The sequence below is a fragment of the Sphingopyxis sp. genome (genome assembly GCF_036261875.1).
GTDB lineage: Bacteria > Pseudomonadota > Alphaproteobacteria > Sphingomonadales > Sphingomonadaceae > Sphingopyxis.
In genome coordinates this window covers 164669-218892 of the sequence record NZ_DATAJZ010000007.1, presented here as the reverse complement: position 1 = coordinate 218892, position 54224 = coordinate 164669, and the positions used below count along the sequence as shown (strand labels likewise).

The following is a 54224-nucleotide window of genomic DNA, read 5'->3' as shown; positions in this document are numbered from 1 at the left end:
ATGTTCAAGGCTGCCGGCATCGCCGCGGAATAAACGCGCACTCACCCCCCTCCCGCAAGCGGGAGGGGGTGGTCGGAGACCCGTGGCTCCGACCACGAGACTTGCGAACTTGTTCGCTAGTCGCAGCGGGGAGGGCAGAACCGCTTACCTACCCCGCGCAGGAACAGAGTCAAAAGGCCACCCGAATGACCGACAAGAAAAAACAGAAACTGCTGATCCTCAGCCAACCCCAGCGCGCCACCCTCGAAGGCCTCTCCAACCGCCGCCCCCAACTCCCCACCGACCCCATCCGCGACGAACTCGCCGCGCTGGGGCTGGTCGTGCAGCAGGGCGCAAAATGGGCCCTGACCCCGACGGGCAAGAAGGTGCTGGCGGCGGGATCGAACCGGCGCAACTCAGGCGGGTTTTCGGTTTGAAAGGAGCAAAGCACCTGAATCTTTCCTTTGCAGCCTGCTTAGAGGGTCGTGATTTTTTGCGGGCGAACGACCGGCTCAATGCTCCGAAATTTCACAATTGGCTGTTATTCACCGCCGTTTTTCGGATATTTCGAAAAGCTGCGTGAGGATTAATCCTCTCGCAACCTTTGTTGACATATATGTCTACGCGCCTACATAGCCTTATACAGCAAGGGCAAATCTCGCCGGTAGGCGTGATTCTTGGCCCTCGGGATCAACGAAACCGACGACTTTTTTGGACAAAGAGGTTTGAAAAATGGTGCAGAGACATTTGCCAGTCGCCCAGCACTCGTTCGCTCGCTTCGATTCCCGAACAGCTGAATATTGCATTCGCGGATTTTATTTCCGGCCGCCCGCTGTCTAGCGGCTTAGCTCGTTGCGATCCACCGACCGGCGAAGGAATCTGGCGACTGAAGACGCCGGATTTGCGTCTTTACGGCTGGGCGGATGAGCCACATTGCATGGTTTTGACGGTTGGCGAATTTAAGTCAGTGATAGCGGCTCCCGGCGCTCCGAAAGATCGTCACTTGGGCCAGCAAGCCGTTGAAGAACGGCGCGAGTTAAAATTAGGATTTGTCAGTGGTGAACGATTTGAAATCTTCCCAGCCATTAGTTGATTCAAGAGGTGCAGCTTTTGCACGACTCGCCTCCAGAATCATCGAAGCTTTGAACGATGCCGTGGAGTATAGACGGCAGCGTGGCGAGACAATGAAGTCCATTTCTGACAAGTTGGGCTGGCATCGTAGCGCGCTCACTCGTGCGCTCAACGGCACCTCGCGCAATCTAACCGTTCGGACGGTTTCGGACATTTTGTGGGCTACAGATTTTGATCCACGCGATTTTTGCGCAGACCCGGTGGAGGAAATCGCACCAAATTTCATGAGCGTGTGCAACGACGACAACGAAAATTTCCGCGATCTGGTTAGAATATATGATACAAAAACGGTAGAGATGGACCCCATTTCAAAGGGAAAAATCATTGGCGGGTCGGTGTACTCAAAGCCAGAGATAGAGTTCTCGTTCAGATGAAATCACCCTACGGAACCACCATCTTTTGCGATGACATTCGGGATGAGCTAGATGGAAAAAAGACTTATGTCGGCGTCTATTTTGGAGACATGATTTTGCATGGAGCGTTTCCTGCAGTCATTCCAAAATTTGCGTTAGCTATCACTTATTTGGAGCCGATTGCAGACCCAGTCTCACTGGTTAACATTAAAGTATTTGTGCCGGGAGATGGTGATAATGGAGATGTAGCGGTCGACGTCGACCTCCCTCCTGATCGTCTAGAAGAAGTAGACCCTGAGGACATAGATCCAAATGCTCAATATCGAGCACACTTGATGCATTTTCGGATATCGCCGTTTGTAATATCAAAGCGAGGCTACGTTAAAGTCAGAGCTTATGTTAAGGGAAAAGAAATTCGCTTGGGCTCTATAAAAATAAGATGCACTGAAGAAGGCACAGGCGGAACTGAAATCCACTGACAATATGGGTGCCTGATGAATGCCGAAACCACGGTAACGGTTTAATAAACCCCCAATTGCTCTGAGTCCCATGGATGCCGGATCAAGGCGAACGAGTCACGTGGCTCGTCCGCAGGTGACGAAAGAGGGGCGGCGCTTCTTGCCTTCGTGCCTTCGCGCGAAGCCCAATTCCCGCGCCAACCCCCTGACCCCCGAAATCCTATTTCGCACCTCCCACCCCAAAACCCCCTTTCCTACATTCTCCCGCCATGCTCCAAACTGGCGGATGAGCCACATCGCCCCCATCCCCTCGCCCGATCCCGCCGCCGAAACCGCGCTCGACGCACACGGCCACGACCCCGCCGCCTATGACTGGGTGCCGGTGCTGAAAAAGCGCCGCAAGGACGGCTGGTCGCCCGACAAACAGCGCGCCTTTATCGAGGCGCTGGCCGATACCGGCTCGGTCGCCACCGCGGCGCAGCGCGTCGGCATGTCCGAATCCTCCGCCTATCGCCTGCGCCGCGCGCCGGGGGCCGAGGCGTTCGACCGCGCTTGGGGCGCGGCGATCGATGCGGCGTCGAAGAAATTGCTCGACGCCGCCTTCGAACGCGCGCTGGTCGGCAGCGACGAGCCGGTGTTCGATCGCGACGGCAACCGCGTCGGCCGCCGCCTGCGCCAGAGCGACCGATTGCTGATGTTCCTGCTGCGCGCCTATGGCCCCGACCGGTTTCGGGAGGCCGGACCCGACCGCATCGCCGCCCCCGCAGCCACCGGGGTGGCCGAGGCGTTGGTCCATCTGCACCCCGAACCGCCCGCCGCGCCTGCGGCGCTCATGTCGCCCGACCACCTCGCGGCGGCGCTGGAGATCGCCGATTTGTGCGACGGCACGCTGCCGCCATGGTATCGCGACGACGCGGACGAAGCCGCAGGCGCGGCCGATGCGGCCAATAGGGAACGTCCGTTGGGCTGAACTTTACTGAACTTTGGGACCGTCAGAGCAGCCCCGGCCCCTTCAATTCACCGTCACCCCACCCGGCACCCCGCGCATTCCCGCCGCCGCGAACAGCACGCCGCCGCGCACCGCCTCGGCCGAGCCGTCGAGCAAAGGCAGCAGCACCAGCGGCCGCGTGACTTCGCTGTCGTCATCGACGACCAGTCGCAGCGCGGGCACGCCGGCGCCGCCGCGCTCGACCACCACGTCGCGGATCGACTCCAGCGGCCACGACAGGTCGCCGCCGCGATAGAGGCGCGCGCCGTCGTGGAAGATATAGCGCGCGCGCTGGCGCCACAGCCGCCGGCAGGTCCAGAGACCGTAGGCCGCGGCCAGCATCGCCGCCGTCGCCAGCGCGTCGCCGAACAGGATCGCCCGCAGCATCGCCCCCACGCCATCGGCGCGCACCGGCCACGCCTGCCCCAGCGCCAGCCCCGCGAGCAGCAACGCCGCAACAAGCTGCCCCGCCAGCAGCGGCTTCGCCTTCAGCCGCGCGATCACGATAACAGGCCTGTTGGTGATGGTCCGCTCCCCATGCTGCATCGCGCGATAGATAGGCACGGCGACAGCGAAGCGCCACCCCGCGAACCGGCCGAAAAAGGGACGGACGGGCTTTTCGCGAAGGCCGACCGACTCCCTTCGCGGGCGCGATATGCTATGCTCGCGCGCGAAGGAGAAAGACCATGCAGGCCGTGACCGAAGGCGATCGCCGCAAGGAGCTCGATGTCCTCCTGGGCCAGATCCAGGCGCATCCCGAACGCGACTGGAGCGCCGCGCGCCGCCGCATCGCGACGCTGACCAAGCTGATCGCCGCGAGGCCCGCGCCCGCAAAGGCGCATTGACGGGCGCGCGCTCAGCCGCTCGTCGTGCGGCAGCCGCGATTCGCCGCCGCTTTTGCAACATCTCCGCCGCCCGCCGGTTTTTCGGTGGGAGGGCGCCGCTGGCGGCTGCCCGCAACCAAGGAGATATTCGATGCGCAAGGCTCTCACCCTCATCGCCGCGGGCGCCGCGGCGCTTGCCGCCCCCGCGATCGCGCAGGTGGGCGTCGGCGGCACCGTCGATGCGACCGTCGGCGCGGGCACCGGCTCTGCCACCGGGGCCATGGGCGCCGTCACCGATCAGGTCGGCGATACCGTTGACCGCGTCGACGGCACGGTGAACGGCACGATCGACGAGACGAAGCTGGTCGTCGCGGCGCGCGAGCAGGTGCGCGCGGGCGCGCAGGTGACCGACACCGCGGGCAACGACATCGGCACGGTGCAGAGCATCGACGGCGACAATGCGGTGATCGTCGACGGCGGCAAGCTCTACAACATCCCGCTCGCCGCGCTCTACAGCAAGGCCGACAGCGTCACCGGTCCGCTGGTGACCAAGCTGTCCAAGGCCGAAATCCGCGCCAACGCCCATGGCGGTGCGGCCGCCCCGACGCGCTGAGCCCCACCTATCGCGCCGTGGCGCCGGGAAAGGCGGGACCGGCGGTCAGCTCGACCTTGCCGCCCGCGCTCGTCGGCACCACGGTGCGGCCGAACCAGACGTAGCGCGCGGTCGGCTGGTCGAGGTCGCGGTCGTATCGCGCCGCGGCTTTCGCCCGGTCGTAGCCCATCCAGCCGAGCATCGCCGGAAAGATCTGGCTCGCCGAATGGCCGGCCTTGGGCGCCGCGGCGTAGCGCGCGGCCTCCTGCGCCGGCAGGAAGGCGAGCAGCGGAATGCGGAACTCGTCGCGCACCGCCTCGGGGCTGCAATGCGGCAGCTTGCCGGGGGTCAGATTCTGGCCGTGGTCGGAGGTATAGACGATCGCCACCGCCGCACGGTCGACCCCGGCGAGCAGGCGCTCGAAAAAGCGCCCCTTCGACCAGCTGAGCGCGGTGGCATATTGCAGGTCGACCGGACTGTCGGCCGGGATCGCGCCGGCGGGATAATGGTCGCGGTACTGGAAATGCACCCCTTGCAGCACGACATAGGTAAAGCTCTTCTGGCCGCTCTTCATCTGCGCGTTCAGCGTATCGGCGATCTTCAGATCGGTATCGAGCCCGCCGACCATCGGCCGGTAATCGTCGATCAGCGCGCGTTCGGGCGGCAGCAGCAGATTCTGCGGCGCCCCCGACGCCTGCCCGTCGATCAGCATCGTGCGATAACCGGCGGCGTGGGCATAGGCCCAGATCGAGGGGGTGCGGCGCAGGTCGCTTTCCGCCGTGACGCGCCGCACATCGACCCCCGACCGCAGCGCGACCTGCGACGGGGTGCTGCAATTGCCGAGCGACGCCGCGATGCCGAAATCGACGTGCGGAACCCCGGCGAGCTTCGGCGCGATCAGCCGGGCGAAGGGCGCTTCGGCGACGCTCTCGTCGACCAGCCAGACGATATGGCGCGGTGCCTTCGCCGCCGGATCGGGCGCCATGTCGATCCGCCCCCGCGGCGGCGGCGGCGGCGCGGTCAGCAGATCCCAGCCGAGGCCATAGAGGCTCCGCTCGGCGCTTTCGGGATGCACGTCGGCCTGACGATAGAGGAAGCTTGGCAGGATGAGCAGCACGAGCAGCACCGCCGCGATCCCCTTCCCCCACGGCAGAGCGCCGCCACGCCGCGCCGCCGTGCGCGCGGCAACGAACAGCGCCAGCGCCGCCGCAACCTGCACGCCGACCCACAGAAAATCGGCTCCGAACTGCCCCGCCGCATTCCCCGCCTGCCGCGCTTCACCGATCATCCAAGCAAAGGAACCATCGTCGAGAAGGCTGCCGACGATCTGGCTGTAACCGACGTTGACGAGGATCGAGAGGCCCGCGACCGCGAGCAGCAGCACCGCCCAGCGGCGCGGGACAAGCAGCAGCGCGGCGAGGAAGACTGCCCCCTGAAACGCCATGAACAGAAAGGCGGTGATCGCGCTCGCCCGGTCACCCGCGGCCCAGCGATAGAGGATGGCGTGGGTGAGCTGAAAGCGATTCGCGACCGCATAGCCGACGGCGAACAGCAGCAAGGCCGCCGCCATCCATACCCACCCGGTGCGCCATTGGCGCGGCGCTTTGCTGCGGTCCATCGAATCCATCGCCGCGCAGCCTAGCGGCAAAGGCTTGAAAAATCACAAATGCGGACACGAAAACGGCCCGCCCCGCTGTGGTGGGACGGGCCAGTTTCGAGTGCCGGGGGCGCCGGATTGCGGCCCCGGCCATCTGTGTCCGGCTATTCGGCTTCCTCGAACAGGTCGACCGCGTTGGCGGCGTTCGCCGACAGGCGCACCGTGTCGCCCTCGACCGCCGCGACGAGCCCGGCCGGCAGATAATGATGCTTGCCGTCGCCGCTGTCGGCCTTGGTCAGCTTGATCCGCTCGCCATCGAGATGATCGACGGTGCCGATGTGGACGCCGTCGGCGCCGATGACGTTCATATGTTCCTTGATCGCGCTGTGATCATGCTCGGCCATGACAAATCTCCTTGCCGCTCCCGAAAGCAGGAGCCCTGGCGATGATACGCATGGAAAACGAGTCGGCTCCAGCCCCTCCGACGAGCCGCCCGAAAGCCGCGCCGGCCTTCGACGGAGCATCAGCACCAGGGGCGCCGACGGCCTTCCCAGCGCCGCGCGAGTCCTTCGCCGACCAGCGCGTCGCCAACGCTCGTGCCGCCACGCGTCACGACGCGCAGCTTGCGGCCATGGCGATCGGTATCGCGGTCGATGCTCTCCAGGCTGAACGCACCGTCGTTCAGCCAGCGCTGCAGCCGCTCGGTTGCTGCCTTGCCGAGCGCCGCCTCCTCGGCGCAGCGCGGGGGATGGGTTTCGGGGGTGTCGATGTCGGCGATGCGATATTTCTCGCCTTCGAACCAGAAGGTGTCGCCATCGACGACGCAGTTCCGTCCGCCGCCCATGTGGCAAAAGCCGAAGCGCGCCGACAGGCCGTCATGAGCGGGGGCCGCGGGAGCGGCAAGAACAGCCATTCCGGCGGCCGCCCGCGGAACGGAGCCGGTCTGCAAGGCCGCGAGCGTCCCGGCGAACCCGCCGCAGACGACGAGCGTCAGCCACAGCGCCAAGCGATCGCGGCGGTTCCGGCGTCGGGATCGGGGCCTGCGCGCATGGCGTGGGGGAGACGAACGGTAACGACGGGCCATGCCCGCCTTCTGCCATCGAAGGCTGAAGGAAATGCCAATGAAGCACCTCCGCCTTGGCGGAGATCGGGCGCAATCGCACCCGCTCGGGCGCCATTATCGATCAATCGCGGTGTGCTGGCTGTCGCCGTTCAGGGCGCCCCGCGCGGCTCGTCGTCGTCGACCCCGCCCGGGCCCAGTTCGTCTTCTTCATCGTCGTCGCTGCGTTCGCCGCGATAGGCGTCCATGTCGATCCGGCCCGATCGCTCCATCTGGCGCATATGATCGACCAGATCCTCGACATCGTCGGTTTCGTCGCGCGCCTTGACCTTGCGGCTATCCTCCAGCGAGCGGGCGCGGCGCGCCGCTTCGGCGACCGTCTGCGCCTGCGCTTCCTCGTCATCCTGTTCGCGGTTCCGCGCTTCGGGGGCTTCGCTGCTGCGCTGGGGATCGTCGATCATGGCCGGCTCCTTTCGAGGGACGACCGGGAAACGCGCGGAGCCGGGCTGCCGTTCCTTCAGGCGGCGGCGGCCAGCACCTTGGTTTCGATCACGCGAATGAAGACCTCGGGGTCCTGCGCGCCGGGAACGAGCATCCGCCCGCCCAGAATGAAGGCCGGAACCCCCGTCACATTCCGGTCGGCCCAATAGGCCTCCTCGGTGCGCACCATTTCGCCATAATCGTCGCCGGCGAGAAGGGCTGCCGCGCGGTCCCGGTCGAGCCCCACCGACGCCGCGATATCGGCGAGCACCGCGGGATCGCCCACATCGCGATTGTCGGTGAAATGAGCACGGAACAGCGCCAGTTTGAGCGCGGTCTGCACGCCCGTCGCCGCGACCTGCTCGGGCTCCTCAAGCGCCCCCGCCCAGCTCAGCAGGCGGTGCGCGTCGAAGCTGTTGCGCATCCGGAAACCGGGTCCGCGATTGAAGGTGAACCCCAGGTCGGCCGCGATCGCCGCCATCCGGCCGCTGTTCGCGCGGCTCTGCTCGGCGCTGATGCCATATTTGCGCATCACATGGCTTGCGGCATCTTCGCCTTCGGCCGGCATGTCGGGGTTGAGCTCGAAGGGGTGCCACTGGACGCGAAAGTCCAGCCGCCCCGCGAAATGCGCCATCACCTTCTCGAACTTCAGCCAGCCGACGATGCACCATGGGCACATCACGTCGGAGACGATATCGATCGAAAGGCGCGGCAGATCGGTCACGGATTCATCTCCAGCCAGGGGCCGGCCGCCGCGCTACGACCTGTCGGATTCGCGGCGCTCCTTGCCCGAACGCCGGTCGCCCTTGCGGCGTTCCGGCCCTTTATAATCGGGGTCGTCGGCGACCCGCCGATCCTCCCCACGTCTGTCGCCGCCGCGCTTGTCCTCGGCTGCCATAGGCTCCCCCCTTCCACCACAAAAGGAAACAGAAGCGACCCGGCGCCAGTTACTCACATAATGGTTAAAAAGACAAGCAACGCGGGCGCCCGCGGAGTATGTCCCGGCGGCTTTGGGATGGGGAGCGACCATTTCCCAGATAAGGGAAGAAGTCTCATCTGCCGCCTGTAAACTCTCGTCATCCCGGACTTGATCCGGGATCCATTCTCTCAGCGCCGGATGAATGGATCCCGGATCAAGTCCGGGATGACGATGGAGGATAGGTCAGCTTCCGGTCGCAAGCCGCCGCGACCCTCACCCCAGCTGCTCGATCAATGCACCGTATCGACGGGCGCATCCGATACCGCCGGAGCCCGCCGCGACAGCACCCACCAGCTTGCCACCATCAGCCCGGTCGACAGCGCCTCGATGATCATCGCCTGGACGATACCGGCGTTGACGAGATCGCCGCTGCCGACGCCGATCAACCGGCCGACCAGCGCGGTGCCGTAGAGCGCCGCGGGCACCAGCAGCGCGCGCGACCAGCCGGGGACCAGCGCCCCCACCGCCGCACCGCCGGCCGCGACGAGGAAAAAGGCCGACAGGTCGGCGCGCACCGTATTGGCGGCCGCGCCTTCGACGACGATGCCGAACAATTCGGTGAAGCTTGCCGGATCGAATATCCCGCGCAGCCCGACGATCGCAAAGAACAGCGCCCACAGCAGAACGGCGCCGCGCAAGATCCAGTTGACCATGACTTGTCTCCCCTTTTGCGCGCAGGCTGCGGCATCGGAAGGGAAAGTGCAATCTATTCCGCGGGGAAGGTTTCTTCGATCCAGCCGCCGCCCAGCACGCGGCTTTCGTCGGCGGCGTCATAGAGCACCGCCGCCTGCCCCGGCGCGACGCCATATTCGGGGGAGGCGAAGACCAGCCGGTCGGCTTCGATGCGCGCGGGCACCGGCTTTGCCATGCTGCGCACCTTGGCGAGCACCGGCCGTCCCTCGACCGCATCCAGCCAGTTCGCTTCGCCGAGCCGCGCCCCCGACACCGCGAGCGCGCGGCGCGGCCCGACGATAACGTGCTTCTTTTCGGCATCGAGGCGGACGACATAGAGTGGTTCGGCCTGCCCGCCGATCTCGATCCCGCGCCGCTGGCCGACCGTATAATGGATAAGGCCGCGATGCGTGCCGAGGACGCGGCCGTCGACATGGACGATCTCGCCCCGGTCGTCGGCCTCGGGACGCAGCTTCTTCACCAGCGTCGCATAATCGCCGTCGGGGACGAAGCAGATGTCCTGGCTGTCGGGCTTCCCCGCGACGCCGAGGCCAAGGTCGCGCGCAATCTCGCGCACGACGCTCTTTTCGAGCCCGCCCAAGGGAAAGCGCAGGAAGTCGAGCTGCTCCTGCGTCGTCGCGAACAGGAAATAGCTCTGGTCGCGCGCCGGATCGACCGCGCGGTGGAGCTCGGCGCCCGCGGAGCCCATCACGCGGCGGACATAATGGCCCGTCGCGAGGCAGTCGGCGCCCAGATCCTTCGCGAGTTGGAACAGGTCGGTGAACTTCACCCCCATATTGCAGCGCACGCAGGGGATCGGCGTCCGGCCCGCCAGATATTCGTCGGCGAACTGGTCGATCACCGTGTCGCGGAACCGGCTCTCATGATCGTGGACATGGTGCGCGAAACCCAGCCGGTCGGCGACCGCGCGCGCGTCGCGAATGTCCTGCCCGGCGCAGCAGGCGCCGACGCGCTTCGCCTTGGCGCCATGGTCATAGAGCTGAAGCGTAACGCCGATCACCTCGGCGCCCGACCGCGCGGCGAGCGCGGCGACCACGCTCGAATCGACGCCGCCCGACATTGCGACGACGACTCGCCGGTCCTTCAGCGGTTCGGCGAGCTGAAAGTCGGCGCGAACAGCGCCGGCGGGGGGAGAAATCGTCTCGATCATCGCTCGCGCCATCTAGGGATGGATCACCCGAAATGCCAGCTTTTCCGCCGCAAGCGTCAAGATATTGACGGGGGTTAAGCTTCGCTAACAAGCCATGAAATGGGCATTTACTGGACCTTAGCCCCTCTTCGCTAGACGGATGGCATGAACGTCGACCCGTCCGATCTTGCGCAGCTTGCCGGCGCGGCCCGCCTGTCGGAGCCGGGATTCGACATATTGCTCGCGGTGTCCACGGCACGCCAGGCGGCCTCGCCGACGGTTCGCATGCTGCGCGCGCGGGCGAGTCGCGAACGCCACGCGGCTCGCGTTAACGCACTCAGCCATTTTCTGGCCGCCGCGCCCGCCGCGACGGAACAAATGGCGGCGCGGCCCGTTCGTTTCCTCGACCTGTCCGATGGAGCGAACGTCCTGACCGAAACTGTGAACAGCCCGTTTACCAGAGGGTTTCAGTCGATGTTGAACCCCTTGCATGTAGCACCCTGGTTGTCGGCCTCGCCGATCCCCCACGACGAAGACAATATGGAATGAACATGATCGAGAATCAGAAAATCCGGCCCGCTCAGGTCATCGGTCCGCTCGGCGAACCGCTGACGCTCGACACGCTGCCGCCGGCGAACACCACCCGCTGGGTCGTTCGCCGCAAGGCAGAGGTCGTGGCCGCGGTCAACGGCGGTCTGCTGACCGTCGACGAAGTGTGCGAACGCTATGGCCTGACGCTCGAAGAGTTCGCCGGTTGGCAGCGGTCGATCGACCGCAGCGGTATGCCGGGCCTGCGCGTCACCCGCATCCAGCACTATCGCGATCTCTACGAGCGCCAACAGCGCTTCTGATCGCGGTCCGTGCGACATGGTAGGAAGAGGGCGCTTCTGGCGCCCTCTTTTTTTGGGCTGGCGGTGGCTCGGGAAGGTGCCGAGACGATCCGAATGCGGGGCGGAACAAACAAAAACGCGTTCTATTTTAGTGACTTGAAAATTATCGTGCAACTCTGGCGTTCACCCGGCGTTAAGCCTCGGAGTCAACCTTGGAGAATATTCGATATGCGCAAGACGATCATTGCCCTCACCATCGCTTCGGCGCTCGCGCTCGGCGCCTGCCAGAGCAAGCAGGCCGATCAGGTCGAGGACCAGGCCGAAGCTCAGTCGGACGCCATCGACGCGCAGGCCGATGCCATGCCCGAAGGCCCGGCCAAGGAAGCGACCGAAGCGAAGGCCGACGCGGTCGAGGACGCCGGCGAAGCGAAGGCCGATGCGATCGACAAGGGTGTCACCCCGCCGCCCGCCGACACCACGACCCCGACGCCCGAGCCGCAAACCAAATAAACGCGTCCCGAACGGACGATAAGGCGAAAGGCGCCGGAGCAGAACTCCGGCGCCTTTTCCATTTTGCGTCCGCTGGGGCTTTCGCGGTCACAATCGCGTCAGCGCATGGAACACGTCCTCGACCCCCGGTGCGTCGGGGTCGGCGCGCAGCGACGCGATCCCGTCCGCGACCCCGAGCGCATATTCGGCAACCCCCGCGCTTTCGGATGTCCACACCGCGCCGAGCGATTTCACCAGCCGGCGCGCCGCCGCATTCTCCGACAGCATATGAATCTCGAGCGTCAGCAAATCCTCGGCAAGGCACTGGATCAGCAGCGCCGCGGTCATCATCCGCGCGAGTCCCTTGCCCTGAAAGGCGTCGAGTACCGCGATCGAAAATTCGCCCGCGGGTCCGTCGGCATAGCGCACCGCGTGCACCGCGCCGATTGCCGGCCAATCGTCGCAATCGGTGCAGATCGCACCCCAGCCGATATGGTCGTGCCCATCGACATTGACGAGCCGCTTGATCACCGCATCGGGAAGCGTCGGGGCGGGCGAGAAGAATCGCAGGTAGCGCGATTCGGCGGACAGCGTGGCAATCCCGGTGCGCAGCCGCTCCTCGTCGGCGGGGGTAATACAGCGTAGCGAGACGCGGGTTCCGTCGTTGAGCGCGCTGTGCACGACGATGTGGTCGATCGGTCGCGCCGGGGCCTCGATCATCGCGCTCACCTCCTCCGATTCTGCAAGGCTAATGGCCCGGCACGCCGCTGGCAATCGCAACGCGGCCGACGATGGGAAAAGTTGAAAGAGCAAGGGAACTTAAGGCGTTAAATGGCGTTTGGATGAAAAATTAATCTAGGTTAATGAAGGTAACGGGTCGTGCGCAATTTCTCTCTTTCTCCTTCGACGCCGGGTATCACGCCCGTCGAAGCCGTGCCCGCGGGCGAAGCGGGTCTCGCCGGGGATAACGTCAGTCCGGTTTTCGAGACGCTCGGCGAAAAGCTCTCGCGGCTCCGCAAGGCGCGGTGCTGGACCCAGTCCGATCTCGCGCAACAGCTCGGCGTGACCGAGGCTTCGGTCTGCTATTGGGAACAGAATCGTTCGCGGCCCAAGGCGGCGCGGCTGCAGTCGCTGGCTGCGCTGCTCGGCGCACCGATCGCCGAGCTTCTGGGCGAAGCGTCGCCCGGCCGCGCAAATCTGGGTGCGATGGTGGCACGGATGCGCTCCGAAATCGCCCAGGCCGCGGGCACCAGCCCATCGAAGGTGAAGATCGTCATCGAGATGTAGGCGGGCGACGGAAACCCCGCCCGCCTCGATCAGGCGTCGTCGCCCATCCGCAGCGCGGCGATGAACGCCTCCTGCGGGATGTTGACGTTGCCATATTCGCGCATCCGCTTCTTGCCCTCTTTCTGCTTTTCGAGGAGCTTCTTCTTGCGGGTGGCGTCGCCGCCGTAGCATTTGGCGGTCACATCCTTGCGCAGCGCCGCGATAGTTTCGCGGGCGATCACCTTGCCGCCGATCGCGGCCTGGATCGGAATCTTGAACATGTGGCGCGGGATCAGATCCTTCAGCCGCTCGCACATCCCGCGCCCACGCGCCTCGGCGCTGCCGCGGTGGACGATCATGCTGAGCGCGTCGACCGGCTCGTTGTTGACGAGGATGCTCATCTTGACGAGGTCGCCGGGGCGGTGGCCGATCTGGTGATAGTCGAACGAGGCATAGCCGCGGCTGATGCTCTTCAGCCGGTCGTAGAAGTCGAATACCACTTCGTTGAGCGGCAGTTCATAGGTGATCTGCGCGCGGTCGCCGACATAGGTCAGATTCTTCTGCACGCCGCGGCGGTCCTGGCAGAGCTTCAAAATCGCACCGAGATATTCGTCGGGGACATAGATCACCGCCTCGATCCACGGCTCCTCGATCTCCTCGATCCGGTTCGGGTCGGGCATGTCGGCGGGGTTGTGGAGCTCCATCTCGGTCGGACCGCCGTCCTTCGACCGGGTGAGCTTGAGCTTGTAGACCACCGACGGCGCGGTGGTGATCAGGTCGAGGTCATATTCGCGGGTCAGCCGCTCCTGGATGATCTCCAGATGCAGCAGGCCGAGGAAACCGCAGCGGAAGCCGAAACCGAGTGCCGCGCTCGTCTCCATCTCGAAACTGAACGACGCGTCGTTGAGGCGGAGCTTCTGGATGCTCTCGCGCAATTTCTCGAAGTCGTTGGCGTCGGTCGGGAACAGGCCGCAGAAGACGACCGGCTGGACCTCCTTGAACCCCGCTAGCGGCGCCGCCGCGGGTTTCTTGGCATCGGTCACCGTATCGCCGACGCGCGCCTGCGCGACGTCCTTGATCTGCGCAGTGATGAAGCCGATCTCGCCGGGGCCGATCTCGGTCAGCTCCTCGCGCTTCGGCGTGAAGCAGCCGACGCGATCGATCAGGTGGGTGGTGCCCGCCTGCATGAACTTGATCTGCTGGCCCTTCCTGAGCACCCCGTCGACGACGCGGACCAGGATCACCACACCCAGATAGGGATCGTACCAGCTATCGACGAGCATCGCGACGAGCGGCGCCGACGCATCGCCCTTCGGCGGCGGAATCTTCGCGACGATCGCCTCGAGCGCTTCCTCGATGCCGATCCCCGATTTGGCGCTGGCGAGCACCGCATCGTCGGCGGGCAGGCCGATGATATCCTCGATCTCGGCCTTCACCTTGTCGACGTCCGCGGCGGGCAGATCGATCTTGTTGATCACCGGCACGATCTCATGATCATGCTCGATCGACTGATAGACGTTGGCGAGCGTCTGCGCCTCGACCCCCTGCGCTGCGTCGACGACGAGCAGCGCGCCCTCGCACGCCGCGAGCGACCGCGACACTTCATAGGCGAAGTCGACGTGGCCGGGCGTATCCATCAGGTTGAGCTCGTAGGTCTCGCCGTCCTTCGCGGTGTATTTCAGGCGCACCGTCTGCGCCTTGATGGTGATTCCGCGTTCCTTCTCGATATCCATATTATCGAGCACCTGCGCCGACATCTCGCGCGCGGTCAGCCCCCCGGTGAACTGGATCAGCCGGTCGGCGAGCGTCGACTTGCCATGATCGATATGGGCAATGATCGAGAAGTTGCGGATATGCGAAAGGGGCGTGGTCATGCGCGGCGCGTTAGCAGGGGTTTGCGGCGCTGTCAGCAGACGAGTGACGCCCGTTTCCGGCGCAACCGCGAATCGCCGATCACTCCAACTCCAGCTCTTGGCGAGCGGATCGGGAAACCTGCGACGCCGGACAATGAGTCCAGCGGGCACCATATTCATCGGTGACACTGGTGCGGCTGTTCACCGTGACGATTTGTTCATTGAGAACAACTTTCGCCTCTTCGACTCCGCGGAAAGCGATGCGGTAGCGGTTGCCGCCCAAAGCTTCGATGTGCGATCCATCCCAATAATAAAAAAATTGCTGCCGAATCGCTTCGGCGCAGTCGCCATAGGTGGCGGGGGAAGAATAAAATCCCGCTTCGATGGGCGAGGCGGCGGTTGCGCCGCCGCCCGCAGCGGGCTGCGCGCATCCTTCCAGATCCACGAGCTGGCCGCGATCATTGCGTCGTTCGACAACATCGATGGCGCCCCCGGTCCAGCCCCACGTCACTTTGGTGACGGTGCCGCACCGGCCGTTGAAGCCGCCCGGCAGATCGAGCGCGTCGCGGCCGCCGCGACGCACGATCATGGCGGGGGCGATCCAGCCCATGAAGCCGTCGAAAGCCTTGTAACCGCCGGCCGTGGAAACGATGAAATCCACCGGCGGCCCCCGATCACCATAAGCGGGGCCGCTGGCGACGCAGCCATGCCCCGGCGTGGTGACGGCGAAATCGGGTTTGCCGTCGGCATTGAAGTCGGCGGACACGAACCCGCCCTTGCCGCCCGCAAAATGCCGTTCAACAAGATCGATGGCTTCTCCGTGCCCCGCGAGCGGCGCAAAGCGCACGGCACCGAAACGCTCGCCTTGATCGCGGCACTGGCCGCGCGCGAAATTTTCCCATGCCGCCGCGGCAGCCGGCGGCAGAGCGGCAGCGGCCGGCGCGGCGGTCGCCATATTCGCGGCCGCGCCGCTCGCCGTTGTCGCAGCATCGACATTGTCGCTGGCGTGAGTCGACTGCGAACCGCATCCGGCAAGCATGACTGCGGTCAGGAACAGCGAGACAAGGCGGCTGCGGTCCGCCGTATGCGGACTGATCTCATCATGTAGCGCGACCTTGCAAGAGCGCCGGTTTCTCGTTTCGATATTCGCCATTCGTCATCCCCTCACATCCTGAGTGCCGGATAGGAGAGAGAGGCGTTGAAGTCCTGACGGATATCTCAAGAAATTCTGAAGCTTGGGACGATTTGCCGATTGCGGCGCTAAATCGCCAGCCACCGTTCGCAGTCATCGCGCACCCGCGCGTCCGCGTCGCGCAGCCCCCGCTCCAGCACCGCCGATCGTCCCTTGCTCTCCGTCACCGCCGCCAGCGCCGCGAGCGCATTGGCGCGCACGCGCGGGACCGGGTGCATTCTGGCGAACTGCTCGGCGACATCCTTGCCGTTGTCGGTCAGATGGACTGCGCAGCGGAGCAGCATTTCGCCGCTCGTCAGCGTCGGGCGCTTCGCGATCGTGCCCTGTTTCAGATCGACGATATATTGGTCGCGCCACGGGACATGTTCGCCCTCGTCCATGATGTTGAGGCTGATCGACAGACGCTCGGGCGGGAACTGGCTGTGGATGTCGCGGTGGGCGCGATAGAGCATCATCCGGCCTTCGCCGAGGGCGCTGCGCTCGACGAACCGAAGAGGCAGCGCCTCGCCGAGGCGGCCGTCGACCCGTTCGGCGTCATAATCATAATAGTCGCTGACATAGCCGGGGCCCCAATAGCCGGCTGTCAGGAAGTGGAAATTATGGTCGTGCGGCACGCCATAGGCGAAGGCCGCGGCGCCGCTTGCCACATAGACGGCGTCGGTCGTGGCGGGCCACAGGTTGGCGCGCAGGAAGAAGCCGCGCGGGCTGCGGTGGAGAAGGAGGACCTGCGCCGAATAGCGGTTCACCGCAAGCTGATCGGCGTAGCTTGCCTTGAGTTCGGCGATGATGCGGTCGGCGAGAAAATCGCGATTGCGCGCGAGACCGGCGAGAAGGCCGGTGCAGTGCGCGATACTGGCTTCATCCGCCAGATCGACGCCGCTTTCATCGAGCCGTGCGGCGACTTCGGCGAGATCATATTCGGGCGCGGCGGGCGGATCGATCAGGCGCGGCATGGGCTTCTCCTGCTCCCATCCAGCAAGCGGGCGGGGATGGATAGAGCGCCAGCGTCGCGGTCGCGGCGCGGCGGATTTCGGGATGGGGGTCCGCCGCCGCCATGCGGGCGAGATGCGGCATCGCGGCGGCGGGATCGAGCGCGACCAATTCGCGCATCGCCGCCCATCGCGCGGCGAAATCGCCGCTTTCGATCTCGGCGACGAACAGCGGCGCGGCGTCGCGGCGGCCCAGGGCGCGAAGCACGGCGAGCCCCATCTGTCGGAAGCTGGCGTCGCGGCGCGCCGACGCGAGGTGGACGAGCCGGCCGCTCGCCACGTCATAGGCGCGCACCGGCAGCGGCGGCGGCGGCTGTACCGCGAGTTCGAGGAACAGGATGTCGCCGCTCGCATCGGCAAGAGTGAAGCTTTCGCGCGCGGTGTCGAGAAACAGGCTTTCACCGGCGGCGAGCGGTCGCGCTCCCTCGCTTTGGCAGGCTGCGGCGGAGGCGGCGGTGAAGGCGCCCGCCTCTTCGGCGGCGCTGACCGCAACACGATGGCGGCGGATCGACGCGCCGCCCGTCCTCAGAAAGCGGATCGCGGCGACGCCCGGAGGGAAGCGGGTCGTGGCCGGGGGCCCCTCGCGCCGCTCGAAGCCCTGGATGCGAAGCGTCAGGCGGATGGCGCCCTGCTCCGCAAGGAGCAGACCGCCCGCGCTCTCCCCGCCCCCGACCGGGCGCGGCGGCGGCGACGCGAAGGGCTCGGCGGCAAGCTGCGCCACGGCTTCGCCCAGCCGGCGAGCGAGCCAGCCGGTATCGGCGAGCCACGGCGCGAGCGCGGCGATGGCGGCGGCGGGCGGTTCGTTCGCCGCCGCCGCCATCGCCGCGCGCAGGCCGCCGGGCAGTCCGTCCGCTGTCCGCCAGCGCGCATCGAGGCTCGATGCGGCGCGGCGGATGTGATCGCGGCGCCGTTCGTCGCGGCGCGGGAAATGGTCGTGGCGCGAGGCTGTGGTCACGAAGGAAGGCCGCCGGTCGCCAGGCGGGCACGGCCTAGGCCGCGCCCGCCCGGGACATTCAGTCGTAGATGATCGTGACGACGGTGACCGCGATCTCGAAGACCGAGGGCCCCGAACTGGCGCTTTCGCCGGCGAAGGCGCCGAACAATCCGACCGCGGTATCGAGAAGCGGCACGGTGTCGATATCGATGGCAGGCAATGGCATTCATCCCTCCTGTATCGGCGGCAGAGACGCCGCCGACACGAGAGCTATGGATAGCGCGGCACCGCGCCCAGTTAACTTAATGTAATCGGGCCGCGATGAAGGGGCGCGCGAGGATCGTCTTTCGCGAGGATAGCGACGGGCGCGACGGGTCGCGGGAGAGATTCGCGCAGAGGCCGCAGAGAAGAAAAGACTCACGCGGAGACGCGGAGGCGCGGAGAAGAAGAATCGGACCGGCAGACCCTTTATCCTACTGGCATTGCGCCATGGCGCGGCGATGATGGAGAAAACCGCTTCGCGGTGAACACCAGTTCTCCGCGCCTCCGCGTGAATCTTTTCAGAACGACAGCCAGAGCGACAGGCCCGGCGGCGGCGCATTCGGCGGCGCATCGGCGACATGGCGCACCGCGTCGGCGCGAGCGCGGTTCAGGATCGCGGTGGGTGTTCCGGCGGGGTGGAAGATATGGTCGGCCTCTCCCAACAGGCGCGCGGCGCGCAGCGTCAGGTCGTCGGGGTCGGCACTGATCAGGGCGATCGTTTCGAGGCGCGACGACTGAAGGACGGCGTCGCCTGCGAGCCAGTCGTTCACCTCGTCCGCTGCCGTTCCATCGAGTGGATCGAGCGCGCCGCCCGGCGCGAGCGCGGCGTCGAGCGCGCGGCGGCGGTCGGCGGCAGCGGGCCAGCGCGCCTTCATCGCGCCGCGCGCGACGTGGAGCGCAGCCGCGAGCGCGCCGAGGCGCGCGGGGAGCAACGCCTCGATGCGCTGGCGGATCGCCTTGGCGAGCCCCGCCGAAGCGCCGCCGGTGCCGATCGCGATAGTCACCGGCGCGCGGTCGACGATCGCGGGAGTGGTGAAATCGCAGAGGTCAGGGCGGTCGACGACATTGACCAGCAGGCCGCGCGCGCGGAGATCGGCGGCGACCGCTTCGGCGCCCTCATCGAGCGCGACGAAGGCGAGGCTCGCGCCTTCCTCCCACGCCGGGACGATGCGCCCGCCGGCGCGCACGATCAGCCGCGCCTTGGCGTCGGCTGCCTCTCCCTGCCCCACCAGCACGACCGTGCGGCCGGTGAGGTTCAGGAAGATGGGGAGCTGGTGCATGGAAAGCCTATAGCAAATCCTCCCCCAGCGGGGGAGGGGGACCACCCGCAGGGTGGTGGAGGGGCAGGTGCGCCATAATGCTTCCTCGCGGCGACCGGAGGAAGCCGCGCGTGCCCCTCCACCATGCTTCGCATGGTCCCCCTCCCCGTGCCGGGGAGGATTTAGTCGATCCAGTCGGGAACGCGTTCGGCGGCCATGATCGTCCCCGCCGCGATGCGGTCGGCGACGGTGACATAGCGGTCGCCATCGACGAGCACCTCAGGCACCAGGCTGCGGCTGTTGTAGGTCGAGGCCATCGTCGCGCCATAGGCGCCCGCGGTGCGGAAGACCGCGAGGTCGCCCGACTCCACCTTGTCGATCACGCGGTCGCGCGCGAAGGTGTCGCCAGTCTCGCACACCGGGCCGACGATCGACGCGGTCATCTTCTCGCCGGTCGGCTGCACCGCGACGAAATCATGATACGCATCGTAAAGCGCCGGACGCGCAAGGTCGTTCATCGCCGCATCGACGATTACGAAGGGGTTGGTCGCGCCGGGCTTGACCCACAGCACTTCGGTCAGCAGCACGCCGGTATTGCCGGCGATGACGCGGCCGGGCTCGAACATCAAGGTGACGTCCCAGTCCTTCGTCACCCGCGCGACCATCGCGCCATAGTCGGCGGGCGACGGCGGATTATCGTCGGGACGGTAGGGCACACCGAGCCCGCCGCCGAGATCGACATGGGTGATGCTGTGCCCCGCGGCGCGCAGGTCGGCGACGAGGCGGCCGACGCGCTCGAACGCCGCTTCGAGCGGCGCGAGGCTGGTGAGCTGGCTGCCGATATGGAGCGCGATGCCGCGCATCTGGAGGCCCGGAAGCGCCGCCAACCGCGCGAAGATGTCGGGCGCGGCGTCAATGCCGACGCCGAACTTGTTCTCGGCCTTGCCGGTCGAGATCTTGGCGTGGGTGCCCGCATCGACGTCGGGATTGACGCGCAGCACCGCGGGCGCGGTCATCTCCTTGGCCAGCGCGATCTCGGCGAGCGCCACCCCTTCGGGCTCATGTTCGATATTGAACTGGCCGATGCCGCGGTCGAGCCCCTGCGCCAGCTCGGCGCGGGTCTTGCCCACGCCCGAAAAGACGATGTCCTCAGGCGCCATGCCCGAGGCGAGCGCGCGTTCGAGCTCGCCGCCCGACACGACGTCGGCGCCATAGCCCTGCCGCGCGAGCACGCGCAGCACGCCGAGGTTGGGGTTGCACTTGATCGCGAAGGCGATGTGCTTCTTCGGAATGTCCTTCAGCGCGTCGGCGAACACCTGGGCATGGCGTTCGAGCGTCGCGCGCGAATAGACATAGACGGGGGTGCCGATTTCCTCGGCGATGCGCGGCAGGGGAATGTCTTCGGCGTGGAGGACGCCGTTACGGTATTCAAAATGGTCCATCGAAGGAAGTCCTGTAGCTCAGCCCGGAGGCGGCAGGTCGAAATCGTCGGGTTCGCGTTTTTCGGACCGTTTGAGAAGTTCGTCGCTGCGCGCGGGCTTGGCCTGCGCGTCAGGCGTCGTGAGCTCCTCCGTGGTCGGGGCGCGCGTCGCGCCGACGGGGATCGTCGGGGCGGGCTGATTCGCCGCGGGCTTCAAATCTTCCTTGGCTCCGCACGCGCCGAGCAGCGCGGCGGCGGCGCCGATCGTGACGATGAGGATGCGGCGCGTCGCCATCAATCGCTTCCTTCCAGCGCGCCGCGCGCGGCGGCGATCGCTTCCCTTACCCGGTCGGGCGCCGTCCCGCCATAGCTGCGGCGGCTGGCGACCGATGCTTCGACGGTCAGCGCGGCGAGCGCGTCTGGGGTCACCGCGGCATGGATCGCGGCGGCGTCTTCGGCGGGCAGCGCCGACAATTCAACGCCAAGCTCCTCGGATCGTTTCACGCAGGCGCCGACGATATGATGCGCCTCGCGAAACGGCACCCCCGCCTCGCGCACCAGCCAGTCGGCGAGGTCGGTCGCGGTCGAATAGCCCGAGGCGGCGAGCGCGCGCATCCGGTCGGTGCGGAAAGCCAGCGTCTCGACCATCCCGGTCATCGCCGCAAGCGACAGACCGAGCGCGTCGAAGGCGCCAAACACCGTCTCCTTGTCGTCCTGCAAATCCTTCGAATAGGTAAGCGGCAGGCCCTTGACGATCACGGCAAGCCGCTGAAAGGCCCCGAGCAGCAGGCCCGCGCGCCCGCGCACCAGTTCGGCTGCGTCGGGGTTGCGCTTTTGCGGCATGATCGAGCTGCCGGTCGACCAGGCATCGGGGAGACTGATGAAGCCGAAGGGCTGGCTGGCCCAGATCACGACCTCCTCGGCAAGGCGCGACAAATGGATCGCGGCGATCGACGCGGCGGCGCAAAATTCGAGCGCGAAATCGCGGTCGGACACGGCATCGATGCTGTTCGCCATCGGGCGGTCGAAGCCGAGCGCCGCAGCGGTTGCATGACGATCGACCGGAAAGCCGGTGCCCGCCAGCGCCGCGGCGCCGAGCGGCGATTCGTTGAGGCGGCGGCGCGCGTCAGCAAAGCGGTTGCGGTCGCGGCGGAACATCTCGACATAGGCGAGCAGATGATGGCCGAGCGTCACCGGCTGCGCGACCTGCAAGTGGGTGAAGCCGGGCATGATGCTGTCCGCATGATCCTCGGCGCGCGCAAGCAGCGCGGTCTGGAGCGCCTTCAGCCCGGCGTCGATCCGTTCGCAGGCGGTGCGGACCCACAGGCGGAAATCGGTCGCAACCTGATCGTTGCGCGAGCGCGCGGTGTGGAGTCGCCCGGCGGCGTCACCGATCAACTGCTTCAACCGCGATTCGACGGTCATGTGGATATCTTCGAGCGCGAGGTCGACCGGCACGCCGTTCGCGGCGAATTCTTCGGCGATCTCAGCCAGACCGCGATCGATCTGCACCGCGTCCTCGGCGGCGATGATTCCCGCCGCGCCGAGCATCGCGGCGTGTGCGCGGCTGGCGGCGATATCCTCTTCCCACAGACGCTTGTCGACGGGGATCGAGGCGTTAATCTCTTGCATGATCGCCGCGGGTCCGCCACCGAAGCGGCCACCCCACATGCTGTTACTGTCCGGAGTATCCGCCATTTTCCGAATTCCAAACATCAGGCTGATGATCCTGCCGCTGATGCTGGCCGGATCGACGATCGCGGGCTGCGATAGGGAAAAGGCTGGCGGGGAGCAAGCGGCAGGCGCGCAAGCAAATATTTCGGGCGGTGAAGCGAAGGATGCGCGCGGCGCCCGAACCTTTCAGCATGTCGTCGACCGCAGCCAGGCGGGCAAGGCGACGCCGGCGGCGGCGTTCAAGGGCCCCGACGACGCGCCGGTGACGCTCGCGGCGTTCAGGGGGAAACCGCTGCTCGTTAACCTGTGGGCAACGTGGTGCGCGCCGTGCGTCGCCGAAATGCCGACGCTCGACGCGCTCGCGGCGAAGCGGGGTCAGGCGATGACGGTGATCGCGGTCGCGCAGGATCTGCAAGGCGCCGCGGTCGTCGATCCCTGGTTCCAGAAGGCGGGACTGAAGGCGCTGCAACCCTATCTCGATCCCGAGAACGGCCTGCTCGACGCCACCGCCGGGGCACTGCCGACGAGCATCTTCTACGGCGCCGACGGGAAAGAACTGTGGCGCGTCATCGGCGCGATCGACTGGCAGGGCGATGAGGCGAAGGCGCTGCTGGCGGAGGGTGGTATCTGACCTCGCTTCAATGGCCGCGTGCTCCCGCGAAGGCGGGAGCCCATCACCCGTCCGCGCCATTTTGAACCGACCGGAGATGGGCCCCGCCTTCGCGGGGGCACATGGAAAATTCCATTTCTTCTTCGTGCCTTCGTGCCTTTGTGCGAGTCCAAATAATCTCGCACGAAGGCACAAAGGCACGAAGAAAAGCTGGATTCCCGCTTCCGCGGGAATGACGGGATTGGGAGCGAGGGCGAAGAAGGCGAGGCGCTCAAGGCGCCCGCCTGCTCCCGGCTGATCAGCCGCCCACCGTCACGCGGCCGGTGCGATAGCCTTTCTTGCGCATTTCCTTGACATAATCCTTGTCGGCATCGACGACCTCGGTCGACCATTCGTCCCACGCGTCCCAGCGGTCCTCGCGGTCGGTCGCGTGGCGCAGATCGCTGACGAGTTCCTTCTCGGCTTCGAGGATATCGGCTTTGTAATTATACCAATATTGGTTGTAGACGCCCGCGATCGGCGCCGTGCGGATTTCGGGGCGGTCGAAGCCCGGCGGCATCGCGCCATAGGGGATCGCGGCCATCGCGGCGCTGGCGGGGAGAGCCGTAAGCGCTGCAAAAATCGTCCATTTTTTCATCGTTCTTCTCCTGATGGACCCTGTGGTCAGGAGAGAAACGAAGGAGCGCGGCCTTTTCTTCCCGGCTCGACGATGATTCCGCACGGCTGGCGGTGAATCGGCGCCTTACCCCGGATGCGCTTCGTCGCCGACGCTCGATTTCAGCAGGCCGCGGAACACGTCGCGCGCGTCGCGCTTGCCCTGCGTCACGTCGAACACGTCGCGCGCGATCGGCATGTCAACGCCGTGATGCCGCGCGAGCGCCATCACCGTCGGCGCGCTCTTCACCCCTTCCGCGACCATGTTCATTCCCGCGATGATATCGTCGATGTGCCGCCCCTTGCCGAGTTCGACCCCGACATGGCGGTTGCGCGACAAGGGGCTGGTGCAGGTCGCGATCAGGTCGCCCATGCCGGTCAGCCCCGCAAAGGTCTCCGGCCGCCCGCCCATCGCGACGCCGAGGCGCGTGATCTCGGCGAGCCCGCGCGTCATCAGCCCGGCGCGCGTATTGTCGCCGGCGCCGAGCCCGTCGCCCATGCCGACCGCGATCGCAATGATGTTCTTGAGCACCCCGCCGAGCTCGCAGCCGAGCAGATCGGTGTTGGTGTAGACGCGGAACAGCCCCGAATGAAACACCGGCTGGAGCGCGCGGACGACGATTTCGTCCTCCATCGACAGCACGCTCGCCGCCGCCTGCCCGGTCATAATCTCGCGCGCGAGGTTCGGCCCGGTGAGCACGCCGACGGGGTGGCCGGGCAATATCTCCTCGATCAGCTCGGTCATCCGCTTTCCCGAGGCGAGTTCGAGGCCCTTGGTGAGGCTGATGACGGGCACCCAGGGACGCAAGTGATTGCGCGCCTCCTCGAGCACACCGCGAAAGCTGTGCGAGGGCACCCCCATCACCAGCACGTCGGCGCCCGCGACGACCTCGGCCATGGCGTTCGTCGCACGGAGCGTAGCGGGCAGCCTCACGCCGGGGAGATATTTGCGGTTCTCATGATCGGTGTTGATGCTCTCAACGGTTTCGGCATCGCGCGCCCACAGCGTGATTGGTGCGTTGCGCGACACCACCGACGCGACCGTCGTCCCCCAGCTCCCGCCGCCGAGCAGCCCCACTTTCAGGCGCATGTGTCTCTCCCGCTGTTTTGCCGGAGAGTGGCGCGGGACAAGAAGGTTGGCAAGCGACGCTTCACGTCCTTTCGTCATGCCGGACTTGATCCGGCATCCCGCTTTCCACGTAGCGGAAAAAAGCGGGATGCCGGATCAAGTCCGGGGTGACAGCGATTTGGGAAGATTGATCAGAAAATCCTTCATCGCTTCTGCGGTCGCCTTCGGGTCCTCGATCATCGGGACATGACCCATGTGTTCGAAGATGTGCGACCGGCTGCCCGCGATCCCCGCTTCGAGCACCGGCACGCAGCTCACGTCGAGCAGCTTGTCGTGGCGCCCCCACAGGATCAGCGTCGGCACCTTCACTTCGCCGAGGCGGTCGTTGAGCGGATGGTCGCGGCCCTCGATCGCGATCACCCAGAAGATCGCATCGAGCTGGTCGCGGTATTTCAGCGCGTCGGCGTAAAGCACGGGTTTCAGCCGCGACGGGATATGCGGCGGCTTGTGGACGACCATCGCCACCAGCCGGTCGGCATCCTCGAGCCCGGCGAGGACGAGCGGATTATAATCCTCGCTCGCGGCCTGTTTCTGAAGCTCGCTTTCCTCGGCGCCGTTGACCCCGGCATTGTCGAGCAGGATCAGGCTGGCGAGCGCATCGGGATAGTCGATCGCATAGCGCAGCGCGATCCAGCCGCCCATGCTGTTCCCGGCGATATGCGGCCGGACGAGACCGAGCGCATCGGCGAAGGCTTTGAGGCGCGCGGTCTGCGCCGCGATGTCGTATGCAAGGTCGGGGTTGCGCTCATTCTCGCCGAAGCCCGGCAAGTCGGGCGCGATGATATGATAGTCGCGCGTCACATAGGGCGCGAGAAAGGACCAATTGTCCTTGTCGCCCGAAAAGCCGTGGACGAGGAGCAGGGTCGGCTTCGCGGGATCGCCGCCCTCCAGAAAGGGCCAGGTGCGACCATCGACGACGACGCTCTTCTGCACCGTGCCGCCGCGCTTGCGGAGCAGCCAGCGCCCGAGCGCGACGAGGCGGCCGGGGAAGACGAAATAGAGCAGCGCCAGCGCAATCAGCGGGGCGGCGATGAGGGTGAGGAGGAATTTCATATCGAGCTAACGCCCTCCTTATTTCCGCTCGCCCTGAGCCTGTCGAAGGGCCGTTCTTTCTTTCGGCGCCGAATGAAGGAAGAACAGTGCTTCGACAAGCTCAGCACGAACGGGATTGTTTATGGTCCAACCACATGCGCATCGAACCAGCCGATCAGGTCATCCAGCACCGCATCGCGCTCGGGCTCGTTGTAGATTTCGTGGAACAGGCCCGGATAGATTTTCAGCGCCCTGTCCTGCGACGACACATGATCGAACAGATAGCGCGAACCCTCGGGCGCGGCGAGGCTGTCGGCATCGCCGTGCTGGAGCAGGATCGGAAGCGTGATCTTCGGCGCACCCGCCTGCGCGGCGGCCATCGCGTCCATGAACTCCTTGCCGAGCCGCGCGCCGATCTTGCCGGTGTAGACGAGCGGGTCGGCGAGATAGGCGGCAACCACCGCAGGGTCGCGGCTGACGCCGTTCGGGTCGAGCGCCAACACGCCCATACGCGGGAAGAAGCGTGACAGGAAACGGCTGATCCAGACGGTGAAGCGCGACGGCGGCGCACCGGGAACGATCGCGGGGCCAGAGAGCGCGGCGGCGGCGAAGGCATCCTGCCGCTCGATCAGGAACAGGGTCGCGATCAGCCCGCCCATGCTGTGACCGAGGAGCAGGCGCGGCGTGCCCGCATGATTGACCTCGACCAGCGTCAGCAGTTCGGCCATGCCGTCGGTAAAGGCCGAGAAGCGCGGCACAAAACCACCCTCGCCGTCCGACCGGCCATGCCCCCAATGATCGACCGCATAGACGGCATAGCCGGCATCGGTGAGCCGCTTCGCGACATGGCCGTAGCGCCCGGCATGTTCGGCATAGCCATGTGCGAGCAGCACCACCGCCTTCGGTGGTCCCTCGGGACACCAATGGGTGACGTGCAGTTTCGCCCCCGCGCCGGCCGATCCCGGCGGCAGCATCACCGCAGTTGCGCTCACCGCACCGCCTGCTTCAGCGCCGAGGCGCGGTGGCCGGGGCCGTCGTCGCCGCCCTTGTCGATCTTCGCGAGGATCGCGTCGAGTGCGCGGCTGATCGCGGTCTGGGTGCGCACCATCTCGACCTTCGGCCAGGCGGTGCGCATGCCGGTGTCGATCAGCTCGTCGATATCCTCCTGCGCGAGGTCGGAGAGGATCTTGGTCGGCGACCAATATTTGGGCGGGCGGATGATGTTGATGTCGCCGGTATAATCCTGGTTGATCACCGAGCGCGCCATGTTCGCGAGGCTGTTGAGCGGCGGCACCATTTCGAGCGGCTTCTGGAAGATCACCATGTTCGCGTTGAGCCACGCCTTGAAGGTCGCCATCGACGCATGTTGAATGGCCTCAAGCGGCGCCATCTGCTTGCGCGTGTCGGTCGCGAAGGGCAGCGCAAGCGGGTTCGCCTGGCTGACGATATGATGGTTGACCCCGTACAGCCGTTCGAGCCGCTTGGTCGGGATGTCGTGCGTCACCGACCCATCGACCCAGCGCCGGTCGGGCTGATAGGGAACGCGGTTGCCGTCGTCGTCGCGCGCCATCAGCATCACCGGCGGAAAGACGCCGGGCACCGCGCAGGAGGCGAGCACCGCCTCGCGGATCAGCACATTGGGCGCGGTGATCGCGTTGAGCAGCCGGCCGTTCTGATGCTTTTCGGCGGGCGCAACCGAGACGTTGAGGTGGCGGCCCGAAATTTCATAGGCTTCCTGAAAGGTCAGGTCGGGGATCAGGTCGGCGAGGCGGCCGCGCACCTCGTCGGGCGCGAGGCGCTTCATCTCGGGATCGCGCGCGGGATTGGCGAGCCGCCGGCTTTCGAGGAACGGGCCGACGTCGGCATTCTTGCGCGTGCAGACGATCGCCGCGACGATCGACCCGCCGCTCGACCCGGCGAGGATATTCGGCAGCACGCCTTCGTCCCACAGCGCCTTCACCACGCCGACGTGGAAGAAGAGGAAGCTGCCCGAGCCCGAGAGCAGCAGTGCCGAACGGCCGTAGCAATGCTGCGCGCGGCGGAAGAAGTCGCGCTTTTCCTCGCGCGGGATCGACCGCGATGCGGCAATCTTGTCAAGCGCCGCGACGACCTCGGCGACATAGGCCTCGATCAGCTTTTTCGTGCCGAAGCGCGCCTTCTGATAGAGGCGTTCGTGCCCCATGCCGTCGATATTGCCGTGGATGCCCTCGTTGAGGACGAAGAGCAGCCCCTTGACGTCGTTCGCCGCCGACAGCGCGCGCAGCTTTTCGAGCCTGGCGCGGATCGCCTTATAGTCGAAATGCTGGCTGTCGTCGGCATCGCGCCACGCCTGCATCCCCGATCTGGCGTCATGCGCCTGCGCGGCCCTGGCCCAGGCGGCATAGTCGGGCGCTTTGGCAAGCTCGGCATCGGCGCTGAGCGTCGGAGCGAAGATCATCCGGTTATCCTGTGTTGTTTCATTTTGGGCGATTCTTGCGGGTTGCGTTGTCTTTGGCAACTGTTTTGACGCCCGCCCCCTCCACCCACGTCACCCCGGACTTGATCCGGGGTCCCGCTTCCCATCGCCGCTGAGCGGGACCCCGGATCAAGTCCGGGGTGACGAAGCAGAGGATTTCTTCTTTCCCGCTGCCTTCGCCTTGGGCTTTGCAGCGGCTTTCGACGCTGTCTTGGCCACGCTTTTCGCCGCAGGGACCGGTTTCGCCTTTGCCTTGGGCTTTGCGGGCGGCTTCGGCGCGGCTTTCGGCTTCGCCGGCACCTTCTCCGGCTTCGGCGTCGCGGCCATCAGGTCGGCGAAGCTTTCGTCGATGCATTCCCTGAAAAAGGCGATGTCGGGCATGATCGCGCGTTCGCAGATGATCGAGAAGGCGATGCGGCCGTTGTAGCTGGGGGTCGCAACGAACAGTCCCATATTGTTCGCGAGCGGCGCCATACCGTGCTGCTGCACCAGTTTCGCGCCCGCGAGATAGAGCGGCACCTGCGCGCCGGGCACGTTCGAGATGAAGAGGTTGGTGCCGCGCACCGCGAAGCGTTCGCTGGTCAGGATGCGCGCGACCGCGGCCATCGTCGCGCCGGGAATATGCTGCGACAGGTCGGTCATGATCCGCGCGCTGACCCCCGCCTTCGCCTCCTTCGCCTCGACCGTATAGTCGCGCACCGCGGCGAGCCGTTCGAGCGGATCCGCGATGTCGGTGCGGACCGGCACGCTCATCGCCGACACCTGATTGCCCGGGGTCGAGGCCTTGCCCGCGCTTTTTTCCTTGCCGCGCAGGTTGATCGGCGCAACCGCGACGAGGCTTTCCTTCGGTAATTCCTTATGCTTCGCGAGATATTTGCGCAGCGCGCCGCCGACGGTGGTGAGGACGACGTCATTGACCGTTGCGCCGGGAACTTTCTTGCGGATTTCGGCAACGTCGGCGAGCGCGACCGTCGTCGCATCGAACATCTTGTGCGGACCGACGGGGACGTTGAAGCGCGTTTCGGGGACGCCCGCCGTCATCCCGCCTTCGCCGATCGACTTGCGCGCCGACGCGACGATCGCGGGCGAGACCTTCATCAGCGCGTTCATGAACTTGACCGGCGACTGCATCGACGCCGACCAGGCACGCGTCATCGTCTCGGCGCTCGACGGCGCGCGGCCAAGGTCCTCGACCGGCGGCGGCTCGGCAATCGCGGGCGTGCCCTTCGCATCGATGTCGCTCATCGCGATAAAGGCGTGCGCACCCGAGGCGCCATCGACCGCGGCGTGGTGGACGCGGTGGAGCATCGCGAAGCTGCCCTTCGGGATGCCGGGGATGCGGTCGAGTCCTTCGATGATGTAGATGTCCCAGAGCGGCCGGTTCATATCCATCGGCTTCGAGAACCAGCGCGCGACCGCGATGCAGAACTGCCGCCAGTCGCCGGGTTCGGGCAGGCGCGCGTGGCTCATATGCGCCTCAATGTCGAAATGCTCGTCCTCGACCCAATAGGGATGGTCGAGATCGAAGGGCAGCCGGTGCAGGCGGCGCTTGAACAAGGGCGAGGTGTCGACGCGGCTTTCGACGTGGCGGATGATGTCCTTGAAGCGCACGAAGCCGCCCGGCGCGGTCGAGGGGTCGTAGATATAGACCCCCATGATGTGCGTCAGATTGTTCGCGGTCTGCGTGTAGAGGAACTGGGCATCCTGCGCGCTGAGTTGCTTAAGCATCACTTCCTCCATCCAATCCCAACCCCGTCATTGCGACCCCGGACTTGATCCGGGGGAAGCAATCTCCAGCCATCGGCCTTGCGCAAGGTCGATGGCTGGAGATTGCCGCGTCGCCTTCGGCTCCTCGCAATGACGAAAGAGGGTCAGGCACGTTCATTCTCCCGCCGCCGGCAGCCGGTCCGCCAGCGCCGTCGTCGACAGGCGCATCGATTCCATCACATTGGCGAGCCCGCGCAACTCGGCGAGCAAAGCCCGCCGCGCGGCGAGGCTGTCGGGAGTCGCCGTTTCCGCCAGTCCCATATGCCGCATCAGCGACAGGCCATTCTCGAAAAGCAGCTTGCCGATCGCCGCCTCGCTGCTGATCCGGCGCAGCAGATAGGCCTGCCGGCCTTCGACCAGCGCGGTGTCGAGCAGGACCTTCGCATCGACTTCCTCGCCGGGCTTCGCACGCGCGAGGAGATCGGCAACGACCGAATAGGCCTCGGCAAAGGGCAGCAATATCGCATGGCCGACCACGGGCTGGCAGCGGCGCAGAAGCTGCGCGACGCCGCGGTCGCCGCTCGCGAGGCGGCGGTCCCAGACGGGGTCGATCCGCGCCAGTTCGGCCTCGATCGCGGCGCGATGCTCGTCGCGCGGCGGATAGAAGAATTCGAATTTGAACAGGTCGCGCAGCCGGTCGATCTTCGCCCAGAAGGCCGCGGTGACATCGCCCTTGTCGGCATCTCGAAGCGCGAACAGCGCCAGCTCAATCAACGCGCGGTCGAGGAAATGATGCGCGATGATGTTGCGGTAATAGCTCGCCATCGGGTGCTTGGCGGGGTCGATCGAATAGATGGTCTCGCTCCCCGCTTCATAGCGGGTCAGGAGGCCGCTCGCGACGAGCGTGTCGATGGTCGCCGACAGCGCGGCGTCGTCGCCGCTTTCGAGTTCGCGGCTGAGGCGGATGTCGCGCTCACGCGCCCAGCGGGAGACCGCGCCGATCGCGGCGAGCAATTCGGCGGCGGTGGCGCCGCGCGGCGCGAGGCCGAGCAGGATCAGGCACATCAGCGAGGTGACGGTGAGCGGCGTCACCCGGTTCGCCTCGACCGCGACCGCGAAGGCGATGCGTTCGAGCGCGCGCCTGTCGTCGGCATCGGGCGCCTGCTCGATCACCACCGGATCGCCGATGTCCAGGCGGATGCGGCCCGAAGGCTCCTTGAGGCTCTTCATGTAGCCAATGAACCAGCTCAGCGATTCGGGCTTCTTGGCCCGTCCGGTCTGCTCGGCGGCATATTCCTCGACGTCGCGGATCAGGTCGAAGCTGGTGACGAACGGGACGAAATGCACACCCCCGGTGCCCGTCGCGTGGGCCGCATCGAGAACATATTTCATCAGGCCGTATTTGGGCGGCGCCAGCTTGCCGAGCCGCGAGCGCGTGCCCTCGAACGCCCAGCTCAGCGGAAAGCGCTTGGCGAGCAGCCAGGCGATATAATGGCGCAGCACGAGCTTGTAGAGCGGCTGGTCCTGAAAGCTGCGGCGGATGAAGATCATCCCCGAACGGCGGAAGAATTCGCCCATGATCGCGAAATCGAGGTTGGCGCCGCCGAACAGGTGCAGCATCGGCATGTCGTTATCGTAGGTCAGGCGGCTGGGGGTCGCGCCGTCGATATAGGTCTTGTGGGTGAAGAGGATGCAGGTCGGATGCTCGCGCAGGACCGAGCGCAGTTTCGCAAGCTCGGCCGCGTCGACCTCCATCTCGGGCTCGTAGCCGCCGAACATCATGCGGTCGAGCCGCGCGCGCAAGTCGAGGAACAGCGCGGAGGGGCGCGCGATGACCTCCTTCATCAGCGGCCGCGCCTCGCGGTAGAGATCGGCGACGGGGCGGCCGAGCTGGCCCGCAAGCTCGGCGAGCGCGGCGCGGAACTTGGGGTTGGTGCGCAGGCTGTCGGCGACGAAGCGCGGCACCTTGTAGCGGCTGCCTCTGATGCCGCGCTCGGCGACGTCGAGCGCGAGCGCCGCCTGCCGCGCGACGAAGCCCGCGAATTCGGGGCTGTCGGCGCTCGCGCCGTCGCCGCCGCCGGTCTGCGCGCAGAAACGATCGCGCAGCGCATCGAGCGTCGCGGCCTCGCCGACAAGGATCTGCGCGCGCCGCCGGTCGCGCCAGAGGATGGCGCGCGCGCGCAGCGGGCCGGGGTGGCGCGGGTCACCGAAAATCAGGTGCCGGAACTTGAGCGCGCGGCCGCGGTCGAAGGCCGGCATTCGCCACGCGACGCGCAGCGGCACCACCTGCCGCGACGGCGACCCGTCGAGCCGCGTCCGCAGCGCGTCGACGGGCAGCGCATGGTCGCCGTCCTCGATGTCGAGGCTGGTCCAGGCGGGTTCTTCGTCACCCGAGGTGGAATGAATCCAGTCGAGCAGGATGCGCCGTTCGATCCCGTTGCGGGCGTCGATGATATAAAGCCGGTCGGCCGCCTGCTCCGCCATGATGGGGGTGCGGGGGGTGCCGTCGGCCATGACCTATGCTCCCTCCGTCATTGCGAGCCCGGCTTTAGGCCGGGAGAAGCAATCCAGGGTTGAGCAGACCGCTCTGGATTGCTTCGCTACGCTCGCAATGACGATGTGGGACATGCGCTAGGCTTTCCTTTCCTTTCGGGGAGAAGCCTTCTTCTTCGCCGCCTTCGGCTCGGCCTTCTTTTCCGCCTCCTTCTTCGGCTTCGCTTCGGAGGATTTCGGAGGCGGCACCTCCCCCTCTTCTTCGGCCTGCCCCAGCGTGCGCAGGAACATGTTGCGCACGTCGCGGACATGCGCGTTCAGCGTCCTAACGCTCCACCCGGAGGTGTCGACCGGCGGCAGCACGGTGACGCGCACCGTCGCGGGGCGCATCACGAATTCGTTCTTGGGGGCGACGTCGGTGGCGTTGTGGATCACGATCGGGACCAGCGGCACGCCGGCCTGCATCGCCAGATGAAAGGCGCCCTTCTTGAAGGGTTCGAGCTTGGGGGTCAGGCTGCGCGTCCCCTCGGGCGCGATGCAGATCGACTTGCCTTCCTTGCGGATCGCATCGACCAGCGGCTCCATCGCCTTGATCGCGCTCTTGCCGTCGGCGCGGTCGACGAAGACCGTGCCGCCCCATTCCATCAGCTTCCCCAAAATGGGGATGTCCTTGATTTCCTTCTTCCCCACCCCGCCCATGTCGCGGCGGATGAGCTTGGCGAGGATCATCACGTCCGCCTTGCTCTGGTGGTTGAAGATGAAGACGCACGGGCGCGACGACCAGAGGTGGCGCTCGTCCTCGACCTCGAGCTCGACGCCGGTGATCGCGGTCGCGAAGTCGCCGAACAGGCCCATCGAGAAATTGACCGCTTCGCGCTGCGAGCGCGTCAGCGCCCAGATCGGCAGCCCCGCCGCGAAGGCGCCGATCAGCGAGCCGGTCGCATAGATGGTGCGCGTATAATCGACCCACGAGGGCGTGCCGCGGCTCGCGAAGCGCTGCACCGGCCAGTTCCGTTCGTCGGCGATGCCCTTCAGCTTCATGTTCGGATTGAGCGGACGCGGCTTGCCGACGCGTTCGAGCAGTTCGATATCGTCGTCGCTGTCCGAATAGAAGAAGCTCTGACCCAAATCGAGGCCATATTCGGCAGCGAGTTCTTCGGCCGCGAGCACCTTGCCCTCGCCGAAGCACAGGGGGCGGACGATCTCGCCGGTGAAGACGCCGTCCTCGATCTCATAGGCCGAGCATTTGATGTCGGTGATGCCGAGGTCGCGCGCGGTCGGCTCGATCTGATAGATCGTCGCCGACGAGATGATTGCGACGCGGTGCCCCTTCGCCTGATGCGCCTCGATGATCGCGCGCGTTTCGGGATAGATTTTCCGCGCGATATGCTTTTTGTAGAGCTGCTCGCCGAACTCGACGAAGCTTTCCTCCTCGACGCCCTTCATGAATTTGGCGGCGGCGGACATCAGGCCCGAGAAGCCGATGTTGCCGAGGCTGTGCTGCGCGACGACCTGCGCGGTCTCGGCGATCTCCTCGACCGACATTTCGCGGCGCTGGAATTTCTCGCGCAGCATCGCGGTCGCCGAATAGCCCGAAATGATCGTTCCGTCGAAATCGAAGAGCGCGGCGATATGCGATCCGGGTTCGGATGCCAGGACTTCTTCCAAATGCGGCTGTGGCCTCGGCACGCGCATCTCCCCACCAGCGGCTATATTGCCGCCTTTCCCTGCACGATGGCAGCAAAGATGGGGTTAATCAATGGCGCACGGATCACCAAAAAGTGCCGCGCTCCCGCGAAGGCGGGAGCCCATCTCCGGCCAGTGCTAGTTTGAACCGACCGGAGATGGGTCCCCGCCTTCGCGGGGACACGCGGTCTTTTTCCCTCAAGGTTTGAGCGCTGCCGCCTCGCGCGCCAGCGTTTCGATCTTCGCCGGGTCGAGCGGCCCCGCGGGCACCACCCAGCTCCCGCCGACGCAGAGCACCGGATCCAGCGCGAGCCAGTCGGGCGCGGTCGCGGCGCTGATGCCCCCGGTCGGACAGAAGCGCGCATTTCCGAACGGCCCCGCGAGCGCCTTCAGCGCCGGAATGCCGCCGCTGGTCGCCGCGGGGAAGAATTTGAAGCGCGAGAGGCCGAGGTCCATGCCGCGCATGATATCCCCGGCGTTGGCGGTGCCGGGAAGAAAGGGAATGCCGCTCGCCACCGCCGCCTTGCCGAGATTGTCGGTGAGGCCGGGCGAGACGATGAATTCGGCGCCCGCATGGATCGCGCTGTTGAGCATCGCGGGGTCGAGCACGGTGCCTGCACCAACGACCGCGCCCTTGACCGCCTTCATGGCGGTGAGCGCGTCGAGCGCGGCGGGGGTGCGCAAGGTCACTTCGAGCACCGGCAGGCCGCCCGCGACGAGCGCCTCGGCCATCGGGACGGCATCCTCGACGCGATCGATGACAATCACCGGGATGACGGGGGCGAGGCGCATGATCTGGTCGATGCTCTGGTCGGTCATTGCAAACTTTTCTTTCATCGTCATCCCGGCGAAGGCCGGGATCTCATCGTTGCGTCAGGTCTCACCGTCGAGATCCCGGCCTTCGCCGGGATGACGGAAAGTCAAACGACAGTCTCCATCGCCGCCAAAATCGCGGACCCGCCCTTCTCCGCCTCGTCGGCGTGGAGGCGGAACAGCGCGAACAGTTCGCGCCCCACGCCGAGCGCGGGCGGCGGCGGCGCGGCGGGCGCGCGCGACGCCCATTCGGCTTCGTCGACCAGCGCCGTCACCTCGCCCTTTCGCGCGCAGACACGCACCCTATCCCCATCGCGCAGATAGGCGAGCGGGCCGCTCACCCCGTCAGTGCCGGGCAGCGCCTCGGGCGACAAATGGATCACCGCGGGCACTTTTCCGCTCGCGCCCGACATGCGGCCGTCGGTGAGCAGCGCGACGCGAAACCCCTTGTCCTGCAACACGCCGAGCGCGGGGGTGAGCTTGTGCAGCTCGGGCATGCCATTGGCGCGCGGCCCCTGGAAGCGGACGACGACGACGGTGTCGCGGTCGAGCTCGCCCGCCTTGAACGCGGTGAGCACCTGATTCTGGTCGTCGAAGATCCGGCACGGCGCCTCGATCGTCCAGCGATCTTCGGCGACCGCGCTGGTCTTGATAATCGCACGGCCGAGATTGCCCGCGAGCAGGCGCATCCCCCCGTCGGGCAAAAAGGGCGCCGCGACGGGGCGCAGCATCGTATCGTCGCGGGACTCGGCGGGCGCGGCCTGCCAGCGAAGCTCGTCATCCGCCAGCACGGGTTCCGACGCATAGTCGGCCATCGTGCCGCCAACGGTCAGGATGTCGCCGTGGAGCAGCCCGGCGCCGAGCAATTCCCTGACCACGAAGCCGATCCCGCCCGCGGCGTGGAAATGGTTCACGTCGCCCGCGCCGTTCGGATAGACGCGCGCAAGCAGCGGGACCGCGTGGCTCAGCTCGTCGAAATCCTGCCAGTCGATGACGATCCCCGCGGCGCGCGCAATGGCGGGCAGATGGATCGCATGATTGGTCGAACCGCCGGTCGCGAGCAGGCCGATCATCGCGTTGACGATCGCTTTCTCGTCGATGCAGCGCGCGAGCGGGCGATAGTCGTCGCCGTCCCAGCCGATCCGGGTCAGCCGGTGCGTCGCGGCGCGGGTCAGTTCCTGTCGCAATTTCGTGCCCGGATTGACGAAGGCGGCGGCGGGGATGTGCAGCCCCATCAGCTCCATCATCATCTGGTTGCTGTTCGCGGTGCCGTAGAAGGTGCAGGTGCCCGCGCCGTGATAGCTCGCCGCCTCGGCCTCCAGCAGTTCATCGCGGCCGACCTTGCCCTCGGCATAAAGCTGGCGGACGCGCTGCTTTTCCTTGTTCGCGAGGCCCGAGGGCATCGGCCCGGCGGGGACGAGGATCGTCGGCAGATGGCCGAAGCGCAGCGCGCCGATGAGCAGGCCGGGGACGATCTTATCGCAAATGCCGAGCAGCAACGCACCCTCGAACATCGCGTGACTCAGGGCGATCGCGGTGCCTTGGGCGATATTGTCGCGGCTGAACAGCGACAGGTCCATCCCCGCCTGCCCCTGCGTCACCCCGTCGCACATCGCCGGGACGCCGCCCGCGACCTGCGCGGTCGCGCCGGCCTCGCGCGCGAAGAGTTTGATCTGCTCGGGATAGCGGCCATAGGGCTGATGCGCCGAGAGCATGTCGTTATAGGCAGTGACGATGCCGATATTCATTTCGGCGCCCGACCGGATCGCGGGCTTGTCCTCACCCGACGCCGCAAAGCCGTGCGCGAGATTGCCGCACGAAAGGGTGCCGCGGTTGGTGCCGGCGTCGCGCTGGCGCTGCATCAGGTCGAGATAGGCAGCGCGGCGCGGGGCGCTGCGGGTGATGATGCGGTCGGTGACTGCGGCGATGGCGGGGTGGAGGTCAGTCATAAGAAAATCCAATCTCCTCTCCCCTTGCGGGAGAGGGATGTGCAGACTTGCGAGCTTGCTCGCTAGTCGGAGCTGGGTGAGGGGTTGCGGTCGCACCGCGACCGCGCGAGCCGGAGGCTCGCATACCCCTCATCCAACTGCGCCTAGGCGCTACGCGCCAAGGCTTCGTATCCTTCTCCCGCAAGGGGAGAAGGGAGGAAACAATCTCAATCATGCCAGCTCGCTCCATCGCGTTCGATCAGCGCGATCGCGCTCGACGGGCCCCAGCTTCCGGCGGTGTAATTTTGCGGCACCATATCGACCTCGGCCCAGGCGCCGAGAATCGAGTCGATCCATTGCCATTGCGCCTCGACCTCGTCGCGGCGCACGAACAGTGTCTGTTCGCCCTCGATGAAATCGAGCAGCAGCCGTTCATAGGCGATCCGCCGCCGCTCGCCCGCGAAGCTGTGCGAGAGCGAGACGTCAAGCGTCACTTCCTTCAATTTCACGCCGCCGCGGTCGAGCCCCGGCTGCTTCGCCATCACCTTGACCCGGATATTCTCCTCGGGCTGCAGATTGATGATCATCATGTTCGCGTCGAGCTTTCCCGCGCCAACCGGCGCGAAGATATTATGCGGCACCGGCTTGAACTGGATCAGTACCTCCGACTTGCGCTCGGGCATCCGCTTGCCGGTGCGCAGATAGAAGGGCACGCCCTTCCAACGCCAATTGTCGATAAACGCCTTCAGCGCGACGAAGGTTTCGGTGTTCGACGGATGGCCAAGCTCGTCGGCATAGCCCACGACCGCGGCGCCGTTGACTGCGCCGCTGCTATACTGACCCTTGACGCTGTGCGCCTTGACGTCGGCGGCGCTCATCTTGCGGAGGCTGCGGAGCAGCTTGACCTTCTCGTCGCGCACCGCGGTCGACGATACGCTCGCGGGCGGCTCCATCGCGATGATCGCGAGCAATTGGAGCATATGGTTCTGCACCATGTCCTTGAGCGCGCCGACGCCGTCATAATAGGAGACGCGGCCTTCGAGGCCCACCGTCTCGGCGACGGTGATCTGGACATGGTCGATCGCCTGCGCGTTCCACAAGGGCTCGAACAGCATGTTGGCGAAGCGCAGCGCGAGGAGGTTCTGGACCGTTTCCTTGCCGAGATAATGGTCGATGCGGAAGATATGATCCTCGGCAAAGGCATCGCCGACCTGTTCGTTGACCGCGCGCGACGAGGCGAGGTCGTGGCCGATCGGCTTTTCCATCGCGATGCGGCATTCGGCGCAGGCGATTCCCGCGCCTTTGAGCCCCTGCGCGATCGGTCCGAACATCGACGGCGGGGTCGAGAGATAGGCGCCGAGCGGGCGGCCGAGCCGGTCGCCGAGCATTGCGGCCAAATCGTCGTAGCCGGTGCCCGCGCCGGCATCGACCGGGCAATAATCGATGCGTTCGAGGAAGCCCGCGATATGGCCCTCGTCGAGCCGATCCCCGGACAGATGATCGGCCAGCGCCTCGCGCACCATCGCGTGACAGCCGGCGCGGTCCATCTTCGAGCGGCCCGAAGCGACGATCGTCAGCGCGTCGGCGAGCAGCCCATCGACATGCAGGTTATAGAGCGAGGGAAAAAGCATGCGCTGCGCGAGGTCGCCCGTCGCGCCGAACAGGATCAGGGTTTCGACTTTCACGCTCACTTGGGTTCCCTTCGTAGCTCCGGTGGATTGGAGAAGGCTGGCGATGAATGCAACGCGCATACGTAGGCCGCATACGATGTCCACTCTTGGCAAAATCCCCGCATTTGCCATAGGGAGCGGCGATGTCCGACAGCACACAGCCCTATGATGTCATCGTCGTCGGCGGCGGTGTCAATGGCGCCGGTATCGCACGCGATGCCGCGGGACGCGGCGCGCGGGTGCTGCTGATCGAGCAGGGCGACCTGGCGCGCGGCACATCGTCGGCGTCGACCAAGCTGATTCACGGCGGATTGCGCTACCTCGAGCATTATGAATTCGGCCTGGTGCGCGAGGCGCTGAAGGAGCGCGAGATATTGTGGGGGATCGCGCCGCACATCATCTGGCCGCTGCGTTTCGTCCTCCCCTATCGTGCCGGGCTTCGCCCGCGCTGGCTGCTGCGGCTCGGCCTGTTTCTCTACGATCATATCGGCGGGCGGAAGAAGCTGCCCGCGACACGCTCGATCGACCTCAAGCGCCACGAAGCTGGGGCGCCGCTGCAACCGCAATATCGCAAGGCGTTCGAATATTCGGACGGCTGGGTCGACGACGCGCGGCTCGTGCTGCTCAACGCGCGCGATGCCGCCGACCGGGGCGCGCGGATCAGGACGCACACGCGCGCCGAACTGATGCGCGTCGAGGACGGGCTGTGGGTCGTCGAGGCATCGGACGACCGCGGCCGCAGCTATCGCTTCACCGGGCGCAGCCTCGTCAACGCGGCGGGCCCGGCGGTGCTCGACCTGCTCGCCCGCGCGTCCGCCCCGCCCGACTATCAGATGCGGCTCGTGCGCGGATCGCATATCGTCGTGCGCCGGAAGTTCGAGCATCCCTACGCCTATTTCTTCCAGCTTCCCGACGGGCGCATCTTCTTTGCCATTCCCTATGAGCGCGACTTCACGCTGATCGGCACCACCGATCAGGATCATGACGGCCCGCTGGGCGACGTCCGCGCGAGCGCCGAGGAAATCGCCTATCTGTGCGAAGGGGCAAGCGAATATTTCCGCGAGCCGGTCGCCCCCGCCGATGTCGTCTGGACCTATTCGGGCGTCCGCCCGCTGGTCGAGGACGGATCGGGCCGTCCCGAGGCGGCGACGCGCGGCTACCGGATCGACGTCGATCTGGAGGAAGGCGCACCGCTGCTCACCGTCTATGGCGGCAAGATCACCAGCTATCGCCATGTCGCCGAACATGCGGTCGACGAGCTGTCGGACCATCTGGAGGCGGTGTCGGTCAAGCGCTGGACCGCGACCGCGCCGCTGCCCGGCGGCGATTTTCCGACGAACGGCGCGGCGGCGCTCAAGGCCGAATATAGACTCGCTTACCCGTTCCTGCCCGTCGCAACGGTCGATCGGATCGTCAAGGCCTATGGCACCGACGCGCGCCGCTGGCTCGGCGACGCCGATAGCTGGGACGCACTCGGCGGCGAGATCGCGCATGGGCTGAGCGTCGCCGAGGTCCGCTGGATGGTGACGCGCGAATGGGCGCGCGATGTCGAGGACATATTGTGGCGACGCAGCAAGCTGGGGCTGCATTTAACGGAGGCGGAGGTTGCGCGATTGCAGACCTGCCTCGATGCGGTAACGCCGACACTGCCCGAGTAAAGCGTCGTCATTGCGAGCGAAGCGAAGCAATCCAGCGCCCGCGTAAACCGCCCTGGAGTACTTCGCTTCGCTCGCAATGACGGGGTGTCAGGCCGCCTCGGCTTCCGCTTCCGCGGGCAGGCGGATCATATAGTCGAACGCCGACAGCGCCGCCTTCGACCCTTCGCCCATCGCGATGACGATCTGCTTGTAGGGCACGGTCGTGCAGTCGCCCGCGGCGAAGATGCCCGCCTGGCTCGTCTCGCCGCGGTGATCGACCTCGATCTCGCCGTGGCGCGACAGGGTGACCGCGTCCTTCAGCCATTCGGTGTTGGGGACGAGGCCGATCTGGACGAAAATGCCCTCGAGCTCGATCTGGTGCAGTTCGTCCTTGTTGCGGTCCTTGTAGGAAAGTCCCGTCACCTTCGCGCCGTCGCCGAGCACTTCGGTGGTCAGCGCCGAGGTGATGATCTTGACGTTCGGCAGGCTCGCCAGCTTGCGCTGGAGCACCGCGTCGGCGCGAAGCTGGCTGTCGAATTCGATCAGCGTCACATGCGCGACGATCCCCGCAAGATCGATCGCTGCCTCGACGCCGCTGTTGCCGCCGCCGACCACCGCGACGCGCTTGCCCTTGTAAAGTGGGCCGTCGCAGTGCGGGCAGTAGGCCACGCCCTTGTTGCGATATTCGTCCTCGCCCGGCACGCCGAGCTGGCGCCAGCGCGCGCCGGTCGACAGGATCACGGTGCGCGCCTTGAGCGACGCGCCGCTCGCCAGCCGAACCTCGTGGAGGCCGCCCTCCTTCGCCGCCGGGATCAGCTTTTCGGCGCGCTGGAGGTTCATGATGTCGACGTCATAGTCTTTGACGTGCTGCTCCAGTTGCGCGACGAGCTTCGGCCCTTCGGTGTGCTGGACCGAGATGAAATTCTCGATCGCCATCGTGTCGAGCACCTGCCCGCCGAAGCGTTCGGCGACGATGCCGGTGCGGATGCCCTTGCGCGCCGCATAGATCGCGGCCGCGGCGCCCGCGGGGCCGCCGCCGACGACGAGCACGTCGAACGCGTCCTTGGCGGCGATCTTCTCCGCCGCCTTCGCCTCGGCGCCGCTGTCGAGCTTCGCGAGAATCTGTTCGAGTTCCATTCGGCCCTGACCGAAATTCTCGCCATTCAGGAAGATCGTCGGCACCGCCATGATCTTGCGATCCTCGACCTCGGCCTGAAACAGCCCGCCGTCGATCGCAGTGTGAGTGATGCGCGGATTGACGACGCTCATCAGATTGAGCGCCTGCACGATGTCGGGGCAATTCTGGCACGACAGCGAGAAATAGGTTTCGAAATGATAGTCGCCGCCCAGCGCCGCGACCTGCTCCAGCACCTCGGGCGCGACCTTCGGGGGATGTCCCCCGACCTGCAGCAGCGCGAGGACGAGCGAGGTGAATTCATGGCCGAGCGGGATGCCGGCGAAACGAACGGCAATCTCGGGATGGCCGGCGCGGCGGATCAGGAAGCTCGGACGGCGCGCATCGTCATCGGTCTGCGACACGCTGACCTTGTCCGACAGCGAGGCGATCTGATCGAGGAGGTCCGCCATCTCAACCGACTTCGGGCTGTCGTCGAGCGACGAAAGCAGTTCGATCGGGTCACGAAGGTTCGTGAGGAGGCCTTGAAGCTGCTGCTTCAGATTGGCGTCGAGCATGGGGGAGAGCTCCTACAATTTTTAAGAAAAGGGCCCGTGCTCCCGCGAAGGCGGGAGCCCATCTCCTGCCGGTGCTATGTTGCACCGTCCGGAGATGGGCCCCTGCCTTCGCAGGGGCACGCGGCATTTTAAGATCGCTTAGATCTTGCCGACGAGGTCGAGCGAGGGAGCGAGCGTTTCGGCGCCCTCTTCCCACTTCGCGGGGCAGACTTCACCCGGGTGGCTGACCCAATATTGCAGCGCCTTGATCTTGCGCAGCAATTCGGCGGCATTGCGGCCCACACCCTCAGGGGTGATTTCGAGGAGCTGGATTTCGCCCTGCGGGTCGAGGACGAAGGTGCCGCGGTCGGCAAGGCCGACGCCCTGGCGCAGGACCTCGAAATTATTCGAGATGTTGTGGTTCTGGTCGCCAACCATGTAATAGTTGATCTTGCCGATCGCCGGCGAGGTGTCGTGCCAAGCCTTGTGGCAGAAATGCGTGTCGGTCGACACGGCATAGACTTCGACGCCCATCTTCTGCAGCTGCGGATAGATGTCGGCGAGATCTTCGAGCTCGGTCGGGCAGACAAAGGTGAAGTCGGCGGGATAGAAGAAGAAGACCGCCCACTTGCCCTTGACGTCGGCATCGCTGATGTCGACGAACTTGCCATCCTTGTAGGCGGTGGCGTTGAAAGGCTTGAGGGTCGTGTTCAGAACGGACATTCGGGAGAGCTCCTTGGTTGGTGGAGCCCTCCCCTAGCCATGTTTGTTGCAATGCGGAAAGTGAAAATATCGGCCCCTTTGATCGAAAATTTCGATCATGTTTTCTGCTCCGCGACCTGACCCGATTCGGGAAAAAGCGCTGAATTGCGTTAGGTCTTTTGTGACGGGGTCGTGATAATTGCCCCCGAATGGACCAGATTCGCGATTCCATCTATTATGAACAGCTCGCGCGCGTCGCGCGGCTGAAAGCGAATGCGTCCGACGACCCCTTTCTCGCGCGCCGCCTGCGGGAAGCGGCGGTCCGCCACGAGCAGAAGGCACGCAAGCTCAAGCGCGCCGAGCAGGCGCCCGAATAGCGCCGGCGGCGACGATGGCGGAAGCAATGGCGCGCGGGACCAGCGGAGATGAGCAATATCGTTTCGCTATCGCTCTTGAAGTTGCGCCTGGCGTCCCATCGCCGCCACTTGGATGGCTCAAATGGGGTGGGAAACGGACGTGGGATAAGCGTCGCCCCCGCGAGGGCGGGGCCGCTATCGGCCTTATCCTTCAGCGCGTCGTAAACCGACAGCGGCCCTCGCCTTCGCGGGGGCGACGGCTAACTTCGACCGAACCCCGTCATCCCGGCGAAGGCCGGGATGACGGGAGCCGTTAGTAGATGGCCGTTCCCCACCCCTAAGCTGCCTTGCGCAGATGCGGGTGAAGGATGCGTACCGCTGGCTGGAATGTCGCACTGTAGAGAGCGATGGAAAATGGCGCGCCCGGCAGGATTCGAACCTGCGACCACCCGCTTAGAAGGCGGGTGCTCTATCCAGCTGAGCTACGGGCGCGCGGCACGGCTGTGCCCCGGGGGCGAATAGCGTGGTTTGCGTCGGGCGCAAAGCGCGTTAAGCAGCGGGCGCGATGACCGAAACCCCACCCTCCTCCTCCGCGCCCTCGCACGTCAGCGCTTCGACGATCCGGCATTTCCGCTATTACGACCTTGTCATGGCGGCATTCGTGGCGATCCTGCTCTTGTCGAACATCATTGGCGCATCAAAGCTGGCGACGGTTGGCGGCGTCACCTTCGGTGCGGGGATTCTGTTTTTCCCCCTCAGCTATGTCATCGGCGACGTGCTGACCGAGGTGTATGGCTATGCACGCGCGCGGCGCGTGATTTGGGCCGGGTTTGCCGCCCTGATTTTTATGGCGATAATGAGTTGGGTTGTCGTTGCGATGCCGCCCGCCGATGGATGGGGCGGGCAGGCAGCTTATGAGACCGTCTTCGGCAATGCTTGGCGGATCGTCCTCGCATCGGTGATCGCCTTCTGGGCGGGCGAGTTTGTCAATAGCTACGTCTTGGCGCGGATGAAGCTGTGGACCGGCGGCAGGCATCTTTGGACCCGGACGATCGGATCAACCATATTCGGGCAGGCATTCGATAGCCTGCTTTTCTATCCCATTGCATTTCTGGGTATCTGGACGACCGAACAGGTCGTCACCGTCATGATAACCAACTGGGCGATGAAGGTGGCATGGGAAGCCGCGCTGACCCCCGCAACCTATCTGGTGGTCGGGGCGTTGAAGCGGCGCGAGGGTGTCGACGTGTTCGATGAAGGCACCGATTTCAATCCGTTCGGCGCCAAGGTTTGATGTTTCCATGACTCTGATCGAACTGGCCTCCTTGTTCGAGGCCCGCAAGCTGTCGGTGATCGAAGCGACCGGTCTCGATAAGGATGCGCTGCACATCTATTTCGGGATGGCGCTGTTCGTGCTGGTCCGCCTCGCCTGGCGCGGGCGCGGCGGGTGGCTTGCCGCCTGGATCGCGGTGCTGGTCATGGCGTGCGGCGGCGAGTGGCTCGACCTGACCGCGGAATATAGCAAATCGGCGATCCAGCCCGACGCGGAGCATTGGCACGATATCTGGAACACGATGTTCTGGCCGACGGTGCTGCTGGTCGTCGGGCGCTGGCTTCAGCCCGTGGCAGAAGCTCGGGCAGAGCCCGCCGACGCAATATCAGGCGAGAACGCCGAGCGCCGCCTCGAACAGGCGTAGCCCGTCGGTGCCGCCGTGCGCGCGGTCGATCGCGCGCTCGGGGTGCGGCATCATGCCCAGCACATTGCCCGCATCATTGAGCACGCCCGCGATCGCACGCGCCGAGCCGTTGACGCCGTCGGTGTAGCGGAAGGCGACGCGCCCCTCGCCCTCGATGCGGTCGAGCGTCGCGGCATCGGCGAAATAATTGCCGTCGTGATGCGCGACCGGGATGTGGATTTCCTCACCCGCGCCATAGGCGGCGGTGAACAGCGACTGGCTGTTCTCGACCTTGAGCGGCACCGTGCGGCAGACGAAGTTCAGCCCGGCGTTGCGCATCAGCGCGCCCGGAAGCAGCTGCGCTTCGGTCAGCACCTGAAAGCCGTTGCACACGCCGAGCACGGGCACGCCGCGCCCCGCGGCCTCGGCGACCGCGCGCAGGACCGGCGAGCGCGCCGCCATCGCGCCCGAGCGGAGATAGTCGCCATAGGAAAAGCCGCCGGGCAGCGCGATGAAGTCGGTGCCCTCGGGCAGCTCGGTCTCGCGATGCCAGACCATCGCGGGCGCGCGGCCGGTCACGGTCTCGAGCGCGACGGCCATGTCGCGGTCGCAGTTGGAGCCGGGAAAGACGATGACGGCGGTCTTCATGGGCGGGCTCCTGTCCTGCGCTCAGGCGCGTTCGATGCGGTAGTTTTCGATCACCGTATTGGCGAGCAGCTTTGCGCACATCGCGTCGAGATCGGCATCGCTCGTGCCGTCGGCGACGTCGAGTTCGATGAAGCGCCCCGCGCGGACATCCGCGACGCCGCCGAAACCCAGCCCTTCGAGCGCGTGGTGGATCGCCTTGCCCTGCGGGTCGAGCACCCCGGGCTTCAGCGTCACATAGACATTCACTTTCATGGGATCGAACCTTTGCGCGCGGGCTTGGGAGGATGGGCGCGCCTATGCCCGCGAATCGCGTTGCGGGCAAGGGCCGCGGCGCCGAAAAATGCGCTTCTTCGGACTGCGAACCAATCGCATCTTTCCTGTTGCGAATCGCTCGCACTATCCCTAGATCATAGTTGTTGAGAAGGATTCGCACATGGTCGTCTGTGTCTGCAACGCAATAAGGGAACGCGATTTGCGCGACGTCGCAAAGAACGGCCAGTTGCGGTGCGCCAAGGCTGCCTATGCGCAATTGGGTCGCAAACCCAAGTGCGGCCAGTGCCTGTCATTCGCTCGCAATATCATCAGCGACGTCGCAGCGACCGCCTGATTTTTCGCAGATTTCTGCCATTTTCACCCTTGGCCTGAGGGGGCATGGGGCGGTATAATGCCGCCACTCCCACACCCAAGAAAATGACAGGACTGACACCATGAAGGGCGACGAAAAGGTCATCGACTTCCTCAACGAAGCGCTCAAGAACGAGCTGACCGCGATCAACCAATACTGGCTGCACTATCGCATGCTCGACAATTGGGGCGTCTCGCGCCTCGCGCATTTCGAGCGCGAAGAGTCGATCGACGAGATGAAGCACGCCGACAAGCTCGCCGACCGCATCCTCTTCCTTGGCGGGCTGCCCAATTTCCAGCTGCTCGGCCGCCTGCGCGTCGGCGAGACGGTCGAGGAAATCCTCAAGGCCGACCTCGCGGTCGAGGAGGAAGCGATCCCGCTGCTCCGCGACGCGATCGCGCACAGCGAGAGCGTCCGCGACTATGTCAGCCGCGACCTCTTCTCCGACATCCTCGAAAGCGAGGAGCATCATGTCGACGAGCTCGAAAAGCAGTTCGAGTTGATCGAACGGATGGGAATCGAGAATTACATCCAGCTCCAGTCGAAGCCGGTCGGCGAGGACTGAGCTCCCCCGCTCCATCGTCGCGCCCGCCTTGGCGGGGGCGAGAAAAATCGGCGGAAATCAGGGGATATCCAGAGGCGTCTTCGGGCGCCTCTTTTTTCGCTTGTATTTGAGAATAATTCTCAATAGCAAGGTCGAGCAGTCCCCTCCTGCCGGCCGCTGCATCTTTCAGCTGCACTAAAGCGGCCGGCATCTTTTTCCGCGCGAAGCGGCCGGGGGACACAGATCATCAAGGGAGACCTCATGCAGGGCAGCAGCGACCTGATCCGGAAATTCACCGAACAGCCGCTCATCCGCGACCTGCCGGTCGATGCCGCGCAAGCCGTGCTCGCGCTGCGCTATTGCATCCTCTGTCGCCGCAGCGAACGCGACCCGATGCCCGAACTCGAACGACGCTGGGGCAATATCCTCGCCGCGCGACGTTACCGCCTGGTGGTCGAGGCAATCGGCCATATCTGGCCCGATCCCTTCGCGGTCGCCCCGCCCTGCTGCCCGCGCCTCAGCTTCGACGAAGCCCTCCTCGCCGCGATGGTCGGCGCCGCGGGCCGCGGCGACCAAGCGCGGTTCGACACGCTCACCGCCGAAATGCTGGGCAGCGACGCGCGCACGATGCTGTTCACCACGCTCGAGAATTTCGTTCGGGCAAGGGCGCCGGGACGGGTTTAGAGTCTGGAGTCGCCGGCTTTGGGGTGGGAAGCTGCCCCTTCCTAATTTTCGTCATTCCCGCGAAAGCGGGAACCCAGAGCGTGCGTCAGCTAACCCCACACTGGGTTCCCGCTTTCGCGGGAATGACGCGGATAAGAGAAGATAAGAGATGCTTAGCGCGACTTTCAGACTCTCGTCATCCCGGACTTGATCCGGGATCCATTCTCTCAGCGCCGGATGAATGGATCCCGGATCAAGTCCGGGATGACGATGCAAGGTCGGTCCGCAACCGGTCGTTAACAGTCACACCGTCCTCGCTACTTCCCCGCCTTGTCGCTCACCGCCTTGATCACCAGCGCTTTATCGTCGAGCAGATAGCGCTGCGCCAGCGCTTGCAGTTCGGCGGGCGTCGCAGCCTCGACGATCGCGAGGCTGTTGCGGCTGCGGTCGAGGCGGTCGGCGCGGCTTGTCGCTTCGGCCACATAGGGCAGCCAATAGCTGTTCTCGCGCCGCGCCTTGGTCATGCTTTCGAGCAGCGGCTTGCGCGCGCGGTCGAGCAGATCGGCATCGACCGGCGTATCGCGCAATTCCTTCGCAATGGCGAAGACCGCCGCACGCGTCGTCGCCAGATCCTTGTAGTCGACATTGCTCGCCGCGAGGAGATACCCATAGCCCGGATATTCGTCCGACAGGCTGACCCCCGCGCCGGGGCTGTAGCTTTCGCCGAGCTTCTCGCGCAGTTCCTCGGTCAGCTTGAGCTGCATCAGCCGCGACAGAAGATTCAGCCGCATCGCCTCGGTCAGGTCGCTGTCGTCGCGCGCGGGCCAATAGACGCGGATTTCGGCCTGCTCCGCCGGCCCCTTGTGGATCAACGTCCGCTCACTGCGGTCGGTCGCGAAATGGCGCACGCGCGCGTCGGCGCGCGGGTCGAAGGCAGCGCGGCGTTCGGGGAGCGCGCCAAAGGTCTTTGCGATCGCATCGATCGCCGCCTGCTCATCGATGTCGCCGACGATGCCGATCTCGATCGCGCCGTGCGCCAGGCTGTCGGCGATCGCGGGCTTGAGCTGCGCCCAGTCGAGCGCCATCATCTTGGCGAGCGGCGGCGTCTGCTCGCGCGGATCGTCACCGGCGAGAATACCGTCGGCGTCACGGCCGATCACCGCGGCGGGAGTCGCGTCGTTCGCGGCATATTGCTGCGGCAGATAGCGGCGGATCAGCGCCAGCCCATCGGCGCGATAACCGGGGTGGGTGAGGAAGGCCGCCATCAGTTCGGCCTGCAATCCGAAATCCTCGGGCGAGGTCAGCGCGCTGCCGCCAAAGGCATCGTCGCTCGCGCCGAAAGCCGGATTCACCGTCCGGCCGGCGAGGATCGTGCGCAGTTCGTCGAAGCTGTGCGCTTCGAGCCCGCCGACCATCAGCGAGCCCGCCAGCGCGACCTTCGTCGGGTCGTCGCGCGTCGCGAGCAGATTGCCGCCGTCGACGCGCAGCGACAGATAGACGCGGTCCTTCTGAAAATCGGTCTTCTTGATGTTGAGCATCACATTGTTCGCGAAGCGGATGCGGCGAATGCCGAGGTCGTCGACCCGCGTGTCGCTGACCACCGTCCCCGGCGTGCCGAAATTGTCATAGGCGAATTTCACGCTCGCCGCCGCGGCGGGCGCGCTGACCGCGACCTGCTGCGACGCATCGAGCGCGGCGAGGATCGCGCCGGTGCCGCCTTCGATCGGCGCCTTGGCGGTGACGCGCGCCAGCGGCGGGCTGAGCCCCTCCATCCGCTTGCGGAACGCCGCGGTCACCGCATCGGCGGTCAGCGTCGGCGCGACCGCGTCGAACATCGCCTGGGTGGTTTCGGGACGGACGACGACGAAGCGGCCGTCGGCCGCCTTGACCAGCACGTCGGCCATCGTGTCGCTGCGCCGCGTATCGACCCCGGCAACCGCATTTTTGAGCGCGGTGCGGCGGTTGGCGAGCTGTTCGTCGACCTCGGCCTGAGTGAAGCCATATTGGACCGCGCGGCGCCATTCCTGCTCGACGAGCGCGAGCGCATCCTTCCACGCGCCCTCCTTAGCGACCGCGCCGACGCTGACCTGGTCGAAGCGCTTCCAGCCGTCATTGTCGCTGAAATAGCCGGCGAGGATCGGCGAATTTTCGTCGAGCGCGATCTTCGCGAGCCGGCGGCTGAGGATCGCCTCGCCGACATCCTCGGCCAGCTTGCGCGCCCGCTTCGCCTTGCTGTCGATCTCGTCCACCCACGGCTTGAACGCGGAGATCGTCACCGAATCCTGGATTGCGGGATCGATGAAATCGTCCGCCGCCTCGGGCCGCTTGAAGTCGATGCCGCCAATATCGGGGTCGGCGCCCGCGGGGCCGCGGCCCTTCCAGTCCGAAAAGCGCGCCTTGATCTTCGCCTCGATCGCGGCGGGATCGAAATCGCCGACCATCACCAGCGTCGCGCGCTCGGGGCGGTAATAGCGGTCATAAATATCGCGGATGCGCGACGCGGGGGCGGTCTTGATCACCTCTTCGGTACCGACCGGGATGCGGCTCGCGACCTTCATCCCCTGCATCTGGAAATCGAGCTGGTCGATCAGGCTGCGAAGCTGATAGCTATCGCGCGCGCGGCGTTCGGACAGGATGATGCCGCGCTCGCGGTCGACCGCGGCGGGGTCGATCGTCACTTCGCTCGCGGTCTCGCGCATCAGCATCAGGCCGGTATCGACCAGATCGTCGGAGGCATTGGGCAGGTCGAGCTGATAGACGGTCTGGTCGAAGCCGGTCACCGCGTTGGTGTCGGCACCGAAGGCGAGGCCCTTGCGCTCGAGCAGCTTCACCATCTCGCCCTCGGGCACATGGGTCGATCCGTTGAACACCATATGTTCGAGGAAGTGGGCGAGCCCGCGCTGATCGTCGGCCTCGGCGAAGCTGCCGACGTCGAAGCGCAGGCGGACGAGGACGCTGTCCTTGGGCGTGCTGTTCCTGAGCAGCGCATATTTCATCCCGTTCGGCAGCACGCCGAAGACGATGTTCGGATCGACCGCGATATCGCTCGCGGCAAAGTTCCAGGCCTTGGCGGCGGCAGTTTGCGGATTGACGGTCGCGGCGGCGGGCGCGGGTGCCGGTTTGGCAAGGACGGGCGCGGGGCCGGCGGCGATGAGGACGAGGGGCGACAGCGCGAGCGACGCGCGCCGGAGCAGGTGCAATTTCATGCCGCCGGTGTGACGGCGCCCGCGCGGCGGGTCAAGCGCCGCCTAGGCGCGGCGCGACACGCTTTCGACGGACGACTTGATGTTTCGATCAATCGCCTTGGCGGCATAAAGTGCGCGGTCGGCGACCTCGAACAGGTCGCGGCTCGTCGGTCCGTTTTCGGGCCAGGCGGCGACGCCGATGCTCGCGCCGACGCGGATCACATGTCCCTCGATCCGGCAGGGCGCGGCGAGCGCCGCGAGGATATGGTCGGCGAGCGCGGTTTCAAGCAGCGGCGATCCCGCGGGCACGAGGATCGCGAACTCGTCGCCCCCTTGGCGCGCGACCATCGCGTCCTTGCCACACGCACGGCGCAGCCGCACCGCGATTTCGCACAGAAGCTGATCGCCCACCGCATGGCCGTGCCGGTCGTTCACCGGCTTGAAACCGTCGAGATCGAGCAGCGCGATCGCAAAGGGCCGACCCTCGCGCGCCCGTCCGATCTCCTCGGCGAGGCGGAGATCGAAGGCGCGGCGGTTGGGCAGCGCGGTCAGCGGATCGCTGTGCGCAAGCTCGCGCATCTGGCGCTGGAGCATCAGCAGATCGACGAGCTGGCCGTGCTGCTGAACGATCATGCGGATCAGAAAGATCGTCGCGACGATCAGGCTCGTCCCCGCGCCCACTTCGGCGGCGTGTCCGGAGGTCAGCATCAGCCCCGCGACGGGCACCAGTCCGATGGCGATGTTGACCAGCGCGGCGAAGCGGATCGGCGACAGGCAATAAGCGGTGGCGAGCGATCCCATCGCCATGATCATCGCATAATAGCTGTGATTCTCGGGCGCGGCGGCGAGCCAGTTGACCACGGTCCAGACGCTGCACATCGCGCCCATCACCGCCGACAGCCACGTCGCCTCGATGCGGATGCGCCGCGCCCGGCGCGGGCTCATGCGGCGGCCGCGATTCTTCATCAGCGTGGCGAAGCCGAGCAGGCAGACGCACGCGAGGATGACGGGAAAGCCGATGCGGATGACCGGATGGACGGTGGCGATGCCGGCATAGATGGCGGTCGGCGTCGTCGCCGCCAGCATCAGGAACAGCATCGGAGTCAGCGTCTCAATGCGATGCGCGCGCAAAAGCGCCAGATCGTCCCGGATAGCATCCGGAACCGGCGGGAATACCCGCGCGCCAAACCCATGAAAGACCCCCGTCATAGGGCGGAGGTAGCAAGCTGTGGTAAATCAAGCCTTAAGGATGGCTAGAGCATCGAGCCCCAGTCTGATCCACGTCCCGTTCGTGTCGAGCGAAGTCGAGACACCCATCGGGGCAGCGCGACCCCGATGGGTGTCTCGACTTCGCTCGACACGAACGGATCGAGATGATGCAGATTTGAAGCTCGGCGCCCTGGCGCCGCCGCCTCAGCTCTTCTTCTTGCGATGGCTTTCGAGGTCGAGCACCGCATTGTCGCCGCCCTCGGGCAACAGGCCGAGCCGCCGTGCGACCTCCTGATAGGCCTCGACCTCTCCGCCGAGATCGCGGCGGAAGCGGTCCTTGTCGAGCTTTTCGTTCGTCGCCATGTCCCACAGGCGGCAGCCGTCGGGGCTAATCTCGTCGGCCAGGATGATGCGGCTATAGTCGCCCTCATAGAGCCGCCCGAATTCGAGCTTGAAGTCGATGAGGCGGATGCCGACGCCCGCGAACATGCCCGACATGAAGTCGTTGATGCGGATCGCCAGATCCTGGATATCGTGAAGCTCGTCCTGGCTGCACCAGTTGAAGCAGGCGATATGCTCCTCGGCCACCAGCGGATCGCCGAGCGCGTCGTCCTTGTAGCAATATTCGATCAGGGTGCGCGGAAGCGGCGTCCCCTCTTCGATCCCGAGCCGCTTCGACAGCGTGCCCGCGGCGACGTTGCGCACGATCACCTCGATCGGCACGATCTCGACCTGGCGGATGAGCTGTTCGCGCATGTTGAGGCGGCGGATGAAATGGTGCGGCACGCCGATGTTGCCGAGAAGCGTGAAGACATGCTCCGAAATCCGGTTGTTGAGCACGCCCTTGCCGTTGATCGTCCCGCGCTTCTGCGCGTTGAAGGCGGTCGCGTCGTCCTTGAAATACTGGATCAGCGTGCCCGGTTCGGGGCCTTCGTAAAGGATCTTGGCTTTGCCTTCGTAGATCTGGCGGCGACGGGCCATGGCGCGCGGACTTTCTGTCGGAACCAAAAGAAGAACCCGGCGAAAGCGACTCAGGCAAGAGGCGCGCCGCCGGGGCGATGCGGCGCCTATAGCGACAAAGCGCGGGCGCGTCATCCCCGGCATCGCGTCCTCCATCTCGCCCGTCGGAACGATCCGCGCCCCATCGCTCACTTACGTTTACGTAAACTAGAGCTTGCCTTCGCCCGCCCGGCTTGCAACCATGGCTCGATCCCCAAGGAGAGAGACATGAGCTACAACGAGATTCGCCTCGACAAGCAGGACGGCATCGCCATCCTGACCCTCTACCGGCCCGAGCGGATGAACGCCTTCACCGCCGACATGATGGCCGAGATCATCGACGCGCTGGACGAGTGCGATGCCGACGACGCGGTGCGCGCGGTGATCTTCACCGGCCATGGCGACAAGGCCTATTGCGCGGGCGCCGACCTGGGGTCGGGCGGCGACACTTTCGATTACGACAAGCGCGCCGACAAGCAACGCCAGCTTCCCGAGGGCACGCCGCCGAGCCCGGTCGCGCCCGATGGCACGATCGACTGGTCGCATCCCCTAGTGCGCGACGGCGGCGGGCGCGTGTCGATGCGTATCTTCGCGGCGAAGAAACCGGTGCTCGGCGCGATCAACGGCGCCGCGGTCGGCATCGGCGCGACGATGACGCTGCCGATGGACGCGCGCCTCGCGAGCGAGACCGCGCGCTACGGCTTCGTCTTCGCGCGCCGCGGCATCGTCCCCGAGGCGGCGTCGAGCTGGTTCCTGCCGCGCCTCGTCGGCATCGCGAACGCGGTCGACCTCTGCTATTCGGGGCGCCTGATTTCAGCCGCCGAGGCGCAGGAAAAGGGCCTCGTCCAGTCGGTTCATGCGCCGGGCGCGCTGATCGACGCCGCGATCGCCAAGGCGCGCGAGATGACCGAGCATAGCGCCCCCGTCTCGGTCGCGCTCACCCGCCACATGCTCTGGCGCATGATGGGCGCCCCGCACCCGATGAGCGCGCACCGCTGGGACAGCCGCGTCATCTTCTCACGCGGCCGCAGCCCCGATGCCGTCGAGGGCGTGACGAGCTTCCTCGAAAAGCGCGCGCCCAATTTCACCGCCAGCGTCGCGAACGACTATCCCTGGTTCGACGAGTTCGAGGAAAGCCCGCCCTATGGCTGAGGCGCCCCAGCCTTGACCTGCCGCGCTTTGAAATAGGGGCGGAAAAACAGGTAGAGGCCGGTCAGGGTCAGCAGGAACAGCGGCGCGAGCGGGAGATAATAGACCCATTGCGCCGGCTGCCTGCCGATGCCGAGCGTCGCGAAGATGGCGGCGACGATCACGGTGAAGACGATCGACGTCCAGCGGTGGAATGGCCGGATCCAGGTCATGGCAGTCTCCTCATGCACGCGCGCTCAATCGAGCGCCGCGACGGTTTTTTCCAGATTTTCCAGATGAATGCGCCAGCCGCCCAGCGCGCCGCCGAACGCCTGCTTCTGCTCGGGGCGGAAGCCGGTCTGCTCGACGCGGAGCAGCGTCCCGGCATCCGCGGGTTCGAGCGTGAAGGTGACGACGCTTTCGAGGTCGAACGCGGGGTCCGCGTGCGGGTGATTCCAGCTGTACGACAGCATCCGCCCCGGATCGACGTCAAGGATTTCGCATTCGACCTGTCCCCAGTCGCCGCGAAGCTGGAAGCGGTGACCGAGGTCGAGGCCGAAGTCGTTCTTCATCAGCCATTCCTCGATCAGATGCTGCGTCGTCAGCGCGCGCCAGATTTTTTCGGGCGGATGCGGGATTTCGCGTTCGACGGTGACCGTGCGGACGTCGGGCGATGCGTTCATTGATCCATCCTTTTCAGCAAATCTTCGAGATCGTCGAACCGCGCTTCCCAGAAGCGAGTCATGCGGCCGGTCCAGTCGACCAGCGGCGCGAGCGCGCGTTGCTGCGCGCT

At 65.8% G+C, this 54224-nt stretch carries 61 protein-coding genes and 1 tRNA gene (2 of these 62 running past the window's edge); 21 read left to right on the top strand and 41 right to left on the bottom strand.

What is annotated here, in order from left to right; all coding sequences use genetic code 11:
- The 6 genes from VHO04_RS02890 to VHO04_RS02865 all read left to right on the top strand — a co-directional run.
- Positions 1-33 carry the end of a ribonucleotide-diphosphate reductase subunit beta gene (locus tag VHO04_RS02890; protein WP_329626952.1) on the top strand. 1032 nt of this gene lie to the left of the window's left edge, so the window shows 33 of its 1065 coding nt (coding positions 1033-1065); its start codon lies beyond the left edge, outside the window; its stop codon occupies positions 31-33.
- 152 nt (positions 34-185) lie between these two features.
- The gene (locus VHO04_RS02885; RefSeq protein WP_329626951.1) at positions 186-416 is read left to right on the top strand and encodes a hypothetical protein; all 231 of its coding nucleotides are present in this window, start codon (positions 186-188) and stop codon (positions 414-416) included.
- Between the two features lie 233 nt (positions 417-649).
- Positions 650-1072, top strand: coding sequence for a hypothetical protein (locus VHO04_RS02880; protein WP_329626950.1), 423 nt, complete (start codon positions 650-652; stop codon positions 1070-1072).
- Positions 1038-1484, top strand: coding sequence for a helix-turn-helix transcriptional regulator (locus VHO04_RS02875; RefSeq protein WP_329626949.1), 447 nt, complete (start codon positions 1038-1040; stop codon positions 1482-1484). Before VHO04_RS02880 ends, VHO04_RS02875 begins: the two co-directional genes overlap by 35 nt.
- Entirely contained in the window at positions 1481-1942 is a 462-nt protein-coding gene (locus tag VHO04_RS02870; protein WP_329626948.1) for a hypothetical protein, read from the top strand. Before VHO04_RS02875 ends, VHO04_RS02870 begins: the two co-directional genes overlap by 4 nt.
- Positions 1943-2207: 265 nt before the next feature.
- Positions 2208-2891: a hypothetical protein gene (locus tag VHO04_RS02865; protein ID WP_329626947.1), complete on the top strand. Its 684-nt coding sequence runs from the start codon at positions 2208-2210 to the stop codon at positions 2889-2891.
- 42 nt (positions 2892-2933) lie between these two features.
- Here the strand turns inward: VHO04_RS02865 and VHO04_RS02860 are convergent, their stop codons facing one another.
- Positions 2934-3473 carry a hypothetical protein gene (locus VHO04_RS02860; protein ID WP_329626946.1) on the bottom strand — a complete coding sequence of 180 codons (540 nt, stop codon included), beginning with the start codon at positions 3471-3473 and terminating at the stop codon, positions 2934-2936.
- Between the two features lie 122 nt (positions 3474-3595).
- On the opposite strand from VHO04_RS02860, the gene VHO04_RS02855 reads away from it, so the two are divergent.
- Both VHO04_RS02855 and VHO04_RS02850 read left to right on the top strand, forming a co-directional pair.
- A complete protein-coding gene (locus VHO04_RS02855) occupies positions 3596-3754 on the top strand; it encodes a hypothetical protein (protein ID WP_297663263.1) in 159 nt (52 codons plus the stop codon).
- 130 nt (positions 3755-3884) lie between these two features.
- Positions 3885-4346 carry a hypothetical protein gene (locus VHO04_RS02850; protein ID WP_329626945.1) on the top strand — a complete coding sequence of 154 codons (462 nt, stop codon included), beginning with the start codon at positions 3885-3887 and terminating at the stop codon, positions 4344-4346.
- A 7-nt stretch (positions 4347-4353) separates the two neighbouring features.
- On the opposite strand, the gene VHO04_RS02845 is transcribed toward VHO04_RS02850, so the two are convergent.
- From VHO04_RS02845 to mnmA, 8 genes are all read right to left on the bottom strand, one after another.
- On the bottom strand, positions 4354-5943 hold the full coding sequence (locus VHO04_RS02845; protein WP_329626944.1) for a sulfatase-like hydrolase/transferase: 1590 nt from the start codon (positions 5941-5943) through the stop codon (positions 4354-4356).
- Between the two features lie 143 nt (positions 5944-6086).
- Positions 6087-6326: a DUF2171 domain-containing protein gene (locus tag VHO04_RS02840; RefSeq protein ID WP_237836633.1), complete on the bottom strand. Its 240-nt coding sequence runs from the start codon at positions 6324-6326 to the stop codon at positions 6087-6089.
- Positions 6327-6445: 119 nt separating this feature from the next.
- Positions 6446-6928, bottom strand: coding sequence for a thermonuclease family protein (locus VHO04_RS02835; protein WP_329626943.1), 483 nt, complete (start codon positions 6926-6928; stop codon positions 6446-6448).
- 206 nt (positions 6929-7134) lie between these two features.
- Complete coding sequence (locus VHO04_RS02830) at positions 7135-7443, bottom strand: hypothetical protein (protein ID WP_329626942.1); 309 nt, start codon at positions 7441-7443, stop codon at positions 7135-7137.
- A gap of 56 nt (positions 7444-7499) precedes the next feature.
- On the bottom strand, positions 7500-8186 hold the full coding sequence (locus VHO04_RS02825; protein ID WP_329626941.1) for a DsbA family oxidoreductase: 687 nt from the start codon (positions 8184-8186) through the stop codon (positions 7500-7502).
- Positions 8187-8219: 33 nt separating this feature from the next.
- Entirely contained in the window at positions 8220-8360 is a 141-nt protein-coding gene (locus tag VHO04_RS02820; protein ID WP_329626940.1) for a hypothetical protein, read from the bottom strand.
- A gap of 311 nt (positions 8361-8671) precedes the next feature.
- The gene (locus VHO04_RS02815) at positions 8672-9094 is read right to left on the bottom strand and encodes a hypothetical protein (RefSeq protein ID WP_329626939.1); all 423 of its coding nucleotides are present in this window, start codon (positions 9092-9094) and stop codon (positions 8672-8674) included.
- Between the two features lie 53 nt (positions 9095-9147).
- Positions 9148-10284 (bottom strand): tRNA 2-thiouridine(34) synthase MnmA, encoded by a 1137-nt coding sequence (gene mnmA, locus VHO04_RS02810; protein ID WP_329626938.1) that lies wholly within the window; start codon positions 10282-10284, stop codon positions 9148-9150.
- Positions 10285-10428: 144 nt separating this feature from the next.
- Here mnmA and VHO04_RS02805 point away from each other — a divergent pair, with 144 nt between their 5' ends.
- From VHO04_RS02805 to VHO04_RS02795, 3 genes are all read left to right on the top strand, one after another.
- Entirely contained in the window at positions 10429-10812 is a 384-nt protein-coding gene (locus VHO04_RS02805) for a hypothetical protein (RefSeq protein WP_329626937.1), read from the top strand.
- Between the two features lie 2 nt (positions 10813-10814).
- A complete protein-coding gene (locus VHO04_RS02800; protein ID WP_242770829.1) occupies positions 10815-11114 on the top strand; it encodes a DUF1153 domain-containing protein in 300 nt (99 codons plus the stop codon).
- A gap of 207 nt (positions 11115-11321) precedes the next feature.
- Positions 11322-11603, top strand: a complete 282-nt coding sequence (locus VHO04_RS02795; protein ID WP_329626936.1) for a hypothetical protein — start codon at positions 11322-11324, stop codon at positions 11601-11603.
- 87 nt (positions 11604-11690) lie between these two features.
- Here VHO04_RS02795 and VHO04_RS02790 read toward each other — a convergent pair whose 3' ends face one another.
- Positions 11691-12302 carry a GNAT family N-acetyltransferase gene (locus VHO04_RS02790; RefSeq protein ID WP_329626935.1) on the bottom strand — a complete coding sequence of 204 codons (612 nt, stop codon included), beginning with the start codon at positions 12300-12302 and terminating at the stop codon, positions 11691-11693.
- A 159-nt stretch (positions 12303-12461) separates the two neighbouring features.
- Here VHO04_RS02790 and VHO04_RS02785 point away from each other — a divergent pair, with 159 nt between their 5' ends.
- Complete coding sequence (locus VHO04_RS02785; RefSeq protein WP_329626934.1) at positions 12462-12869, top strand: helix-turn-helix transcriptional regulator; 408 nt, start codon at positions 12462-12464, stop codon at positions 12867-12869.
- A gap of 29 nt (positions 12870-12898) precedes the next feature.
- Here the strand turns inward: VHO04_RS02785 and lepA are convergent, their stop codons facing one another.
- From lepA to argH, 9 genes are all read right to left on the bottom strand, one after another.
- The gene (gene lepA / locus VHO04_RS02780) at positions 12899-14722 is read right to left on the bottom strand and encodes a translation elongation factor 4 (protein WP_329626933.1); all 1824 of its coding nucleotides are present in this window, start codon (positions 14720-14722) and stop codon (positions 12899-12901) included.
- Positions 14723-14801: 79 nt separating this feature from the next.
- Positions 14802-15854 (bottom strand): hypothetical protein, encoded by a 1053-nt coding sequence (locus tag VHO04_RS02775; protein ID WP_329626932.1) that lies wholly within the window; start codon positions 15852-15854, stop codon positions 14802-14804.
- A gap of 107 nt (positions 15855-15961) precedes the next feature.
- Positions 15962-16846 (bottom strand): transposase, encoded by an 885-nt coding sequence (locus VHO04_RS02770; protein ID WP_329626931.1) that lies wholly within the window; start codon positions 16844-16846, stop codon positions 15962-15964.
- A complete protein-coding gene (locus VHO04_RS02765) occupies positions 16806-17837 on the bottom strand; it encodes a HEAT repeat domain-containing protein (RefSeq protein ID WP_329626930.1) in 1032 nt (343 codons plus the stop codon). Before VHO04_RS02765 ends, VHO04_RS02770 begins: the two co-directional genes overlap by 41 nt.
- A gap of 58 nt (positions 17838-17895) precedes the next feature.
- Positions 17896-18042 carry a hypothetical protein gene (locus VHO04_RS02760; RefSeq protein WP_329626929.1) on the bottom strand — a complete coding sequence of 49 codons (147 nt, stop codon included), beginning with the start codon at positions 18040-18042 and terminating at the stop codon, positions 17896-17898.
- A 334-nt stretch (positions 18043-18376) separates the two neighbouring features.
- Positions 18377-19138 carry a siroheme synthase gene (locus tag VHO04_RS02755; RefSeq protein WP_329626928.1) on the bottom strand — a complete coding sequence of 254 codons (762 nt, stop codon included), beginning with the start codon at positions 19136-19138 and terminating at the stop codon, positions 18377-18379.
- Between the two features lie 161 nt (positions 19139-19299).
- Complete coding sequence (gene lysA, locus VHO04_RS02750; RefSeq protein ID WP_329626927.1) at positions 19300-20559, bottom strand: diaminopimelate decarboxylase; 1260 nt, start codon at positions 20557-20559, stop codon at positions 19300-19302.
- Between the two features lie 18 nt (positions 20560-20577).
- Positions 20578-20832, bottom strand: coding sequence for a hypothetical protein (locus VHO04_RS02745; RefSeq protein ID WP_329626926.1), 255 nt, complete (start codon positions 20830-20832; stop codon positions 20578-20580).
- Complete coding sequence (argH, locus tag VHO04_RS02740; protein ID WP_329627016.1) at positions 20832-22208, bottom strand: argininosuccinate lyase; 1377 nt, start codon at positions 22206-22208, stop codon at positions 20832-20834. The genes VHO04_RS02745 and argH overlap by 1 nt, the downstream gene beginning before the upstream one ends.
- Before the next feature lie 52 nt (positions 22209-22260).
- Between argH and VHO04_RS02735 the strand changes: the two genes are divergently transcribed.
- Positions 22261-22842 carry a TlpA disulfide reductase family protein gene (locus VHO04_RS02735; RefSeq protein WP_329626925.1) on the top strand — a complete coding sequence of 194 codons (582 nt, stop codon included), beginning with the start codon at positions 22261-22263 and terminating at the stop codon, positions 22840-22842.
- A 277-nt stretch (positions 22843-23119) separates the two neighbouring features.
- Here the strand turns inward: VHO04_RS02735 and VHO04_RS02730 are convergent, their stop codons facing one another.
- From VHO04_RS02730 to zwf, 11 genes are all read right to left on the bottom strand, one after another.
- Positions 23120-23458: a hypothetical protein gene (locus VHO04_RS02730; protein ID WP_329626924.1), complete on the bottom strand. Its 339-nt coding sequence runs from the start codon at positions 23456-23458 to the stop codon at positions 23120-23122.
- Positions 23459-23563: 105 nt separating this feature from the next.
- Positions 23564-24565, bottom strand: a complete 1002-nt coding sequence (locus tag VHO04_RS02725) for an NAD(P)H-dependent glycerol-3-phosphate dehydrogenase (protein WP_329626923.1) — start codon at positions 24563-24565, stop codon at positions 23564-23566.
- Positions 24566-24700: 135 nt separating this feature from the next.
- Positions 24701-25657: an alpha/beta hydrolase gene (locus VHO04_RS02720; RefSeq protein ID WP_329626922.1), complete on the bottom strand. Its 957-nt coding sequence runs from the start codon at positions 25655-25657 to the stop codon at positions 24701-24703.
- Between the two features lie 119 nt (positions 25658-25776).
- Entirely contained in the window at positions 25777-26628 is an 852-nt protein-coding gene (locus tag VHO04_RS02715; RefSeq protein ID WP_329626921.1) for a lysophospholipase, read from the bottom strand.
- Positions 26625-28073, bottom strand: coding sequence for a DUF3336 domain-containing protein (locus VHO04_RS02710; protein ID WP_329626920.1), 1449 nt, complete (start codon positions 28071-28073; stop codon positions 26625-26627). The genes VHO04_RS02715 and VHO04_RS02710 overlap by 4 nt, the downstream gene beginning before the upstream one ends.
- Before the next feature lie 147 nt (positions 28074-28220).
- Positions 28221-29819, bottom strand: a complete 1599-nt coding sequence (locus tag VHO04_RS02705; RefSeq protein WP_329626919.1) for a wax ester/triacylglycerol synthase family O-acyltransferase — start codon at positions 29817-29819, stop codon at positions 28221-28223.
- Positions 29820-29972: 153 nt separating this feature from the next.
- Entirely contained in the window at positions 29973-32312 is a 2340-nt protein-coding gene (locus VHO04_RS02700; RefSeq protein WP_329626918.1) for a glycerol-3-phosphate 1-O-acyltransferase, read from the bottom strand.
- Positions 32313-32429: 117 nt separating this feature from the next.
- Positions 32430-33986, bottom strand: a complete 1557-nt coding sequence (locus VHO04_RS02695; RefSeq protein WP_329626917.1) for an HAD-IB family hydrolase — start codon at positions 33984-33986, stop codon at positions 32430-32432.
- A gap of 189 nt (positions 33987-34175) precedes the next feature.
- On the bottom strand, positions 34176-34796 hold the full coding sequence (gene eda / locus VHO04_RS02690) for a bifunctional 4-hydroxy-2-oxoglutarate aldolase/2-dehydro-3-deoxy-phosphogluconate aldolase (RefSeq protein ID WP_329626916.1): 621 nt from the start codon (positions 34794-34796) through the stop codon (positions 34176-34178).
- Positions 34797-34897: 101 nt separating this feature from the next.
- Positions 34898-36739, bottom strand: coding sequence for a phosphogluconate dehydratase (edd, locus tag VHO04_RS02685; RefSeq protein ID WP_329626915.1), 1842 nt, complete (start codon positions 36737-36739; stop codon positions 34898-34900).
- A 206-nt stretch (positions 36740-36945) separates the two neighbouring features.
- Positions 36946-38349, bottom strand: a complete 1404-nt coding sequence (gene zwf / locus VHO04_RS02680) for a glucose-6-phosphate dehydrogenase (protein ID WP_329627015.1) — start codon at positions 38347-38349, stop codon at positions 36946-36948.
- A 182-nt stretch (positions 38350-38531) separates the two neighbouring features.
- On the opposite strand from zwf, the gene glpD reads away from it, so the two are divergent.
- A complete protein-coding gene (gene glpD / locus VHO04_RS02675; protein WP_329626914.1) occupies positions 38532-40046 on the top strand; it encodes a glycerol-3-phosphate dehydrogenase in 1515 nt (504 codons plus the stop codon).
- 87 nt (positions 40047-40133) lie between these two features.
- Here glpD and ahpF read toward each other — a convergent pair whose 3' ends face one another.
- Both ahpF and ahpC read right to left on the bottom strand, forming a co-directional pair.
- On the bottom strand, positions 40134-41717 hold the full coding sequence (gene ahpF, locus VHO04_RS02670; protein ID WP_329626913.1) for an alkyl hydroperoxide reductase subunit F: 1584 nt from the start codon (positions 41715-41717) through the stop codon (positions 40134-40136).
- 138 nt (positions 41718-41855) lie between these two features.
- Positions 41856-42419, bottom strand: coding sequence for an alkyl hydroperoxide reductase subunit C (ahpC, locus tag VHO04_RS02665; protein ID WP_297661279.1), 564 nt, complete (start codon positions 42417-42419; stop codon positions 41856-41858).
- 188 nt (positions 42420-42607) lie between these two features.
- Between ahpC and VHO04_RS02660 the strand changes: the two genes are divergently transcribed.
- Positions 42608-42775: a hypothetical protein gene (locus VHO04_RS02660; RefSeq protein WP_257544470.1), complete on the top strand. Its 168-nt coding sequence runs from the start codon at positions 42608-42610 to the stop codon at positions 42773-42775.
- A gap of 394 nt (positions 42776-43169) precedes the next feature.
- Here the strand turns inward: VHO04_RS02660 and VHO04_RS02655 are convergent.
- Positions 43170-43246: transfer RNA gene (locus VHO04_RS02655), tRNA-Arg, on the bottom strand.
- A 73-nt stretch (positions 43247-43319) separates the two neighbouring features.
- On the opposite strand from VHO04_RS02655, the gene VHO04_RS02650 reads away from it, so the two are divergent.
- Positions 43320-44048: a queuosine precursor transporter gene (locus tag VHO04_RS02650; protein ID WP_329626912.1), complete on the top strand. Its 729-nt coding sequence runs from the start codon at positions 43320-43322 to the stop codon at positions 44046-44048.
- 7 nt (positions 44049-44055) lie between these two features.
- Positions 44056-44451 (top strand): hypothetical protein, encoded by a 396-nt coding sequence (locus VHO04_RS02645; protein ID WP_329626911.1) that lies wholly within the window; start codon positions 44056-44058, stop codon positions 44449-44451.
- On the opposite strand, the gene purQ is transcribed toward VHO04_RS02645, so the two are convergent.
- Both purQ and purS read right to left on the bottom strand, forming a co-directional pair.
- Entirely contained in the window at positions 44413-45078 is a 666-nt protein-coding gene (purQ, locus tag VHO04_RS02640) for a phosphoribosylformylglycinamidine synthase subunit PurQ (protein ID WP_329626910.1), read from the bottom strand. The two genes, VHO04_RS02645 and purQ, sit on opposite strands and share 39 nt — an antisense overlap.
- A gap of 21 nt (positions 45079-45099) precedes the next feature.
- The gene (gene purS, locus VHO04_RS02635; protein ID WP_058812514.1) at positions 45100-45330 is read right to left on the bottom strand and encodes a phosphoribosylformylglycinamidine synthase subunit PurS; all 231 of its coding nucleotides are present in this window, start codon (positions 45328-45330) and stop codon (positions 45100-45102) included.
- A 181-nt stretch (positions 45331-45511) separates the two neighbouring features.
- Here purS and VHO04_RS02630 point away from each other — a divergent pair, with 181 nt between their 5' ends.
- From VHO04_RS02630 to VHO04_RS02620, 3 genes are all read left to right on the top strand, one after another.
- The gene (locus VHO04_RS02630; RefSeq protein ID WP_095387519.1) at positions 45512-45685 is read left to right on the top strand and encodes a (2Fe-2S)-binding protein; all 174 of its coding nucleotides are present in this window, start codon (positions 45512-45514) and stop codon (positions 45683-45685) included.
- Positions 45686-45785: 100 nt separating this feature from the next.
- A complete protein-coding gene (gene bfr / locus VHO04_RS02625; RefSeq protein WP_257544487.1) occupies positions 45786-46268 on the top strand; it encodes a bacterioferritin in 483 nt (160 codons plus the stop codon).
- Between the two features lie 240 nt (positions 46269-46508).
- Positions 46509-46931, top strand: a complete 423-nt coding sequence (locus VHO04_RS02620) for an addiction module antidote protein (protein WP_329626909.1) — start codon at positions 46509-46511, stop codon at positions 46929-46931.
- Between the two features lie 296 nt (positions 46932-47227).
- Here the strand turns inward: VHO04_RS02620 and VHO04_RS02615 are convergent, their stop codons facing one another.
- The 3 genes from VHO04_RS02615 to purC form a co-directional block, all read right to left on the bottom strand.
- Complete coding sequence (locus VHO04_RS02615; protein ID WP_329626908.1) at positions 47228-50116, bottom strand: M16 family metallopeptidase; 2889 nt, start codon at positions 50114-50116, stop codon at positions 47228-47230.
- 42 nt (positions 50117-50158) lie between these two features.
- On the bottom strand, positions 50159-51193 hold the full coding sequence (locus tag VHO04_RS02610) for a diguanylate cyclase domain-containing protein (RefSeq protein WP_329626907.1): 1035 nt from the start codon (positions 51191-51193) through the stop codon (positions 50159-50161).
- A 315-nt stretch (positions 51194-51508) separates the two neighbouring features.
- A complete protein-coding gene (purC, locus tag VHO04_RS02605) occupies positions 51509-52285 on the bottom strand; it encodes a phosphoribosylaminoimidazolesuccinocarboxamide synthase (RefSeq protein ID WP_257544496.1) in 777 nt (258 codons plus the stop codon).
- A gap of 246 nt (positions 52286-52531) precedes the next feature.
- Here purC and VHO04_RS02600 point away from each other — a divergent pair, with 246 nt between their 5' ends.
- Entirely contained in the window at positions 52532-53455 is a 924-nt protein-coding gene (locus tag VHO04_RS02600) for a crotonase/enoyl-CoA hydratase family protein (protein ID WP_329626906.1), read from the top strand.
- On the opposite strand, the gene VHO04_RS02595 is transcribed toward VHO04_RS02600, so the two are convergent.
- The 3 genes in view from VHO04_RS02595 to VHO04_RS02585 are tightly spaced (at most 24 nt apart) and all read right to left on the bottom strand, a layout consistent with a single transcriptional unit that may run on beyond the window.
- On the bottom strand, positions 53446-53664 hold the full coding sequence (locus VHO04_RS02595; protein ID WP_257544500.1) for a hypothetical protein: 219 nt from the start codon (positions 53662-53664) through the stop codon (positions 53446-53448). The two genes, VHO04_RS02600 and VHO04_RS02595, sit on opposite strands and share 10 nt — an antisense overlap.
- A gap of 24 nt (positions 53665-53688) precedes the next feature.
- Positions 53689-54114 carry an SRPBCC domain-containing protein gene (locus VHO04_RS02590; RefSeq protein WP_329626905.1) on the bottom strand — a complete coding sequence of 142 codons (426 nt, stop codon included), beginning with the start codon at positions 54112-54114 and terminating at the stop codon, positions 53689-53691.
- Positions 54111-54224: the 3' portion of an ArsR/SmtB family transcription factor gene (locus VHO04_RS02585; protein ID WP_257544504.1), read on the bottom strand. Its footprint extends 210 nt past the window's final position; 114 of the gene's 324 nt are visible here — the last part of the coding sequence; the start codon falls outside the window, past its right edge; the stop codon is at positions 54111-54113. Before VHO04_RS02585 ends, VHO04_RS02590 begins: the two co-directional genes overlap by 4 nt.

What these genes read in the sequence shown, in the direction of transcription:
- VHO04_RS02735 (WP_329626925.1), top strand. Translation starts at nt 22,261, where the DNA reads ATGATCCTGCCGCTGATGCTGGCCGGATCGACGATCGCGGGCTGCGAT.
- VHO04_RS02705 (WP_329626919.1), bottom strand. Translation starts at nt 29,819, where the DNA reads ATGCTTAAGCAACTCAGCGCGCAGGATGCCCAGTTCCTCTACACGCAG.
- VHO04_RS02710 (WP_329626920.1), bottom strand. Translation starts at nt 28,073, where the DNA reads ATGATCTTCGCTCCGACGCTCAGCGCCGATGCCGAGCTTGCCAAAGCG.
- ahpC (WP_297661279.1), bottom strand. Translation starts at nt 42,419, where the DNA reads ATGTCCGTTCTGAACACGACCCTCAAGCCTTTCAACGCCACCGCCTAC.
- purS (WP_058812514.1), bottom strand. Translation starts at nt 45,330, where the DNA reads ATGAAAGTGAATGTCTATGTGACGCTGAAGCCCGGGGTGCTCGACCCG.
- glpD (WP_329626914.1), top strand. Translation starts at nt 38,532, where the DNA reads ATGTCCGACAGCACACAGCCCTATGATGTCATCGTCGTCGGCGGCGGT.
- argH (WP_329627016.1), bottom strand. Translation starts at nt 22,208, where the DNA reads ATGTGGGGTGGCCGCTTCGGTGGCGGACCCGCGGCGATCATGCAAGAG.
- mnmA (WP_329626938.1), bottom strand. Translation starts at nt 10,284, where the DNA reads ATGATCGAGACGATTTCTCCCCCCGCCGGCGCTGTTCGCGCCGACTTT.
- zwf (WP_329627015.1), bottom strand. Translation starts at nt 38,349, where the DNA reads ATGCTTTTTCCCTCGCTCTATAACCTGCATGTCGATGGGCTGCTCGCC.
- purC (WP_257544496.1), bottom strand. Translation starts at nt 52,285, where the DNA reads ATGGCCCGTCGCCGCCAGATCTACGAAGGCAAAGCCAAGATCCTTTAC.
- VHO04_RS02695 (WP_329626917.1), bottom strand. Translation starts at nt 33,986, where the DNA reads ATGCGCGTGCCGAGGCCACAGCCGCATTTGGAAGAAGTCCTGGCATCC.
- VHO04_RS02865 (WP_329626947.1), top strand. Translation starts at nt 2,208, where the DNA reads ATGAGCCACATCGCCCCCATCCCCTCGCCCGATCCCGCCGCCGAAACC.
- VHO04_RS02840 (WP_237836633.1), bottom strand. Translation starts at nt 6,326, where the DNA reads ATGGCCGAGCATGATCACAGCGCGATCAAGGAACATATGAACGTCATC.
- VHO04_RS02855 (WP_297663263.1), top strand. Translation starts at nt 3,596, where the DNA reads ATGCAGGCCGTGACCGAAGGCGATCGCCGCAAGGAGCTCGATGTCCTC.
- VHO04_RS02805 (WP_329626937.1), top strand. Translation starts at nt 10,429, where the DNA reads ATGAACGTCGACCCGTCCGATCTTGCGCAGCTTGCCGGCGCGGCCCGC.
- VHO04_RS02845 (WP_329626944.1), bottom strand. Translation starts at nt 5,943, where the DNA reads ATGGACCGCAGCAAAGCGCCGCGCCAATGGCGCACCGGGTGGGTATGG.
- bfr (WP_257544487.1), top strand. Translation starts at nt 45,786, where the DNA reads ATGAAGGGCGACGAAAAGGTCATCGACTTCCTCAACGAAGCGCTCAAG.
- VHO04_RS02850 (WP_329626945.1), top strand. Translation starts at nt 3,885, where the DNA reads ATGCGCAAGGCTCTCACCCTCATCGCCGCGGGCGCCGCGGCGCTTGCC.
- VHO04_RS02600 (WP_329626906.1), top strand. Translation starts at nt 52,532, where the DNA reads ATGAGCTACAACGAGATTCGCCTCGACAAGCAGGACGGCATCGCCATC.
- VHO04_RS02730 (WP_329626924.1), bottom strand. Translation starts at nt 23,458, where the DNA reads ATGAAAAAATGGACGATTTTTGCAGCGCTTACGGCTCTCCCCGCCAGC.
- VHO04_RS02745 (WP_329626926.1), bottom strand. Translation starts at nt 20,832, where the DNA reads ATGGCGACGCGCCGCATCCTCATCGTCACGATCGGCGCCGCCGCCGCG.
- VHO04_RS02790 (WP_329626935.1), bottom strand. Translation starts at nt 12,302, where the DNA reads ATGATCGAGGCCCCGGCGCGACCGATCGACCACATCGTCGTGCACAGC.
- VHO04_RS02755 (WP_329626928.1), bottom strand. Translation starts at nt 19,138, where the DNA reads ATGCACCAGCTCCCCATCTTCCTGAACCTCACCGGCCGCACGGTCGTG.
- edd (WP_329626915.1), bottom strand. Translation starts at nt 36,739, where the DNA reads ATGACTGACCTCCACCCCGCCATCGCCGCAGTCACCGACCGCATCATC.
- VHO04_RS02770 (WP_329626931.1), bottom strand. Translation starts at nt 16,846, where the DNA reads ATGCCGCGCCTGATCGATCCGCCCGCCGCGCCCGAATATGATCTCGCC.
- eda (WP_329626916.1), bottom strand. Translation starts at nt 34,796, where the DNA reads ATGACCGACCAGAGCATCGACCAGATCATGCGCCTCGCCCCCGTCATC.
- VHO04_RS02630 (WP_095387519.1), top strand. Translation starts at nt 45,512, where the DNA reads ATGGTCGTCTGTGTCTGCAACGCAATAAGGGAACGCGATTTGCGCGAC.
- VHO04_RS02760 (WP_329626929.1), bottom strand. Translation starts at nt 18,042, where the DNA reads ATGCCATTGCCTGCCATCGATATCGACACCGTGCCGCTTCTCGATACC.
- VHO04_RS02870 (WP_329626948.1), top strand. Translation starts at nt 1,481, where the DNA reads ATGAAATCACCCTACGGAACCACCATCTTTTGCGATGACATTCGGGAT.
- VHO04_RS02800 (WP_242770829.1), top strand. Translation starts at nt 10,815, where the DNA reads ATGATCGAGAATCAGAAAATCCGGCCCGCTCAGGTCATCGGTCCGCTC.
- VHO04_RS02615 (WP_329626908.1), bottom strand. Translation starts at nt 50,116, where the DNA reads ATGAAATTGCACCTGCTCCGGCGCGCGTCGCTCGCGCTGTCGCCCCTC.
- VHO04_RS02700 (WP_329626918.1), bottom strand. Translation starts at nt 32,312, where the DNA reads ATGGCCGACGGCACCCCCCGCACCCCCATCATGGCGGAGCAGGCGGCC.
- VHO04_RS02830 (WP_329626942.1), bottom strand. Translation starts at nt 7,443, where the DNA reads ATGATCGACGATCCCCAGCGCAGCAGCGAAGCCCCCGAAGCGCGGAAC.
- VHO04_RS02610 (WP_329626907.1), bottom strand. Translation starts at nt 51,193, where the DNA reads ATGCTGTTCCTGATGCTGGCGGCGACGACGCCGACCGCCATCTATGCC.
- VHO04_RS02660 (WP_257544470.1), top strand. Translation starts at nt 42,608, where the DNA reads ATGGACCAGATTCGCGATTCCATCTATTATGAACAGCTCGCGCGCGTC.
- ahpF (WP_329626913.1), bottom strand. Translation starts at nt 41,717, where the DNA reads ATGCTCGACGCCAATCTGAAGCAGCAGCTTCAAGGCCTCCTCACGAAC.
- lepA (WP_329626933.1), bottom strand. Translation starts at nt 14,722, where the DNA reads ATGACCACGCCCCTTTCGCATATCCGCAACTTCTCGATCATTGCCCAT.
- VHO04_RS02725 (WP_329626923.1), bottom strand. Translation starts at nt 24,565, where the DNA reads ATGCGCCTGAAAGTGGGGCTGCTCGGCGGCGGGAGCTGGGGGACGACG.
- VHO04_RS02720 (WP_329626922.1), bottom strand. Translation starts at nt 25,657, where the DNA reads ATGAAATTCCTCCTCACCCTCATCGCCGCCCCGCTGATTGCGCTGGCG.
- purQ (WP_329626910.1), bottom strand. Translation starts at nt 45,078, where the DNA reads ATGAAGACCGCCGTCATCGTCTTTCCCGGCTCCAACTGCGACCGCGAC.
- VHO04_RS02820 (WP_329626940.1), bottom strand. Translation starts at nt 8,360, where the DNA reads ATGGCAGCCGAGGACAAGCGCGGCGGCGACAGACGTGGGGAGGATCGG.
- VHO04_RS02645 (WP_329626911.1), top strand. Translation starts at nt 44,056, where the DNA reads ATGACTCTGATCGAACTGGCCTCCTTGTTCGAGGCCCGCAAGCTGTCG.
- VHO04_RS02590 (WP_329626905.1), bottom strand. Translation starts at nt 54,114, where the DNA reads ATGAACGCATCGCCCGACGTCCGCACGGTCACCGTCGAACGCGAAATC.
- VHO04_RS02815 (WP_329626939.1), bottom strand. Translation starts at nt 9,094, where the DNA reads ATGGTCAACTGGATCTTGCGCGGCGCCGTTCTGCTGTGGGCGCTGTTC.
- VHO04_RS02650 (WP_329626912.1), top strand. Translation starts at nt 43,320, where the DNA reads ATGACCGAAACCCCACCCTCCTCCTCCGCGCCCTCGCACGTCAGCGCT.
- lysA (WP_329626927.1), bottom strand. Translation starts at nt 20,559, where the DNA reads ATGGACCATTTTGAATACCGTAACGGCGTCCTCCACGCCGAAGACATT.
- VHO04_RS02775 (WP_329626932.1), bottom strand. Translation starts at nt 15,854, where the DNA reads ATGGCGAATATCGAAACGAGAAACCGGCGCTCTTGCAAGGTCGCGCTA.
- VHO04_RS02620 (WP_329626909.1), top strand. Translation starts at nt 46,509, where the DNA reads ATGCAGGGCAGCAGCGACCTGATCCGGAAATTCACCGAACAGCCGCTC.
- VHO04_RS02885 (WP_329626951.1), top strand. Translation starts at nt 186, where the DNA reads ATGACCGACAAGAAAAAACAGAAACTGCTGATCCTCAGCCAACCCCAG.
- VHO04_RS02795 (WP_329626936.1), top strand. Translation starts at nt 11,322, where the DNA reads ATGCGCAAGACGATCATTGCCCTCACCATCGCTTCGGCGCTCGCGCTC.
- VHO04_RS02595 (WP_257544500.1), bottom strand. Translation starts at nt 53,664, where the DNA reads ATGACCTGGATCCGGCCATTCCACCGCTGGACGTCGATCGTCTTCACC.